Annotated in this window: 60 protein-coding genes and 1 other annotated feature (2 of these 61 cut by a window edge); of the genes, 16 read left to right on the forward strand and 44 right to left on the reverse strand. The window is 37.7% G+C overall.

All coding sequences use genetic code 11. The features are described from left to right. Positions 1 to 480 carry the 3' portion of a DMT family transporter gene (locus tag BAZO_RS18520; RefSeq protein WP_003332977.1) on the forward strand. Its footprint begins 453 nt before the window's first position, so the window shows 480 of its 933 coding nt (coding positions 454–933); its start codon lies beyond the left edge, outside the window; the stop codon is at positions 478 to 480. On the opposite strand, the gene BAZO_RS18525 is transcribed toward BAZO_RS18520, so the two are convergent. Continuing rightward, complete coding sequence (locus BAZO_RS18525; RefSeq protein ID WP_003332978.1) at positions 477 to 1,250, reverse strand: glycerophosphodiester phosphodiesterase; 774 nt, start codon at positions 1,248 to 1,250, stop codon at positions 477 to 479. The genes BAZO_RS18520 and BAZO_RS18525 overlap by 4 nt on opposite strands. A 168-nt stretch (positions 1,251 to 1,418) precedes the next feature. Here BAZO_RS18525 and BAZO_RS18530 point away from each other — a divergent pair, with 168 nt between their 5' ends. The 5 genes from BAZO_RS18530 (at position 1,419) to BAZO_RS18550 (ending at position 5,950) form a co-directional block, all read left to right on the forward strand. After that, the gene (locus BAZO_RS18530) at positions 1,419 to 2,057 is read left to right on the forward strand and encodes a class I SAM-dependent DNA methyltransferase (RefSeq protein ID WP_003332979.1); all 639 of its coding nucleotides are present in this window, start codon (positions 1,419 to 1,421) and stop codon (positions 2,055 to 2,057) included. Between the two features lie 18 nt (positions 2,058 to 2,075). Next, the gene (locus BAZO_RS18535; RefSeq protein ID WP_003332980.1) at positions 2,076 to 2,537 is read left to right on the forward strand and encodes an S-ribosylhomocysteine lyase; all 462 of its coding nucleotides are present in this window, start codon (positions 2,076 to 2,078) and stop codon (positions 2,535 to 2,537) included. A gap of 124 nt (positions 2,538 to 2,661) precedes the next feature. Next, positions 2,662 to 3,606 carry a PLP-dependent cysteine synthase family protein gene (locus BAZO_RS18540; protein WP_003332981.1) on the forward strand — a complete coding sequence of 315 codons (945 nt, stop codon included), beginning with the start codon at positions 2,662 to 2,664 and terminating at the stop codon, positions 3,604 to 3,606. Then, entirely contained in the window at positions 3,599 to 4,729 is a 1,131-nt protein-coding gene (locus tag BAZO_RS18545) for a bifunctional cystathionine gamma-lyase/homocysteine desulfhydrase (protein ID WP_003332982.1), read from the forward strand. The genes BAZO_RS18540 and BAZO_RS18545 overlap by 8 nt, the downstream gene beginning before the upstream one ends. A 336-nt stretch (positions 4,730 to 5,065) precedes the next feature. After that, positions 5,066 to 5,950 (forward strand): DUF1002 domain-containing protein, encoded by an 885-nt coding sequence (locus BAZO_RS18550; RefSeq protein WP_003332983.1) that lies wholly within the window; start codon positions 5,066 to 5,068, stop codon positions 5,948 to 5,950. Positions 5,951 to 6,008: 58 nt separating this feature from the next. Here the strand turns inward: BAZO_RS18550 and BAZO_RS18555 are convergent, their stop codons facing one another. The 5 genes from BAZO_RS18555 to BAZO_RS18575 form a co-directional block, all read right to left on the reverse strand. Next, positions 6,009 to 7,595, reverse strand: a complete 1,587-nt coding sequence (locus BAZO_RS18555; RefSeq protein WP_003332984.1) for a methyl-accepting chemotaxis protein — start codon at positions 7,593 to 7,595, stop codon at positions 6,009 to 6,011. A gap of 18 nt (positions 7,596 to 7,613) precedes the next feature. Continuing rightward, a complete protein-coding gene (locus BAZO_RS18560) occupies positions 7,614 to 10,184 on the reverse strand; it encodes a chemotaxis protein CheA (RefSeq protein WP_003332985.1) in 2,571 nt (856 codons plus the stop codon). Between the two features lie 5 nt (positions 10,185 to 10,189). Beyond that, positions 10,190 to 10,651, reverse strand: coding sequence for a chemotaxis protein CheW (locus BAZO_RS18565; protein ID WP_003332986.1), 462 nt, complete (start codon positions 10,649 to 10,651; stop codon positions 10,190 to 10,192). Between the two features lie 254 nt (positions 10,652 to 10,905). Then, positions 10,906 to 14,013 (reverse strand): efflux RND transporter permease subunit, encoded by a 3,108-nt coding sequence (locus BAZO_RS18570; protein WP_003332988.1) that lies wholly within the window; start codon positions 14,011 to 14,013, stop codon positions 10,906 to 10,908. Beyond that, on the reverse strand, positions 14,010 to 15,296 hold the full coding sequence (locus BAZO_RS18575) for an efflux RND transporter periplasmic adaptor subunit (protein ID WP_003332989.1): 1,287 nt from the start codon (positions 15,294 to 15,296) through the stop codon (positions 14,010 to 14,012). Before BAZO_RS18575 ends, BAZO_RS18570 begins: the two co-directional genes overlap by 4 nt. 189 nt (positions 15,297 to 15,485) lie before the next feature. On the opposite strand from BAZO_RS18575, the gene BAZO_RS18580 reads away from it, so the two are divergent. Both BAZO_RS18580 and BAZO_RS18590 read left to right on the forward strand, forming a co-directional pair. Then, on the forward strand, positions 15,486 to 16,091 hold the full coding sequence (locus BAZO_RS18580) for a TetR/AcrR family transcriptional regulator (protein WP_039957737.1): 606 nt from the start codon (positions 15,486 to 15,488) through the stop codon (positions 16,089 to 16,091). A gap of 1,649 nt (positions 16,092 to 17,740) precedes the next feature. Further along, on the forward strand, positions 17,741 to 18,034 hold the full coding sequence (locus BAZO_RS18590; protein WP_157382180.1) for a hypothetical protein: 294 nt from the start codon (positions 17,741 to 17,743) through the stop codon (positions 18,032 to 18,034). On the opposite strand, the gene BAZO_RS18595 is transcribed toward BAZO_RS18590, so the two are convergent. Next, the gene (locus BAZO_RS18595; RefSeq protein WP_003332993.1) at positions 17,993 to 19,957 is read right to left on the reverse strand and encodes a DNRLRE domain-containing protein; all 1,965 of its coding nucleotides are present in this window, start codon (positions 19,955 to 19,957) and stop codon (positions 17,993 to 17,995) included. The two genes, BAZO_RS18590 and BAZO_RS18595, sit on opposite strands and share 42 nt — an antisense overlap. A 181-nt stretch (positions 19,958 to 20,138) precedes the next feature. Here BAZO_RS18595 and BAZO_RS18600 point away from each other — a divergent pair, with 181 nt between their 5' ends. The 3 genes from BAZO_RS18600 to BAZO_RS18610 are packed head-to-tail and all read left to right on the forward strand — an operon-like array spanning position 20,139 to position 22,415. Next, positions 20,139 to 21,293: a D-alanyl-D-alanine carboxypeptidase family protein gene (locus tag BAZO_RS18600; protein ID WP_003332994.1), complete on the forward strand. Its 1,155-nt coding sequence runs from the start codon at positions 20,139 to 20,141 to the stop codon at positions 21,291 to 21,293. Then, complete coding sequence (locus BAZO_RS18605) at positions 21,286 to 21,885, forward strand: nucleoside recognition domain-containing protein (protein WP_003332995.1); 600 nt, start codon at positions 21,286 to 21,288, stop codon at positions 21,883 to 21,885. Before BAZO_RS18600 ends, BAZO_RS18605 begins: the two co-directional genes overlap by 8 nt. Then, entirely contained in the window at positions 21,885 to 22,415 is a 531-nt protein-coding gene (locus tag BAZO_RS18610) for a spore maturation protein (RefSeq protein WP_003332996.1), read from the forward strand. The genes BAZO_RS18605 and BAZO_RS18610 overlap by 1 nt, the downstream gene beginning before the upstream one ends. Before the next feature lie 74 nt (positions 22,416 to 22,489). On the opposite strand, the gene BAZO_RS18615 is transcribed toward BAZO_RS18610, so the two are convergent. From BAZO_RS18615 to BAZO_RS18630, 4 genes are all read right to left on the reverse strand, one after another. After that, entirely contained in the window at positions 22,490 to 22,744 is a 255-nt protein-coding gene (locus tag BAZO_RS18615) for a hypothetical protein (RefSeq protein ID WP_003332998.1), read from the reverse strand. Positions 22,745 to 22,882: 138 nt separating this feature from the next. Further along, positions 22,883 to 23,266, reverse strand: a complete 384-nt coding sequence (locus BAZO_RS18620; protein WP_003332999.1) for a hypothetical protein — start codon at positions 23,264 to 23,266, stop codon at positions 22,883 to 22,885. Positions 23,267 to 23,353: 87 nt separating this feature from the next. Beyond that, positions 23,354 to 23,941 carry an SMC-Scp complex subunit ScpB gene (gene scpB, locus BAZO_RS18625; protein WP_003333000.1) on the reverse strand — a complete coding sequence of 196 codons (588 nt, stop codon included), beginning with the start codon at positions 23,939 to 23,941 and terminating at the stop codon, positions 23,354 to 23,356. Beyond that, positions 23,931 to 24,698 (reverse strand): segregation/condensation protein A, encoded by a 768-nt coding sequence (locus BAZO_RS18630; protein ID WP_003333001.1) that lies wholly within the window; start codon positions 24,696 to 24,698, stop codon positions 23,931 to 23,933. The genes scpB and BAZO_RS18630 overlap by 11 nt, the downstream gene beginning before the upstream one ends. A 180-nt stretch (positions 24,699 to 24,878) precedes the next feature. On the opposite strand from BAZO_RS18630, the gene BAZO_RS21945 reads away from it, so the two are divergent. Beyond that, positions 24,879 to 24,974: a YjcZ family sporulation protein gene (locus tag BAZO_RS21945; RefSeq protein ID WP_081585778.1), complete on the forward strand. Its 96-nt coding sequence runs from the start codon at positions 24,879 to 24,881 to the stop codon at positions 24,972 to 24,974. A 96-nt stretch (positions 24,975 to 25,070) separates the two neighbouring features. Continuing rightward, positions 25,071 to 25,604, forward strand: coding sequence for a DUF309 domain-containing protein (locus tag BAZO_RS18635; RefSeq protein WP_003333002.1), 534 nt, complete (start codon positions 25,071 to 25,073; stop codon positions 25,602 to 25,604). Here BAZO_RS18635 and BAZO_RS18640 read toward each other — a convergent pair. The 27 genes from BAZO_RS18640 to BAZO_RS18770 all read right to left on the reverse strand — a co-directional run bounded on the left by BAZO_RS18640 (position 25,601) and on the right by BAZO_RS18770 (position 50,623). After that, positions 25,601 to 25,987: a GNAT family N-acetyltransferase gene (locus BAZO_RS18640; RefSeq protein ID WP_003333003.1), complete on the reverse strand. Its 387-nt coding sequence runs from the start codon at positions 25,985 to 25,987 to the stop codon at positions 25,601 to 25,603. The genes BAZO_RS18635 and BAZO_RS18640 overlap by 4 nt on opposite strands. A 133-nt stretch (positions 25,988 to 26,120) precedes the next feature. Beyond that, positions 26,121 to 26,765, reverse strand: a complete 645-nt coding sequence (locus BAZO_RS18645; RefSeq protein WP_003333004.1) for an S-layer homology domain-containing protein — start codon at positions 26,763 to 26,765, stop codon at positions 26,121 to 26,123. Positions 26,766 to 26,830: 65 nt separating this feature from the next. After that, entirely contained in the window at positions 26,831 to 27,265 is a 435-nt protein-coding gene (locus tag BAZO_RS18650; protein WP_003333006.1) for a peptidylprolyl isomerase, read from the reverse strand. A 129-nt stretch (positions 27,266 to 27,394) separates the two neighbouring features. Then, positions 27,395 to 27,835 carry a C40 family peptidase gene (locus tag BAZO_RS18655; RefSeq protein WP_003333007.1) on the reverse strand — a complete coding sequence of 147 codons (441 nt, stop codon included), beginning with the start codon at positions 27,833 to 27,835 and terminating at the stop codon, positions 27,395 to 27,397. 226 nt (positions 27,836 to 28,061) lie between these two features. Beyond that, a complete protein-coding gene (locus BAZO_RS18660) occupies positions 28,062 to 29,723 on the reverse strand; it encodes a glutamine--tRNA ligase/YqeY domain fusion protein (RefSeq protein ID WP_003333008.1) in 1,662 nt (553 codons plus the stop codon). A gap of 104 nt (positions 29,724 to 29,827) precedes the next feature. Then, positions 29,828 to 31,150, reverse strand: coding sequence for a diaminopimelate decarboxylase (gene lysA / locus BAZO_RS18665; RefSeq protein WP_003333009.1), 1,323 nt, complete (start codon positions 31,148 to 31,150; stop codon positions 29,828 to 29,830). 205 nt (positions 31,151 to 31,355) lie between these two features. Continuing rightward, positions 31,356 to 32,852 carry a spore germination protein gene (locus tag BAZO_RS18670; RefSeq protein ID WP_003333010.1) on the reverse strand — a complete coding sequence of 499 codons (1,497 nt, stop codon included), beginning with the start codon at positions 32,850 to 32,852 and terminating at the stop codon, positions 31,356 to 31,358. Continuing rightward, a complete protein-coding gene (gene spoVAEA / locus BAZO_RS18675; protein ID WP_003333011.1) occupies positions 32,849 to 33,409 on the reverse strand; it encodes a stage V sporulation protein SpoVABEA in 561 nt (186 codons plus the stop codon). The genes BAZO_RS18670 and spoVAEA overlap by 4 nt, the downstream gene beginning before the upstream one ends. 12 nt (positions 33,410 to 33,421) lie before the next feature. After that, the gene (gene spoVAE / locus BAZO_RS18680) at positions 33,422 to 33,775 is read right to left on the reverse strand and encodes a stage V sporulation protein AE (RefSeq protein ID WP_003333012.1); all 354 of its coding nucleotides are present in this window, start codon (positions 33,773 to 33,775) and stop codon (positions 33,422 to 33,424) included. Between the two features lie 2 nt (positions 33,776 to 33,777). Then, entirely contained in the window at positions 33,778 to 34,785 is a 1,008-nt protein-coding gene (gene spoVAD, locus BAZO_RS18685; protein ID WP_003333013.1) for a stage V sporulation protein AD, read from the reverse strand. A 13-nt stretch (positions 34,786 to 34,798) separates the two neighbouring features. Beyond that, positions 34,799 to 35,260, reverse strand: a complete 462-nt coding sequence (spoVAC, locus tag BAZO_RS18690) for a stage V sporulation protein AC (protein WP_003333014.1) — start codon at positions 35,258 to 35,260, stop codon at positions 34,799 to 34,801. A 16-nt stretch (positions 35,261 to 35,276) separates the two neighbouring features. Beyond that, on the reverse strand, positions 35,277 to 35,711 hold the full coding sequence (locus BAZO_RS18695) for a stage V sporulation protein AB (protein WP_003333015.1): 435 nt from the start codon (positions 35,709 to 35,711) through the stop codon (positions 35,277 to 35,279). Next, positions 35,701 to 36,327, reverse strand: a complete 627-nt coding sequence (locus tag BAZO_RS18700; protein ID WP_003333016.1) for a stage V sporulation protein AA — start codon at positions 36,325 to 36,327, stop codon at positions 35,701 to 35,703. The genes BAZO_RS18695 and BAZO_RS18700 overlap by 11 nt, the downstream gene beginning before the upstream one ends. 130 nt (positions 36,328 to 36,457) lie before the next feature. Then, positions 36,458 to 37,216, reverse strand: a complete 759-nt coding sequence (gene sigF, locus BAZO_RS18705) for an RNA polymerase sporulation sigma factor SigF (protein ID WP_003333017.1) — start codon at positions 37,214 to 37,216, stop codon at positions 36,458 to 36,460. A gap of 12 nt (positions 37,217 to 37,228) precedes the next feature. Further along, positions 37,229 to 37,669 carry an anti-sigma F factor gene (gene spoIIAB, locus BAZO_RS18710; RefSeq protein ID WP_003333019.1) on the reverse strand — a complete coding sequence of 147 codons (441 nt, stop codon included), beginning with the start codon at positions 37,667 to 37,669 and terminating at the stop codon, positions 37,229 to 37,231. Beyond that, positions 37,670 to 38,020 (reverse strand): anti-sigma F factor antagonist, encoded by a 351-nt coding sequence (gene spoIIAA / locus BAZO_RS18715; protein ID WP_003333020.1) that lies wholly within the window; start codon positions 38,018 to 38,020, stop codon positions 37,670 to 37,672. A 128-nt stretch (positions 38,021 to 38,148) separates the two neighbouring features. Further along, positions 38,149 to 39,318 carry a D-alanyl-D-alanine carboxypeptidase family protein gene (locus BAZO_RS18720; RefSeq protein ID WP_003333021.1) on the reverse strand — a complete coding sequence of 390 codons (1,170 nt, stop codon included), beginning with the start codon at positions 39,316 to 39,318 and terminating at the stop codon, positions 38,149 to 38,151. Positions 39,319 to 39,505: 187 nt separating this feature from the next. Further along, entirely contained in the window at positions 39,506 to 40,807 is a 1,302-nt protein-coding gene (locus BAZO_RS18725; protein ID WP_003333022.1) for a pyrimidine-nucleoside phosphorylase, read from the reverse strand. Between the two features lie 78 nt (positions 40,808 to 40,885). Continuing rightward, a complete protein-coding gene (gene deoB, locus BAZO_RS18730; protein WP_003333023.1) occupies positions 40,886 to 42,058 on the reverse strand; it encodes a phosphopentomutase in 1,173 nt (390 codons plus the stop codon). 195 nt (positions 42,059 to 42,253) lie between these two features. After that, on the reverse strand, positions 42,254 to 43,144 hold the full coding sequence (xerD, locus tag BAZO_RS18735) for a site-specific tyrosine recombinase XerD (protein WP_003333024.1): 891 nt from the start codon (positions 43,142 to 43,144) through the stop codon (positions 42,254 to 42,256). Between the two features lie 26 nt (positions 43,145 to 43,170). Beyond that, positions 43,171 to 43,395, reverse strand: coding sequence for a YqzK family protein (locus tag BAZO_RS18740; protein ID WP_003333025.1), 225 nt, complete (start codon positions 43,393 to 43,395; stop codon positions 43,171 to 43,173). Positions 43,396 to 43,605: 210 nt separating this feature from the next. Next, a complete protein-coding gene (locus BAZO_RS18745) occupies positions 43,606 to 44,994 on the reverse strand; it encodes a glycine--tRNA ligase (protein WP_003333026.1) in 1,389 nt (462 codons plus the stop codon). Between the two features lie 70 nt (positions 44,995 to 45,064). Next, positions 45,065 to 45,260 (reverse strand) — a binding site (T-box leader). A 60-nt stretch (positions 45,261 to 45,320) separates the two neighbouring features. Further along, positions 45,321 to 47,450, reverse strand: coding sequence for a peptidoglycan D,D-transpeptidase FtsI family protein (locus BAZO_RS18750; RefSeq protein WP_003333028.1), 2,130 nt, complete (start codon positions 47,448 to 47,450; stop codon positions 45,321 to 45,323). Between the two features lie 73 nt (positions 47,451 to 47,523). Next, positions 47,524 to 48,000 carry a ferric iron uptake transcriptional regulator gene (fur, locus tag BAZO_RS18755; protein WP_035197008.1) on the reverse strand — a complete coding sequence of 159 codons (477 nt, stop codon included), beginning with the start codon at positions 47,998 to 48,000 and terminating at the stop codon, positions 47,524 to 47,526. A gap of 147 nt (positions 48,001 to 48,147) precedes the next feature. Then, complete coding sequence (gene spoIIM, locus BAZO_RS18760; protein WP_003333030.1) at positions 48,148 to 48,789, reverse strand: stage II sporulation protein M; 642 nt, start codon at positions 48,787 to 48,789, stop codon at positions 48,148 to 48,150. 86 nt (positions 48,790 to 48,875) lie between these two features. After that, the gene (locus tag BAZO_RS18765; RefSeq protein ID WP_003333031.1) at positions 48,876 to 50,072 is read right to left on the reverse strand and encodes an endonuclease Q family protein; all 1,197 of its coding nucleotides are present in this window, start codon (positions 50,070 to 50,072) and stop codon (positions 48,876 to 48,878) included. Next, complete coding sequence (locus BAZO_RS18770; RefSeq protein ID WP_003333032.1) at positions 50,069 to 50,623, reverse strand: NUDIX hydrolase; 555 nt, start codon at positions 50,621 to 50,623, stop codon at positions 50,069 to 50,071. Before BAZO_RS18770 ends, BAZO_RS18765 begins: the two co-directional genes overlap by 4 nt. A 127-nt stretch (positions 50,624 to 50,750) precedes the next feature. Between BAZO_RS18770 and mciZ the strand changes: the two genes are divergently transcribed. Further along, the gene (mciZ, locus tag BAZO_RS18775; RefSeq protein WP_003333033.1) at positions 50,751 to 50,969 is read left to right on the forward strand and encodes a Z-ring formation inhibitor MciZ; all 219 of its coding nucleotides are present in this window, start codon (positions 50,751 to 50,753) and stop codon (positions 50,967 to 50,969) included. Positions 50,970 to 50,979: 10 nt separating this feature from the next. Here mciZ and BAZO_RS18780 read toward each other — a convergent pair whose 3' ends face one another. The 4 genes from BAZO_RS18780 to BAZO_RS18795 form a co-directional block, all read right to left on the reverse strand. Next, on the reverse strand, positions 50,980 to 52,146 hold the full coding sequence (locus BAZO_RS18780; protein WP_003333034.1) for an ABC transporter permease: 1,167 nt from the start codon (positions 52,144 to 52,146) through the stop codon (positions 50,980 to 50,982). Then, positions 52,139 to 52,888 carry an ABC transporter ATP-binding protein gene (locus BAZO_RS18785; RefSeq protein WP_003333035.1) on the reverse strand — a complete coding sequence of 250 codons (750 nt, stop codon included), beginning with the start codon at positions 52,886 to 52,888 and terminating at the stop codon, positions 52,139 to 52,141. The genes BAZO_RS18780 and BAZO_RS18785 overlap by 8 nt, the downstream gene beginning before the upstream one ends. Next, positions 52,885 to 54,069, reverse strand: a complete 1,185-nt coding sequence (locus BAZO_RS18790) for an HlyD family secretion protein (RefSeq protein WP_003333036.1) — start codon at positions 54,067 to 54,069, stop codon at positions 52,885 to 52,887. The genes BAZO_RS18785 and BAZO_RS18790 overlap by 4 nt, the downstream gene beginning before the upstream one ends. A gap of 84 nt (positions 54,070 to 54,153) precedes the next feature. Then, the gene (locus BAZO_RS18795; protein WP_003333037.1) at positions 54,154 to 55,344 is read right to left on the reverse strand and encodes a M14 family metallopeptidase; all 1,191 of its coding nucleotides are present in this window, start codon (positions 55,342 to 55,344) and stop codon (positions 54,154 to 54,156) included. A 177-nt stretch (positions 55,345 to 55,521) separates the two neighbouring features. Between BAZO_RS18795 and BAZO_RS18800 the strand changes: the two genes are divergently transcribed. Beyond that, on the forward strand, positions 55,522 to 55,722 hold the full coding sequence (locus BAZO_RS18800; RefSeq protein WP_003333038.1) for a cold-shock protein: 201 nt from the start codon (positions 55,522 to 55,524) through the stop codon (positions 55,720 to 55,722). 130 nt (positions 55,723 to 55,852) lie between these two features. After that, a complete protein-coding gene (locus tag BAZO_RS18805; protein ID WP_003333039.1) occupies positions 55,853 to 56,413 on the forward strand; it encodes an FAD-dependent oxidoreductase in 561 nt (186 codons plus the stop codon). Positions 56,414 to 56,505: 92 nt separating this feature from the next. On the opposite strand, the gene BAZO_RS18810 is transcribed toward BAZO_RS18805, so the two are convergent. After that, the gene (locus tag BAZO_RS18810; RefSeq protein ID WP_003333040.1) at positions 56,506 to 56,766 is read right to left on the reverse strand and encodes a YqkE family protein; all 261 of its coding nucleotides are present in this window, start codon (positions 56,764 to 56,766) and stop codon (positions 56,506 to 56,508) included. 42 nt (positions 56,767 to 56,808) lie between these two features. After that, on the reverse strand, positions 56,809 to 57,671 hold the 3' portion of the coding sequence (locus BAZO_RS18815) for an acetyl-CoA C-acetyltransferase (RefSeq protein WP_003333041.1). It continues 328 nt past the right edge of the window; 863 of the gene's 1,191 nt are visible here — the last part of the coding sequence; its start codon lies off the right edge, out of view — the gene reads right to left on this strand; it ends in the stop codon at positions 56,809 to 56,811.

The following is a 57,671-nucleotide window of genomic DNA, read 5'->3' on the forward strand; positions in this document are numbered from 1 at the left end:
ATTAATAAAGGAGAGCTTTGGATGCTTGTTGCGATTACTTCCTGGTCCATTTATTCAGTCATCGTTAAGAAAAATACAGGCAGGCTACCGGCTGCTGGTTCGTTCCTAGTTACAATTATCATCGGCATGATAATTCTGGCACCATTTGCTGTATATGAATGGATCGTAGATAAACCAATGACGATAACCTTTACCTCCATTTTAGGATTTCTATATATTGGGATTTTTGCTTCCATTGGTGCATTTTTAAGCTGGAATAAAGCGGTGGCTGATCTTGGTCCAGGGAAGGCTGCCCCATTTTTAAACCTAATCCCTGTTTTTGCATCTATATTTGCAATTTCATTTATCGGAGAAACACTTACATCCGCCCAATTAATTGGCGGTGCGATAACGATATTCGGAGTTTTAATTACAACAGGTATATTTATTAGAAAAACACCTATCACAGCTATTCAAAATCAAGCCAAAAGTGGGGGTTAAAACAAGCCCCACTTTTTCTTTTTAACCTTTTGTTTTCCTTCGATTAACGATTTTAATCTGGCTGGGTAATTTGTAATAATCCCGCTAACCCCATAATCAATCATTCTTTTCATACATTCTTCCGAATTACATGTCCAGGCGAACACCTTTAATCCATTTTCAATTGCTTTCCGGACATCATCGGCTCGAAGCGCTCTCTGGTCAGGGTGTAATGACTCCACCGGAAGTCCGAACAGTTTTGCAAAACCTACATGATCCACTACATTCTCAAAATATAACAAGCCGATTTTAATATTTCCGTTTTGTTTTTTTAAGCGATACAAGCACTGATGGTCAAAAGAAGAGACAATTACTTGATCAATTCGGTCATATCGCTGCAGTAAATCTAACAGTTTTTCTTCAATTCCCACATAGAAGGAGGGAATGTTTTTTATTTCAATATTGATTACTATCTCTTTCGGTACAAGATCGAGAACTTCCTCTAAAAGTGGTATTTTCTCACCTTTATATTTATTTGAAAACCAGCTGCCTGCATCATACTTTTTTAGCTCTGCCGTTGTCATTTCACCAATGATCCCTTCGCCGTTTGTAGTCCTTTTAATATTTTCATCGTGGATAACGGCTAAATGTCCATCTTTTGTTAAATGAATATCCAATTCAATGCCTTCGCATCCCTGCTCTAAACCTAATTGAAAGGCAGCCAATGTATTTTCCGGTGCCTCCCCCGATGCTCCGCGATGTGCAATAATTAATGGCCTGATTTTTTCCATTGAAATGATCCTTCCCTTCATTTTAATTTATGCCTAATACACTAAACAAAGTAACAATTTTTCATTGTTTTTCATTGATAATCATGATATAGTGTCATTAAATCAAATTAAACATAGTATACTGATAGGAATTATGTATTTTTATTCGATTTAGGGAGAGTGTACCATATGGGACGTGAATTTATTGAGTTATTTGATGAATGGGCAGAAAGCTATGACAATACAGTAGTAGGTCATGATGAAGAATATAAAGAAGTATTTGAAGGCTACGATGAAATTTTAGAAGAGGTTGCTTCTAAAGTGAACGGAACGGTCATTGAATTTGGTGTTGGGACAGGCAACCTGTCTAAAAAACTGCTTGAAAAAGGTCATAATGTAATAGGTATCGAGCCATCTAAAGAAATGCGAGCAATGGCAAAGCAAAAAGTGCCAACTCTTTCCCTGCTTGACGGCGATTTTTTAAACTTACCAGAATTAAATATTAAAATTGATGCAATTGTAAGTACTTGGGCTTTCCACCACCTTACTGATGAAGAAAAAAACGTAGCGATTGGAAAGTACAGCCACTTACTTGAAAAAGGTGGAAAAGTTGTATTTGCAGATACTGTATATGAAAATTCAGATGCAAAACATGCTATAATAGAGGACGCGGAACAAAAAGGCTACAAGAATTTGGTTGATGACTTAAATCGCGAATATTATACAATGCAAGATGTACTCCGTGAACAATTTACCGAGCACGGTTTCTATGTAACTTTCAAACAATTAAACAAATTCGTTTGGTTAATAGAGGCCGAAAAACAATAAGTTGGAGGTCTGTTTTAGATGCAAAAAATGAATGTGGAAAGCTTTAATCTTGATCACACAAAAGTGAAAGCACCCTATGTACGATTAGTCGGAACAACCGAAGGTGTTAATGGCGATAAAGTATACAAATACGATATTCGTTTTTGCCAGCCTAATAAAGAGCATATGGAGATGCCTTCTCTTCACTCTTTGGAGCATATGATGGCTGAATTTATTCGTAATCACTTGGACTGTGTTCTAGATATTGGACCAATGGGATGCCAAACTGGTTTTTATCTTCAAGTGATCAACCATTCAAATTATGAAGAAATCCTAGATGTATTAGAAAAAACATTAAATGATGTTTTAACGGCAACAGAGGTGCCTGCTTGCAATGAAATCCAATGTGGATGGGCTGCGAGCCACAGCTTAGAAGGTGCGAAGGAAGTTGCTAAAAACATGCTTGCCCATAAAGAGGAATGGACAGAAGTGTTCGCGTAAAATATCCTTTAAAGGCGTTGCCGTATATAGGCAACGCCAAAAAACTTCATCAAAACCAACTATTCATCTCGGAAAACACTATAATTGTAAGGTGCATTCAACTTAAATTCTTGAGGTGCTATAAATGAAATATTATAAACATGTGCATGAACTAATAGGGAATACACCTTTAGTTGAAATAACACAATTTGAACTACCTGAAGGTGTCCGCCTTTTTGCAAAGCTTGAATATTTAAATCCAGGCGGAAGCGTTAAAGATCGTCTTGGTAAAAAGCTGTTGCAAACAGCCCTTGAAAAAGGCTATATTGCTGCTGGCGGTACGATTATTGAACCTACCGCGGGTAATACCGGAATTGGACTTGCCCTAGCAGCTGTTGGTACAGGGATTAACGTTATGTTTGTCGTTCCAGAGAAATTCAGCGTTGAAAAGCAGGAGCTCATGCGTGCTCTAGGAGCTACTGTAGTCAACACGCCAACAAAGGATGGGATGACAGGAGCCATCGCTAAAACAAAGGAACTTTTAAATGAAATCCCCAATTCTTATTGCCCCCAGCAATTTGAAAATCCGGCTAATCCGGAAACCTATTTTGAAACATTAGGTCCTGAAATTTGGAATGCATTAGAGGGCCAAGTTAACGTCTTTGTTGCAGGAGCTGGGTCAGGTGGTACCTTCACGGGCACAGCACAATATTTAAAAGAACAAAATCCTGCTATTAAAACCGTAATTGTTGAGCCTGAAGGCTCAATTCTAAACGGCGGTGAATCAGGGCCGCATCGAACCGAAGGTATCGGCATGGAATTTATCCCGCTTTTTGTGAACACTAATCTTTTTGATGCGATTCATACGATAAGTGATGATGCTGCTTTTAATCGTGTGAGTGAACTATCACAAAAATGCGGTCTGTTAGTGGGAAGTTCTTCAGGAGCAGCGTTTGAAGCAAGCTTGCGTGAAGCACAAGCGGCAAAACCTGGTACAAATATTGTTACAATCTTTCCAGATAGCAGTGAACGTTATTTAAGTTCAGGTATATATAAAAAACAAGAATTTTGGAGTGAAAAATATGCGTAAAAAAACTCAACTCATTCATGGTGGCATAGCTAGAGACAAACACACAGGAGCAGTGTCAGTACCCATTTATCATTCAAGTACGTTTAAACAAGAAGGCGTAGGAAACTTCGTTTATGAATACGCAAGAACAGGAAATCCGACACGTGAGGCGGTTGAAGCTTTGATCGGTGATATCGAGGGTGGCTATCGTGGCTTTGCTTTTGGTTCCGGAATGGCTGCCATTACTTCTGTGATGATGCTTTTATCTGCTGGTGATCATGTCATTATTACAGATGACGTATACGGTGGAACTTTCCGTGTAATGTCTAAAGTACTAACTCGCTTCAATCTTGAATTTACATTTGTAAATACAAGTTCAATTGAAGATATTGAAAAAGCAATTCAACCGAATACAAAAGCGATTTACGTTGAAACTCCAACGAATCCATTATTAAAAATTACAGATATCGAAGCTGTTTCTACATTAGCTAAGGCGTATGAACTTTTATTTATCGTCGACAACACGTTCAGCACACCATACTGGCAAAATCCGATTGAACTTGGTGCCAATATTGTCCTCCACAGTGCAACAAAATATCTTGGGGGACACAGTGATGTTGTAGCCGGCTTAGTAGTTGTTGATTCAGAAGAGCTTGGCCAGCAGCTTCATTTTATTCAAAACTCTGTTGGTGGCATTCTTGGTCCACAGGATTCTTGGTTATTAATTAGAGGGATAAGAACTTTAGGTATCCGCATGGAAGAAATTGAAGAAAACACGAAGCACATTGTTGACTTTTTACTACAGCATGATGCTGTTTCTAAAGTTTACTACCCAGGACTCGTTAACCATAAAGGTCATGATATTCATAAAAAACAAGCTAGAGGCTTTGGTGGCATGATCTCCTTTGATGTCGGCAGTACTGAAAAAGCCGAAGACCTTTTGCGCCGTACGAAATACTTTACACTTGCAGAAAGCTTAGGTGCAGTTGAAAGCTTGATTTCACTTCCTGCCAAAATGACTCATGCCTCCATCCCTGCTGAACGCCGTGCAGAACTTGGCATTACCGACGGCCTTGTTCGTATCTCTGTCGGACTGGAAGATGTAGAGGATTTAATCGAAGATTTAGCACAAGCATTGAAATAAGAAAAGCGGAAGCGCCCGTTTAGCGACGTATAAACTGGAGCCCATCGACTGAGATAAAGGAAACACGAAGAGCAATAGCGATTCGATGTTGACTTATCGTAGGGAGGTGGGCGAAGTTTACGAGTCGCGGGGCGCTGGAGCTGGACATAGAAAAGCGGAAGCGCCCGTTTAGCGAAGTTTACTGGGCGCTGGAGTTAGACAATAATGCACAAATACCTAGGAGCCCTATATGTAAAGGGCTTCTTTTTTCTTTTCAAATTAGGTTTCTGTGCTAAAATGGTTTATTATGAATTGCAATAGATTTTGTGTTCAGAATCGAAGGAGGATTTTTTACAAATGAAAAAACAAATCATCGTTGGATGGTTGCTATTACTGTTTAGTTTTGCACTTCCGGCGCAAATAAGTTATGCCGACGCTCAGCCTGGTGATGTCATTATTACGCTTGGAGAAAATTTAACGCCTGAACAACAAGAAGCGATAAAACAGGAGATGGGCTATCAAGAAGGAGATACCATTGTCACGGTCAGCAATGCAGAAGAACACAAATACTTAGGTCAATACATAAGTAAAGCCCAAATTGGCTCAAAAGCCATTTCATCAGCCAAAATTACTTTAAAAGAGGCTGGTTCAGGTCTTAATGTAGAAACCAAAAATATCAGTTGGGTTACAGAGGATATGTACTCCAATTCATTGATTACCGCTGGTGTAAAAGATGCAGACATCTATGTAACAGCACCTTTTGAAGTTTCAGGAACAGCCGGATTAACAGGCATCCTCAAGGCTTATGAAGTATCTGGTGAAAAAGTGATTCCAGAAGAGCAAAAGCAAATTGCAAATGAGGAAATGGTGAAAACAGCTCAATTAGGCGAGCGTATCGGAGCGGACGCAGCAACGGCATTGTTCACACGAATTAAAGAGGAGATTGCGAATAATCCGAACTTAACAGATGAACAGGTATCAGCATTAATTGACCGTATTGCTGCCGAACTAGGCATCCAACTAACCGATGCTGAAAAACAAGGGTTAATAGATTTATTTAATAAAATGAAAAATATGAACATCGACTGGAATCAGGTAAAAAATGATTTAGTATATGTATCTGAACGCCTTCAAGATTTTATGAAGGATGAAAGAACACAAGGAATTATGAAAAATATTATTGATGGTCTGATTGCATTTCTAAATTGGTTAAAAGGACTTTTTGGAGCAGCTGAAGCTTAAAAATAATAGCATAATCATAAGGGAGAGTTTCCTATATTAGAAACTCCCCCTTTGATTGTTAAATCTTAAATCTTAATGCCAACTGACTTAAGGCCTCTGCCATACCCGCCAAGTCTGTAGCTGTTGAAGCTGTTTCTTCAATGCCTGCCGCTGTTTCCTCCGTTACAGATGCAATATTTTGGACGGAAAGTAGTACCTCTTGTGCTTGGGCCGCTTCCTCTTCACTTGCTGCTGCAATTTCCGTTACTTTTGCAGAGGAGTCTTTTACAAGCTTTACAATATCTTTAAATGTTGATCCAGCCTTCTCGACTCTTTGATTTCCGATTGCAACTGAATCTACAGACCGTTTCGTGTTTTCTTGAATAATCGTAATTAGTTCAGAAATCTCTTTCGTTGCTTTACTGCTTCGTTCGGCAAGCTTTCGCACCTCATCAGCTACTACGGCAAAGCCTTTTCCTGCGTCACCTGCACGTGCAGCCTCTATTGCCGCATTTAAGGCAAGTAGATTTGTTTGCTCCGCAATATCATCGATCACTTCAATAATTTCACCTATTTGGACAGATTTATCTGCTAAATCATGAATACTTGTACTAATTTGTTCCATGCCAACAATGGTATCATTTAGGACTAAACCTCCTTGTTCAGCTGCTCCCACAGTTTGGTCTGCCAGACTAGCTGCATTTTGTGCATTTTCTGAAACTGCTTGAATGGCATTCGTCATTTCTGTCACCATATCCATAGAAGTGTTAGTATCTTGCGCCTGCTGAGCACTACCAGACGCAATCTCTTCCGTACTTGCTGAAATTTCTTCAGCACTAGCAGCGAGACTCGTTGCATTTTCTGTTACTTCGGCAATCGCCCTATTCATATTAGAAATCATTTGATTAAAGGAAGTTACTAATACTCCTATTTCGTCTTTTGAAGTGTAGTCAATATGAACCGTTAAATCCCCTTCCCCGGCCTTCGCCATTTCACCAACAAGCCCTTTTATTGGATTTGTAATAATGCGAGAAATGACCATTCCTAAAAGGATAGAAAGGACAGCAGCAAGAACAATGATAACTGTCATAAAAATAGTGGTTGTTGTTTCCTGACTATTTATTTCATTTTGCAGCTCGTCTGCTACTTTTGCATTATAATCAGCTAGTTCCTGCAGCATGACATTTAGTTCATTAATAGGCTGTGCTAATCTAGATTCAAAAATTTCATGTGCTTCTTCAGTATTTCCATTATCAATAATAGAAAATAATTGTTCGCGTTCTGTTTGAATTTCCTTTAAAAGGTCTTCAACCTGCGGAAGTCGTTCACTTTCGAAATCAGACAGTTTTGTTCCTTTATAGTCATTGACGTCATTAACCGATACTTTCCCTCGTTCTTCAATCTCTCTAATCATTTCGCTGATTTTTGTTTTATCCTTGGTGATCATCATTTCTTTCATTAATGCCTCATTCGCACGTGTTTGCGCTCTTAAGTCATTGATCCATTTGATAGGTAATAAATTATTTTCGTACATATCATTCGAACGGCTGACCATTTGGTTTAAATTATAAAAGCCAACCACCCCGACAAGTACAATAAATAGTAAACTACTTATGATTAACAAGAGAAACTTTCTTGCTACAGTTATGTTCTTTAACCAGCTCATTTCTATTCCCTCCAGTTGTTATTGATCAGCCAACTGCTTTAATTGAAGTAGCCTTTCCATTCCTATCACTCTATCAATATTAAGCAGAATAATAAGTCTCTCTTCTAAATGGCAAATTCCTTGTATATAGGCTTCTTCTATTTGGCTTTCGTACCTCGGAGCATGTTCCATTAACTCTTCATTTACTTTCAATACCTGTGTTACTTGGTCGACTAATAAACCTATCAGTTCATTCTGAACCTGAACTACCATCACTCGAGACTTTCTAGTTAGTTGTTGTTGACATATTCCAAACCGCTCTCGTAAATCCATGACCGGAATGAGCTTTCCCCGTAAATTCATCATCCCTATAATGGAAAACGGTGAATTAATGACAGGGGTAATGGTTGGTACTGTTATTATATCTTTCACTTTATCAATCACTATTCCATACTCTTCATCTCCCAGCCTGAAGGTTGTCAACTGTAATGTCTTTTCATTTCTTCTTGTTTCATTGCTTGGAAGATTATTAGTGACATCTTTTGTACCTTCTTCATTGACGATGGAACCAACATCTAAAATAAGGGTGACATTGCCGTCCCCCATAATCGTGGCACCTGCAATATATTTGGGTGTTCCGATATATTTCCCTAGTGATTTGATGACAATTTCTTGATTCCCAAGTGTTTTGTCAATAATGACTCCGACTCTCTTTTCTGCTAACCCAAGTACAACAACAAATATTCGTTTTTTATTCAGGATGTTATCCTCACTTACGTCGAGCCGTTTATGTAGTCTAACAAGCGGGAGGACTCGATCACGAACAATTCCAACCTCTTGGTTTTGAATGGTTTTGATCTCCTCTTTGCTTAATCGAATAATCTCCTGAACATTCACAAGTGGAATTGCAAATTGTTTTTCACCTATTTGGACAAGAAGTGAGCGGATAATCGCCAATGTTAATGGCAGCTTGATTGTAAAAGTCGTCCCTTCCCCGACTTTTGTTTGTATGTCAATCATTCCATTTAATTTTTCAATATGACTGCGTACAATATCCATGCCAACACCGCGACCGGATATGTCAGTAATGGTTTTGGCAGTTGATACACCTGATTTAAAAATGAGGAAAACTAAATCCTTTTCCGTCATTTGTTCCGCTTCATCTTCCTTAATCAGATGTTTTTTAATGGCCGACTGTTTAATTTTTTCCGTATCAATGCCTTTGCCATCATCTGAAATGGTGACCACAATATGATTTTCTTCATGAGCAGCTTTTAACATCACCGTACCTTGACGATTTTTCCCCAATCCTTCTCGTTCTTCTGGGGGTTCGATCCCGTGATCAAGTGAATTTCTCAGTAAATGAATGATCGGATCTGCAATTTCCTCAATTAAATTGCGGTCAAGCTCTGTTTCTTTTCCCTCTATTATAAAGTTGACTTCTTTTGATGACTTTTGGGCAAGATCGCGAACCATTCGTGGAAAACGATTGAATAGCTGCTCAATTGGCAGCATTCTTGTCTTCATGATCCTTTCTTGAAGCTCACTAATGATTTGTCCAAAATTATTTTCTACCTCTTGGAACCCTTCAATATCAGGATCACTTGAATATCGTTCCGCTAATCTTCCTCGAACATCCGTTAGTCTCGTTTGACTAATGACCAATTCCCCAACGAGGTTCATCAATTCCTCTAACCGTTCCACATCAATCCGAACAGTTGGGTTCACCTTCACCTGCGATGTAGACTTTTTGCCATTCTCTTCGGTTTCTAATGAACTTTGTTCAACAATTCCCATCTTTTTTCCTACACAATAGCTTGCAAGATTAGAAGAAGTAAGTATGGTTAAATGAATCGCTTGGATATCTGAGATACTATTGACAACATTGAATACCTCTTTATTTTTGGCATTAGTAACAATAATGAAGGCCAAACTGCCCTCGAATTTTTCCTCAGCTTCAATGACTTCTGGCGCTGGAAAGGAAGCGATAATCTCCCCTAATTCCTTTAAGTTGTTGTGAATCAAAAAGGCCCTAACCGATTTCAACAGCGATTTGTCATTCAAAACAACATAGACAACAATTGCATTCATGCCAAGTTCGAATGCTTTTTCTACCATATCCTTTTGGTATTCATCTAGAATCACTTCAGGGAAATCCGCCGTGTCAGCTGAATCGTTCTTGACCACTTCTATTTCATGGACTGAATGATTTCCATCATCTAGTTTATTGTTTTTGGTCCATTCTAGTTTTGCAATAAGGTCGGATATATCGATAGAGTCAATCGCGCCATCAATGATTGCTTCTTTTAAGCGTTTTATTAGGTCAATCGATTCAAAAATAACATTAATGATCGCTGCATCTACATGGAGTTGTTGATTACGAATGGAATCGAAGACATTTTCGATTTTATGGGTTAATTCTTTCATTTTTTCAATACCCATTGCTGCAGAGGAGCCTTTAAGGGTATGGGCAGCTCGAAAAATACTTTGAATAGTTTCGGCATTTTTTGGATCCTGCTCTAGATTTAATACTTCTTTTTCCAAAATTTCTAGCTGCTCATCCACCTCATCTAAAAAGACCCCTAAATACACAGATAAATCCAAATCCATCTTAACTACACCTCCTCATCATAGGGAAATAAAACTTTTTCTAGATTTAAAATACCAATAAATTGTTCGTTTATTTTCGCAAATCCTTTAAAACAATCTTTTTCAAGCGTATTAAACATCTCTAGAGGAGGCTCCACATTTTTCCGCTCAACATATGTGACCATCGTTACCCCATCGACAATTAGTCCAATATTTTCACCCTGATTATGTATGATAATTATGCGTGTCTTTTTATGGAATGGAGGGACATTCATACGAAATCGTTTTCGCAGATCAATAACCGGGATGATGCTTCCACGTAAATTAATCATTCCTGAGATAAAGTCCTTAACACCAGGAACCTCTGTAATTGGATGAACACGAATAATCTCAACGACTTCTTCGATTAATAATGCGCAAAGCTGCTCTCCAATTGAAAACACTGTATATTGTTGAAGTTCAGGCGTATTTTCTATCTGTTTCACCATGTCTCCCTCCTTACAAAACTAGAAAACTCTAAAGGCATATTTTACTTATTTTGAAATGCTTAAAATATACATTATGTAACAACATACCAATGTTGTTAAAGAAATTATATTAATAAAGATATAAAGTAAACCGTGAAAAATATCACGGTTTTTATTGGCATTTCTAAACAAAATGTGAATTATACGTTACTCCAAAGCGCCACAGTCCATTCTTAAATAAAAAAATAGCGAAGGAATGTCCCCCGCCATTTTTATTATTTTTCTAAAGTAATTACATTTTCTAATCTTTTCATTTTCTTGATCGCTCTTCTTTCCTTAAATCCTGCCAGTACCATATAAAGTGATGGCACTAATACAAGGGTTAAGATCGTTGAAAAAATTAATCCAGATATGATTGTCATAGCCATCGGTGAAAATAATGGGTCCCTTGAAATCGCCAATGGTGACAGACCTGCAACTGCAGTTGCCGATGTCAGTAAAATTGGGCGAAAACGTGCTTCCCCGGCATTGATGACCGCTTCTTTCAAGCCAACACCCTCCCGGCGTGCCTCTTCAATGAATTCAATAAGAACAATCCCATTACGAACTACAATGCCCGATAAAGAAATGGCGCCCATCATCGTCATAAAACCGAGTGGCGTTTGCGTAATGAACAGTCCGATTAAACTGCCCGCAAACGCTAAGTAAACCGTACTCATAACTAAGAGTGGCAACGACAATGAGTAGAACTGCATCGCAATTAAAATAATGATGATAAATAAAACAGCAACGGAGAGTTTTCCCATATCAATGAAAATATCGGTTTGTTCAGAGGTCTCCCCACCTATTTTCCAACTATAACCTTCCGGTAGTATCATTTTTTCCAAGTGTGGCCTTACTTCTTTAATGACCTCTGTTGCTGTCCGGTCTCGAATCTCACTCGTTATTGTAACAACTCGAGCCATATTCTTATGGGCAATCGCCCTGGCAGCAAAAGATGGTTCAATCTCAACAAGTTCAGATAATGGGATCTGTTGACCCGCTATATTGGGCACCGATAATTTATCAAAAATAGCAAGTGGATCATCCCCTCCATTATTTGCATATAACTGCATGTCGACAAGATCTTTTCCATCGTCAAATTTAGAAATGGTAATCCCTTCACCTACAAGTCGAAGTGTTTTCGATAAATCATTATAGCTTACTAATTTTTGATCCATTAATTCCTTATTCACATTAAAATCAAGCGCATAGCGATCAATACCAAAATTATCATTGATATTGTAAGTTCCTTGGAGTGCTGCAATTTGTTCCTTAATTTGCTGCGATAAATTTCGGAGTTCGTCAATGTCCTCACCGTATACTTCGATTTCAATCGGCTTTCCAACCGGTGGTCCAGTAACAAGAACCTTTGGCGTAATCAGTATGCCTGGAAAATGTTTTTTAAACTCCTCTGACCATTCATGTTCAATTTCTATCGGCAGTTTTTTATTTTTATCTAGAATGACAACGAGCTGGCCCACTTCGATCCCTTCACCGGCACCAGTGTCTCCCAAGAACATTTTAGGAGCACTACCACCTGCATAGGAGGATACAGTTTTAACCTCTTCTTTGCTTAGCAGAAATTCCGTTACATTATGAACAACCTCATTTGTCGCCTTAATGTTTTGTCCTGTCGGCACCCTAATATCAACTAGCAATTCAGGGCGGTCATCAACTGGAAAAAGATCAATCGGGATAAATGGTATTAACACATAGGCGCATGTACCAATTAACACACCGATGATACTTGCCTGCTTCGGGCGGTTAAGAATTTTCGGCATTAACCGCTTGGAATACCAATTCGTTAAAGAGGATAATTGTTTTCCTAATAACCCTGCATAACGCTTTTCTTTTTGAGTTTTATTGAATTGAAGATTTCTAGTTTCACGCCAGCGCCGGTAAATCGGAACGATCGTTAATGACATCACCATTGATGCCAGCATTGTCATTGATATGATCGTTGGAACAGGCTTGATGAAATACCCAACATTTCCTTGTAAAAATAATAATGGTGCAAACGAAGCGATCGTAGCCAAGGTGGCCGTGATGATCGAAATAGAAACCTCTTTCGCACCATTAACGGCTGCTTGTTCCGGATTTTCGCCAAGTACCCGAAGTCTTCGTTCAATATTATCGTTCACCACAACGGCATCATCTACTAAAATCCCGAGAACGATGATTAAACCGACAAGCGACATTTGATTAAGGGTAATGCCTAAGGATGGTAAAAACATTAATCCTAGTGCCAGTGAGATCGGTATAGCTAGAGCGACAACAAGAGATAATGATAAATTTAAACCAAGCGTACAAACAAACAAAACGGCAGCAATCGCAATTACCATCTCTCTTCCAAGTTCACCGAATAGTTCTTTTACTCTCTCATTCTGTGAAAATAGGGGATGTACCTCAGCCCATTCCGGTAAATCCTTCGATAATCGATCGATTAGAGGATCTATTTCTCTTTGTATTGATGGTACGTCACTGCCGACTTCTCCATTGATATTAATAGAAATCGCCGGAACTCCGTTATGATAAGCAAAATAATCAGCTTTTTCAGTTGTTAATTCGACTTTACCAATATCCCGCAGATAGACAGGAAAGCCTTGGACGGTCCTTGTAATAATTACATTTTCAAGGTTCTCTACTGGATATAATTCTGGAAGCTTTAATTGATAGGTACGCTCATTAATATCCAAGTTGCCTAATGGAATCTTCTCATTTTCTTGTTTGATTGCATGTAATACTTGTGTCCAAGACAAATGATAGGCTGATAACCTTTCAAGGTCAATTTCAATCCGCACTTCTTTTTCCGGAAGACCTTGAATCTGCACCTCGGCAACATTTGGTATCGCCCTTAATTGCTGCTTCCAATCCTCCACTTTATCTCGCAAACTATAAAGATCATTTATCGTTGGCGCTGTTATATTGAAGGATTGAATAAACGATCTATTTAAATCATCGTTGATGAATGGAAGGATGGCATCTTCGGGAAGGTCTTTTTCAGCATCTTTTACCTTTTTTCGCAGCTCATCCCATTTTTGTTTTGGATCGACGTCGGCATTTGCTTCAATAACAAGTACAGAACGTCCTAATGATGACGTTGATTCGATCGATTTTAAATCTTCAATTTCATTTATTTTTTCTTCAAGAATATTAGTAACATTTTGCTCAACCTTTTCCGGAGAAGCTCCGGGATAAATCGTTGTTACCGTGGCGACGTTTACAATGATGTCCGGCATCTCTTGTTTTGGCAACTGAAAGAAACTGAAAAACCCAATAACAACAACCATTGCAAAAAACAGCAAGGTGATTTTTTGCTTCTTAATTGTATAGGCGATCATGGCTTATTCGTCCCTTCGTTCTCTTCAACTACAACCGGATCCCCATCAAATAAACGGTCAGCACCTTTCGTGATCACTTGGTCCTGTTCTGAAAGACCTGAAGTAATTTCTAACTTATTTTCAAATAACTTTCCTACCGTTACTTCTGTTTTTACTGCATTTCCATCCTGGAGTAAAAATACATAAGGCTTGTTATTGGTTCCCGTACTGATGACTGCTTCAACAGGCACAAAAAGTCCGAGTTGTTCCTTAAGTTTTGCTTCAGCTTTCACAACCTGACCTGGGAACCATTTATGATCCTGATTAGGAATCTCTACTTCAACACTGATCGTTCCGGTGTTTTGGTTAGTGGACGGGAAAACATTGATCACTTTTCCTTGTTTTTTCTCACCATATAGATCGACTGTTACCTCTTTCCCTTTTTCCCAGTCGGCAATTTGATAATCAGGAACCGGGAGCAGCACCTTCAATGTATCCATTTGCGAAAGTTTATAGACTGGGGCTCCCGGGCCGATTAATTGTCCGGTTGATGCTAGTTTAGCGGTGATCACACCTGAAAACGGTGCTTTTAAGGACGTTTTCGAAAGCGCTAATTGGGCTTGTTCTTTCGAAACTTGTGCGTTAGTAAGACCCGCTTGCGCTTGATTCACCCCAGCTTTTATTTGTTTTTCTTTTTCCGGACGTACTCCTTCTTCGATTAACGAGTATGCTAGCCTAGCACTTTCATAGCTATTTTGTGCATTTATGTAATTCAATTTGGCACCTTCAAGTGCCTGTGCGGAAATGGCCCCCGCTTCAAAGAGGTTTTTCATTCGTTCATAATCTGCGCTGGCATTTCTATAAGCCTCTTCAGCCCGATCGACATTGAGCTTGGCCTGTGTTCTTTCTTGACTGCGGGCTCCGTTCTTTGCCTCTTCTAAACTCGCTTCAGCAGCCGATAAACTGGCATTGGATGACTGAATGGCCGCATTAGCTTTCTCAAGCTGGAGCTCATATTCGCGCCCATCCAAGTTCGCCAAAACATCTCCCATATTTACATATTGGCCTTCATCATATTGAAGGGATTTAATGTTTCCGCCAATCTCAAATGAAATTATTGTTTCTTCCTTAGCTGTAAGCGTTCCAGATAGCCTTGAATACTCCACCCCTTTTTCCTTTTTCACAGCTTCTACCGCGACAACCTTACTGTCTTCCTTCGTCACGGCTGGTTCTGCATTACAGCCTACTAATAAAAATAACGATAAGCCAAATGCAGAAATAGCGTTTGTCTTTTTTGATATCATGACTTTCTTTCCCCCAATTAAGCAGCTATTATATAGTTGAAATTATTAATACAATTAGTTGCTTATGCAACACCCTGTATTTATAATTATTAATAAATTGGTGTGATCTGCAACCAACAATATTATTTATACTGTTGCAAAAACAACAAAATCTGGAAATGTGTTGTATATTTTTTAGGTGGTGCCCAAATGATGGCTGAATTTATTGATCCCAGGATTAAGAGAACTAAAGAGCTGATCAGTAATTCATTTTTATTACTGATCGATGAAAATGGATTTGATGCAATTTCCGTTCAAGATATTACGAAAAAATCCGAGATTAACCGTGCAACCTTTTATCGCCACTACAAGGATAAGTATGACCTATTGGAAAAAATTATTGATGAAAGATTGGAAGTTTTCTTAAAAAGTATTAATCCAAAGTCCTTTCACAGTATTTCTTATCAATATAATGAAAAGGAACCACATCCGATCTTTATGTCCTTATTTGAACATGTGGAGGAGCACTTTGACTTTTATAAAGTCATGCTTGGCAATAATGGTATCAATGAATTTAGGGTAAGGATGTTAAATGTCATTATGGATACGTTCTATAATCAATTTTTAGATATTTTTCAAAAGAGAGAAGTGAAAATTCCGGAGGATATATTGCTAAATTACATTATTTCAGCTTATTTAGGAGTCATTACTTTTTGGGTCGAAAATGGAATGAAATATTCCCCAAAATTTATGGCAATACAATTAACAAATCTATCTTTATTCGGCCCCTTGCGTTCGGCTGGATTTAATATGTAATTATTATGCACAAAAGTAGCGGACCTTGATGTGATAGGGCCGTTTTTTGCGGATTTTATATATTATCTTGGTCTGTTAGCCCGTTAGGATGATTGAACCATCTTAAACAAATGACTTTTCAAGCACCCTGCTTCGTCATTAAATTTTCTATATACGTTTGCCAGTCTAAAATATTATCACGCTTTCACTAGTGTAAGTAAATATAGGACAATAAAAAAACAAGCGTTGTCATAGTAAAATAGAAGAACCTCTTACAGAACTTCCAATTATATTTTTAATGGTCGGTCATTTTGTTCACTCCCCAAAAAAACTGACAATAAGCTTTTCACTTATTGCCAACTTTCATTAATGATAAGACTCTTTTATAGATATCAGGTGAGGATTATAAAATCCTACACATAGTAAAAACTTATATACAATGTAGAAAAAGCTACAAGGAAGATTAAAACAATTAAAAACCACGCTAGCACTTTTCTAGGCCTTTCAATTGGTTTTGTTAATGTGTGATAAATAAAATATATACCCAATAATAGGCAAAGCCCTCCTAAAATATTCAAAGAAACAACTTCTGAAATAAATGCCATCTTTACACCTCTTCAATCAAACCAATCAGCTATTGTTTTACCTGTTAAAGAAGTATAACTGGCGTATACTACCGAAACAATCACTGCCCCAATTAGTCCTGCTCCTAAAACTGGCGCTCCTGCCGCAACAAAAACCCCTGCAATTCCAGCACTTGCTAGTGATAGGGGTAGCGTCAGGATTATGCAGTTATCTTAACTACGATGTGAGAACTATTGGAATAACAACGGTTCTCACATCGTAGTTAAGATAAAAGCGGTTTCCTGACGATACCCCTAAATCAACTTAAAAATAACTAATTGTAAGAAGTCACTAATAAACTTATATATAATGATGACTTCTTGCTATGTGTATGCAACAAAAATTAAGAATAGACTCGACTTTCTCCGTTTTCAGTACGATATATTTTTATAAAATAATACATTATAATTTAAAACACCCATATGATTGTCCATTAAACTTGAATAGGTATATAATTAAATTACTATTCTCTTTCACAGACTCTGCTCCCAGATGCCAAACGATGAAAAAATGAGTGGAGACTGAGTGGATTTGTAGGAATTGGTAGAAGGTTTTTGATAGCAATATCTTCTACCAATCCGAATTCAATCCCTTTTATCTTGATTATCGCACTTTTTCTCGATACATTTACTAATTATAGACTTATTAATTCCAACTCTGACTGCTGTTGAAATTACTAAAAATATAACTAATAGACCAACAATAAAAAATATAATATTTATAAACAGGACTAAACCGCCTTCACCTATATATGAAATCATATTTTCACTCCCTTCTAAAAATACTCTATCCTTATTCTATGTTACCATAAAATCCCTTTTGCTTCTTTGAAAAAATCTAGTTATCTAAAAAAATACTAACAAACAACTATTTCCTAATACGTTATAAAGGATAATCTAATTTAACTCTTTTATATTTAAAGGATGGGTATATCATTTAAAAAAAAACAATATTCCGAGATTACCGAACTTTCTGTGAACAATGTAGACAAAATGGCAAAATACGGTATATTAAAGGTGATTTTAAAAATAGAAAGGGGAAACAATATGAGAAAAAGAATAACATTGTTAGGATTTTTGTTTGCGGTATGTAGTTTGTTAGTTTTGGGGAGCGTATCGACTCAAGCATTTGCAGAGAAATTTGAAGTAAAGGAAATAGAAATAGAATTCGATCTTAGTATAAAGGAGCCACAAGAAATTACTTATGTTACTGAGGATGGAAAAGAGGTTGTCATATCGATAGAACCTGTTGAAGATGATACTATCACATTAAACCAAGAACACGCCTTTCCATATGGATCAACAGGAAACCTGCTGCTTAACATTATTTGCTGCATCTAACTTTTGCACCATCCGTAATTGCCCATTCGAATAGTACGTATATTTAACCGTTGGGATCTCTGTCCCTTTGATTGTATCCAGTTTCCCATTTGCACTAAAAGTGAACCTAATTGTTCGTCCTGATGCATCCGTGATGGATTGAAGTGTGCCATCCGAAGTATAGGCAACATCCAAAATATTATCATTGGAATCAAATATCGCTTCCAACTTCCCCGTGATAAAGTCAAAATAATATTTCGTTTTTGTTTGATCAGTAAGAATATAATAAGCTGGATTTGTCCCTTCAGCAGCTTTATATGTTAATTTATATTGGATTCCTGGCGGTCCCTGCCACATTCCAATTTGACCTTCCGGTTCTGTAAAAATATGTTTCGATCCATCTCCATCAATAAATAGAATGACCTTGCTGTTGATAGGATCTTTGTATTTTAACCTCATCTCAAAATTAAAGAGCCATCCACTACCAAGAATACTCTTCATTCCTTCGATTGGAGCTTTTGTGCCGATTTTATTTGGTATCGGAATGGAGCGAGAATTGTAGGAGCGGCTTACCATTATTGGAATTCCTCGACCCGGTAAATAAACATCAATATCAGATAAGAAGAAATTCCCATTTGATAATCCGACATTTCCAACATAACTCCAAAAGTTTTCAACACCAGTTTGATCTGTAACATACGTAATTTCCAACTTAGGAATAGTTCCACCAGACTCTGATGAATTAAACGCTCTTCGATCTGTACTTTCCGTACCATTAGAGCCACGGGCAATTAACGCAATTCCATAATTCGCCACTTCTCCCTCATACCATTGCTGAACTAAACTTGTTATATCAAATACCCACTCACCTATAACAGAACCTTGCTTGGTACTATTGGCCGATGCAATCGTTGCTCCATGAGTTGGTTTCGTGCTCCATGTAATCTCGTCTCCCCATGGTTGTAAGATAGAGTGAACATCAACAAAGGTTTCAAACGATGCTGCATTTACGTACTGGTGTAACTTTAATTGGGTATTTAGAATACGGGCACCACTAGTTAACACCGGAGGTTTAAACCATAAATAGGACCGATTAATTCCATTTAGGTTTTCCCCCACAGCCAGATAAGTTTGATCAGAAAGTGCTACTTTACTTGCAACTGTCTTATCCCTTGTTTCGGCAAACTTATTGGTCTTTATTTCTGTCACAATGATGGTAGGATCAATTGTAATTGGATATTTTGTAGCCTTTTGATTGAGCCATTCTTGATTAGCTATGATTGTCAGAACCCATTGCCCGTCTGTCTGCCTCAATCCCAATTCAACCTGATCGGAAATTTCCCCATTTTTGTCTGTCATAATCGCTTTTGGAATTTGAAATATAGCTTCATTTGTGATGGAATCTTTAATGAAAAGTTCCCCATTTATCAATGATGGCATTAAATTATCCGTCATATCAAGAATAAACGAAAATTCATTTTGAGCTTTTGAATGCTGTAAAATAATATTTTCTTTAATACCTTCAGGTAATACTTGGTACGTAATATCAACAAATGGGAAAATCTTTTTGTAAGTGATCGATTGATTCAATGTTTGAATGATGGGTTTGGAAGCATTTAGGGGTTTCATATTGACTATATAGGGTCCAAGTTCTAATCGATTTAACACTTGATCGTCTTGAAAAAGTGAAAACCAACTCGACCACTTGTTGGATTGGTTTTTATACTTGAAGTTTGGATGCTCCGTGGTTTGGATTAATTGATTTTGAATGTCTTTCCACATACCTTTTTCATTTTTCCAGAAAACAGGGGCTACGAAGGTTTCTGTCGTAATACTGTCATCAGGATTGGCCATCTCAAACTTGCGTCCTTTTCTTCTGCCTGGAACCTCCTCAGATATTTTTTGGGGCTTCGGAAAAGATTTTGGAACAGATGGTTTTGGCATTATATCTCCTCCAATAATTTTTCGACTTTATTTTAAGTATATTGTTGAACTATGAAAAATAGAATATCCTTTGGATTAAATTAAGAGGATGACTTCGCTAATAGCCTTACTTTTTATTCATATCCACCCATGTCCTTCATATACTTGTACAAACACCGGGCGAAGGGACGTGTAGTTTTTCATGTCATGTTTTAAAAAAGTGATATTTTTACATATTGTTATTATTTTATCGTTTTCTATTTTTATACCGTATAAGGCTGCTGCTTTTTCGAATGTTTCAGCTGAAACTGCCATCTTAATGGATTTTGAATCCGGGCGTGTTCTTTATGAAAAGGCAGCCCATAAAAAAATGCGAATTGCTAGTATCACCAAAATCATGACCGCGATTTTAGCGATAGAATCCGGAAAATTGGATGAAACAGTAAAAGTGAGTGACAGGGCTGTCCGTACTGAAGGGTCTTCCGTTTATTTAAAACCGGGAGAAAAAATAAAACTTGAGCATCTCGTATATGGCTTAATGCTTCGTTCGGGAAATGATTCTGCCGTAGCGATTGCAGAACATGTTGGTGGTAGTGTGGAAGGCTTCGTCTATTTAATGAACCAAAAAGCTCAAGAAATTGGGATGCGGGATACCGTGTTTTCCAATCCACATGGATTAGATGACCATGAAAATCATTTCTCCACGGCCTATGATATGGCTATCCTTACTAAATATGCAATGGAAAATGAAACCTATCGGGAAATTTCCGGTACAAAGGTTCATAAGGCACCAAACCCGGATGAAAAATGGGATAGAAGCTGGAAAAATAAGAATAAACTGCTAACAGGGCTATATGAATATTCAACTGGAGGGAAAACTGGATTCACGAAACGAGCCAAACGGACATTAGTCTCCACTGCTGAGAAAGATGGGCATGATCTGATTGCGGTTACGTTAAACGGTCCCAATGATTGGAATGACCATATTTCGATGTTTGAATGGGGTTTCGCCCAATACGATCTTGAAAATGTAGTAAAAAAAGGGGTCGTTCATTCAGTTAAAGATGATTTCTATAAAGGGAAAGTGGTCGTCCGCCGCGACTTCTTATACCCGGTTACAGATGAGGAAAAAGACAATTTAAAAGTTGAAGTAAAATTGATAAAGCCTGATTCAAACTGGAAAAAGGTCAATGATATTCCTGCTCCATGCGGAATAATGATTATCAAGCTTGATAATAAAAACATTGGGGAAATACCACTATATTATGATAAGCGCGGAAAAGTAAGTCAAAAAACATGGTTTTCTAACCTTAAAGAAATGTTCTTATCAATGATAGGGGTACACAGTCATGGTTAATATCATCTGGGTAGCTATGACTATTATTGGAATCGTATTTGCTATGATTAACGGGACAATGGATGATGTAAATAAAGCGATTTTTACTGGAGCGAAGGAAGCCGTCGCCATTTGTATCGGTTTAATCAGTATTTTAGTCTTTTGGCTCGGTCTCATGAATATTGCTCAGGAGGCTGGATTACTAACACGACTTTCAAGACTTTTTCAACCGTTAATAACAAGGTTATTTCCAGAGGTACCGAAGGACCATCCGGCGATGGGGTTTATTCTTTCTAATATGATTGCCAATTTATTTGGTTTAGGTAATGCCGCCACACCGATGGGGATAAAAGCGATGGAGCAATTAAAAATATTAAATGATAATAAGAATTCAGCGAGTAGATCGATGATTACCTTTTTGGCGATTAATACTTCAAGCATAACGTTAATACCCACTACTGTTATTGCAATTAGAATGAATTATGGATCCGTCGCTCCAACTGAAATTGTTGGTACAACTCTTGTTGCATCGCTCTTTTCAACAATTGCTGCAATCATGATCGATCGCTATTATCATTATCGCAGGGTAAAAAAAGGGGGGAGTAGAAGATGATGAACGTAATCAATATAATCTCTCTTTGGATGATCCCGGTCATCATCGGATTTATCCTACTTTACGGAACGATAAAAAGAGTGCCAACATATGAAACATTTGTAGAGGGTGGCAAGGAGGGAATACAGATTGCTTTTTCAATTATCCCTTATCTTGTTGGAATGTTAGTGGCAATCACAGTGTTCCGGGAGTCCGGAGCCCTTGATTTCTTTATGAATTTAATTAGGCCCTACTTGATGGCTATAGGTATTCCGGCAGATATCGTTCCGTTGGCCATTATCCGACCAATCTCCGGAAACGCTGCATTGGGAATCACATCAGATTTAATTGCCACCCATGGCCCTGACTCTTTTATTGGCAGATTAGCATCCACTATGCAAGGAAGTACAGATACAACCTTGTATATTTTAACCGTTTATTTTGGTGCCGTGGGCATTAGGAAAATGGGGGATGCCTTGAAGGTTGGCTTATGGGCAGACTTCATCGCGATTATTATGTCAATTATAGTAGTGACTCTAGTATTTGGATAAAAATAAATAAAAAATATGTAAAAGGGGCTATCCAAAAAGTCATGCTAAATGGCTTTTTGAACCCCAACCATTTTCTAAAATGATTTTCTCTTAACTTTTTTAGCTCCCTCATAAAGCCCGCGAGCCTCTTTTTCTAGCTCTAGTATATCGTCTTCCTTTATTTCCGACTTTTCGATTTTTTCTTCAATTTGCTTCATGAGATTTTCCATTTGTTGTTTCCACGCCAAATAGGCCTCTTCATCAACATGTTGTTCCTTTAAAATGGTTTCTACTTGATCAGACCAATCCTTTATATCTAACAAATATTGTTGATAATCCTTGGAATTCACCGTTTGTTCCCCCTACTCCATCTTATTAATTGATTGATTTCAGGGTTATTTTATGTTTATGGAGGATAAACGTGAAAAAGCAAAAAGCATGATGGAGTTTCATGCCACCATGCTTTACTTATTGGTTTATTCCAGGGGTTATAATTCAAAACCACCTTTGGAAATTTGTTCTACAATTCCTGGCAACTTGTCATAGTCAATTCCTTTACAATACTCCTGCAATTCACTTTTCTCATTGATATAAACCCGTTTGCGATTTTTTAATTCAGGGTTTTTCAACATACAAACTAATCCGATAATATCTTTGAAATGTACTTCTTTTCCGCCTGCAGTAAATACCGGATCATTTTCATAAGGGACAAATTCATTGAAAATTTCATCAAAATATCTTACATACAGTAAGTGAAAGGTTTTCTCCGTTCCATTATCTATGAATGTAACCTCAGAGCGGTTAAAGAAGTCCTCAGATGTATTAGGCGCCGCTTTTTCTAATTCATAACCTTTAATTTCTTTAATAAGCATATTCCATCCCACCATTTTATATTTTTATTTTGGTCATCCAAATATGTACATTTATTATTATAGAAGACCATTTAAATACTGTTCAAGTTATTCAGCAAAAGTTTCCTGAAATTTTTCAAAAAACAAGTCTGCTTCTTCTTGTCGGATATCCTCTTCATTTAATTTTTCCGGTAATGGTGGAAGTTCATCTAAAGTCTTAAGACCAAAATACTCTAGAAAATCCTTCGTTGTGCCATACAAATAGGCTCTTCCCGTTCCTTCCGCCCGCCCGACCTCTTTAATCAGAGATTTTGACATTAAAGTAGAAAGAGGACGCTCTGTTTTTACACCTCGTATTTCTTCAATCTCTGCTCTAGTGATCGGTTGTTTATAGGCGATAATCGCTAACGTTTCTAACGCTGCCTGTGACAATGTTGATGTGGTTGGGGACTCCACTAACCGTTTAAAATATTCAGCATGCTCTCTCTTTGTTGTTAATTGATAGACCCCAGCAACCTCTACTAAATCTATGCCACGGGATTTTTTTGTGTAATCTGCTTTTAAATTCTCTATCAATTCTACCGCTACAATTTCACTAATTTGGAGAACATCTGCAATTTGCTTACTATCAATTCCTTCGTCACCAACAATAAATAATAACCCTTCGACGATCGCTTTCATTTTATCAAGCTTCATCTTTGTAAACTCCTTTCATGCTGTAAATATATATATCCTCGAAGTTCTTTTCTTGAACACACGTAATCGCATTGTTTTTCATTAATTCTAAAACGGCTAAAAATGTCACTACAATGTAAGATCTTTCAAAAACCGGAAAAAGCGATGAAAAGCTTTGTCTCCCCTTTACTTTATCGAGCTCTTCCAAAATTTGTTCCATCCTTTGTTGAATTGGAATTTCCTGCCTTTGAACAGTTGTTAGCTTAGGTTCTTTCCATTTTTTTCGCTTCATTAATTGCTGCAGAGCGCCTAACATATCATATAAAGATACATCGGAAATCGGATTTTCCCTATTGTCCGGTATATATTGCGCTAAATTTCCAGGGGGCCTTGTATATAACAGGCTCCGATCTTGTTCAAATTCCTTTAAATGCGTTGCAGCTTCTTTATATTTACGATATTCAAGCAAACGTTTCATTAGCTCATCACGAGGGTCCTCTTCCATTTCATCCCCGTTAAACTCTAGTTCCTCATCAAGAGTTTCTTCGTTTTTCGGTAAGAGCATTTTACTTTTTATTGCTAAGAGTGTTGCCGCCATGACAAGATATTCGCTGGCTACATCCAGTTCAAGTTGCTGCATCGTATGAATAAAGTTTAAATATTGCTTCGTAATTTGTGCCATCGGAATATCATAAATATCAATTTCATATCGATTTATTAAATGTAAAAGAAGGTCAAGTGGACCTTCAAAGGCATCAATTTTAACACTATATTCCATCATTATCCCACCAAAGTATTATAAAAAATAAAACGACTAGATTTATAATAGCAAAATTTTTGTTTTAATTCGCCCATTTTCATGATTTTTTCCGTTACCCTGATAGTCGCCTATACAAATTTCCCCTTTTTTCATATGTTATTACCGTAAGCATCAAATAAACAAAGGAGGAATTTAATAATGAGTGGAGCAGTAGGATTTGGTTACGGTGGCGGATTTGCCTTAATCGTTGTTTTGTTTATTCTTTTAATTATCGTAGGTGCAGCTTGGTTATAAACACCAATTAAAGAGGGGGAGTGCCTATATGGGCACTTCTTTTTTGATTTATGGTAAACTATAGGAATTAGAAAATCCTTATGGAAGGATGGTTAAATGTATCCAGATGCATACATAGATTTTCTCGTCCATTTTCATGGTTCCCGGGATTATTTCGAATGTCATGAGATTCTTGAGGAGTACTGGAAGCAGACGGAAGAAAATGAACGAAAAAAATCGGTTTGGGTAGGACTTATTCAAATTTCAGTTGCCCTGTACCACCAACGTTCCGGAAATATGAAAGGTGCTTATCGTATATTGAATAAAGGCCTTGGTATCATAGAAAAGAAAAAGGAAGCCATTGTTAAGCTTGGTTTAGACTATGAGCAGCTATTAATTTTGCTGCGAAAGCGGTTGGCAGAAATAAACGAATGCATTTCTTATTATAGTATAAACCTTCCTATACATGATCAAAAATTATTGGAAACCACCGTTAGCCGCTGTCATTTACTAGGTTATACATGGAACGAAAAAAGCGATTTATCAAATACATCCCTTGTTAAAAAACATACTTTACGCGATCGAAGCAATGTAATCCAAGAAAGAGAAGAACAATTGCAGTTAAGAAAAAGCAAAAGACCCGATTCCTAATGGGAATCAGGGTCTGTTAACTCTTCACGCAAATTCTTTGATTGGTCGCCGGATTTCTCGAAAAACTCTAGTGTATTTTCTGATGGTTTTATTTTTATATTCCCTAATTGATTACGAAGAGCATTTAGCATCGCTTTTCCTTTCCCTTGCCCCCGATAAGAAGGATTAACGCTGATATGACGAAGTTCTGCCTCATTATCTTTGATCTTGACGCCAATAGCCCCAATAATATCATCTTCCTTATAAAGATAGAGTTGCCAGTCTTGATCTTCCTCATATAGCTTAATTGTACCTTGAAGCCGTTTTAAATCTTTTTCGGACGGCATAAAAGAAAGAAGCCCCATAGCTATTTTTTCATAATTTTTCTTATAACGAATTAACATGCTAAATCCCTCTTTGCTTTTATCATTCAATAGCAAGTATTACCTTATTGAAAATAATAACCGATTCGTTCTATGTAATCAATGGGTAAATTAAAGAGGCCGCACCCAAAAATGGTGAGCCTCTCGAGATTTTTTATTTAGTGCCATTATTTGTGTTGTCTACATTTAGATAGCCTTGACGAACAGCTTTCATCATAATCGATGCCATTTGCTCGCGGGTTAAAGTCGTTCCAAGTCCAAATTTATCGTTACCGACACCATTCATCAAGCCAAGATCCCTTGCAGCATGGATATCATTACTATAAGGGTTATTTTCTGGAACATCAGCAAATCTGTTTTTGTTCGCTTGATTTTCACCAGGTGTTTGCGTTTCTGTTTTCTCACCTGTTTCTCCATCAGTTGCCGGTGTTTCATCATTTGTTCCCGGTGTAGTATCTACTCCCGGATCTGTGACTGTACCAGTTCCTGGTGTGTCATTATTAGTATCTGTTCCATCCCCGTCACCATCGGCATTTTCGTTTGGATTAAGTGCTGGATCGGGACTAGCCCCGTCTCCATTATTGTTAGCTCCAACGGTACCACCGTTATTAACATTAGGTGTTTCTACTGTATCCGTAACATTTAATGGTGCATATCTTGTATTATTATCATAACCCACTGGGGTTAAATTAGTTCGACCTCGATCGTTCCCTGCTTCATTATTTGCCATCCCACAGCCAGTCGCAAGCCCCATAATTAGAAAAGACGTTGATAACACATTGATCAATTTTTTGTTCAATGTTAAAACCCCCCTTCAAACTTATCGTTTGTAAGGAGGGCATTTTTTATTTCAGTTATACTTTTCTATTCTTCCCAAACTTTTACTTCCTTCATTACATCACCTTGGCGAATTCTAAGTACCGTATCCATTCCTTCAATTACTTGGCCAAATACTGTATGAACACCATCTAAATGTGGCTGTGATTCATGGACAATGAAGAACTGACTGCCGCCAGTATCTCTACCGGCATGTGCCATTGATAATGCTCCAGGAATATGTTTATGAGGATTACCCACTGTTTCACATTTAATAGTGTAGCCAGGCCCACCCATACCATTTCCATACGGGCAACCTCCTTGTGCGACAAAGCCTTGAATAACACGGTGGAATGTTAAACCATTATAAAACCCTTCATTTGCCAGTTTTTCAAAATTTGCAACTGTCCCAGGTGCTTCATTTGGAAAAAGTTCAATAACAATTTTTTCGCCATTTTCAAATTCAATGGATGCTTTTTTCATGTTATGTATGCCTCCTACTATTTTATTCTTCCTTATTTTACACTATTTGATATAAATTAAGAAATTTAATACCAAACAAAAAAGCAGAACTTAAATAAAATTTAAAGCTCTGCTTTTTATCATTCTATATTATAATACTTTAGCTGCTCCAACGTAACGTTTACCCCAATAATATGGATCATTTAGTTTTGAAATTGATACTCCAATTGATGACGCAGAATGTATAAACTTATTATCACCTATGTATATACCTACATGCGAAATCCCAGACCCTGTGGTGTTAAAAAAGACTAAATCACCTTTTTGTAAATTCTCTTTTTCTACACTTTCTCCATGTTTATATTGCGAGCTGGAAGAACGTGGTAGTTCAATTCCGTTTTCACTAAATACTTTATAAACGTATCCAGAACAATCGAATTCGCCTCCATATGGAGTGCCTATGTATTTTTCCGCACTTTCTATTATGTTTTCAGCAACTGTAGTATCTTCTTCATTGGCAGCAAATACATTCCCTGAAGAAAACGCTAGCAAGATAATCATGGAGAAAAATGCTGTAAGTACCTTCCTCATAATTCACCTCCCACGACATGAATCCAGACATTAATATGTCTTTATCTCTAATTCTACAAACACTAAAAAAATCCTGTCGCATTTTAGAAAAAAATGAATCTTTTTTACTTTTTTCAAATTTTGTTCACATTATTGGAAAATGGTAGGATATTTCTGCTTACAGATACAAATAAAAAAAGCGCCTAGTAATTAGCACCAGACACTTTTTTGTAAATAAATATGAAGTTTATAGTTTAAATGAGCTTTTTAATGACACAATCCGATTAAAAACAGGTTTTTCTGGAGTTGTATGTTTGGAATCGACATTAAAATACCCATGTCTAAAAAATTGAAACTTATCTTGTATTTTAGCGTTTATCATTTCCGGTTCGACAAACCCTTGTAATATTTCTAAAGAATTAGGGTTAACGTAATCCAGAAATGTTTTTCCTTCCTCTTCATTTTCTTCTTGATCTAAAATAAATGGTTCATATAATCTGAATTCAGCTTGTTTTCCGTGACTCGCTTCCACCCAATGTAATGTACCTTTTACTTTGCGACCTGTAAAACCGGTCCCACTTTTTGTTTCAGGGTCATACGTACAATGGAGCTCCACAACATTCCCATCCTCATCCTTAATAAAGTCGTGGCACTTAATAAAATAAGCATGCTTTAAGCGAACCTCATTGCCAGGGAAGAGCCTGAAATATTTGCTTGGAGGGTTTTCCATGAAATCATCTTGTTCAATATAAATTTCCCTTGAAAATGGAATTTTCCGTACACCCATCTCTGGATTTTCAGGGTTATTTTCAGCCTCAAGCCACTCCACTTCGCCTTCAGGGTAGTTTGTTATGACAACTTTTAACGGCCGAATGATCCCCATCGTTCTTGGAGCTTTTAATTTCAGGTCTTCCCTTACAAAATGCTCAAGCATTTGTTCATCGACAACACTATAAGCTTTTGCAACCCCAATCTCTTTACAAAAAGCACGAATCGCTTCTGGTGTATATCCTTTTCTTCGGAGCCCTGAAATAGTTGGCATTCTTGGATCATCCCAGCCATCTGCAAAGCCTTCATCAACTAAAAGCTTTAATTTTCGTTTACTCATAACTGTGTTGGTTATATTTAAACGGGCAAATTCGATTTGCTTCGGCTGTGCTTCCATTTCACACTCTCGTACAACCCAATCATAGAGCGGGCGGTGATCCTCGAATTCCAACGTACAAATCGAATGGGTTATACCTTCAATGGCATCTTCTAGTGGATGTGCAAAGTCATACATTGGATAAATACACCATTTATCTCCAGTATTATGATGCGTGGCATGAGCTATTCGGTAAATAATGGGATCTCTCATATTAATATTTGGCGATGTCATATCAATTTTAGCACGTAAAACCTTCTCGCCGTCCTTAAACTCTCCATCCCTCATTTTGTTAAAGAGGTCCAAGTTTTCCTCAACTGAACGATTTCGGTACGGACTTTCCTTGCCCGGCTCCTTTAAAGTCCCTCTCATTTCACGGATTTCTTCAGGTGTAGAATCATCTACATATGCTTTCCCTTTCTTAATTAAAAGGACTGCACGATTATACATTTCTTCAAAATAATCTGAAGCAAAGAAAAGACTGTCCCAATCATAACCGAGCCATTTAACATCCTCTTTAATTGATTCAACATATTCGGTATCTTCTTTTAATGGATTTGTATCATCAAAACGTAAATTTGTTTTACCGTTGAATTCATCAGCTAAATCAAAATTTAGTATGATGGATTTTGCATGTCCAATATGTAAATAACCATTTGGTTCTGGAGGAAATCTTGTAATTACTTCCTCATATTTTCCTTCCTTTAAATCCTCTATAATAATATTTTTTATAAAATTCGAGGACGTATGTTTAATTTCTTCCATTACAGTCAACCTTTCTATTTCTATCCATTTTTTGATTATGTATATGATGCTTCTAGTTATAACATAAAAATTAAAAAATAAAAAGTGCCCTACATAAGGACACTTTAGCTTAATTTTAATTTACTTTTTAAAGGAATATCTAAATGAATGATATCCTCATAGCTTTCACGTTTAACAACAAGCTGTGCATCGCCATTTTCAACAAATACAACAGCAGGTCTTGGAATACGATTATAATTATTAGCCATTGAATAGCCATAGGCTCCTGTACAGAAAACTGCTAAAATATCACCTGGATTAGCTTTTGGAAGAGGTAAATCCCAAATTAGCATATCACCGGATTCACAGCATTTACCCGCAATAGAAACCTTTTCTTCAGCGATATCATTAGCGCGATTGGCCAAGATGGCTTCATACTTAGCTTGATATAAAGCAGGTCTTAGGTTATCTCCCATACCCCCATCAACCGCCACATACTTCCTAACATCAGGAATTTCTTTGTTAGAGCCAATGGAATATAGTGTTGTACCAGCATCTCCTACAATAGAGCGACCTGGTTCAATCCAAATTTCAGGCATCTCAATTTGAAGATGTTTTACATGTGATTTTACTTTATCAATAATTTCTACGACGTAGTTCTCAGGTGGTATTGGATTATCTTCTTCAGTGTATCGTATACCGAAGCCACCACCTAAGTTTAACACCTTCGGAACATAGCTTAATTCATTTGACCATTTCTCAATCGCTTCAAATATAGTATCTACAGCCATTAAAAAGCCCGTTGTTTCAAATATTTGTGAGCCGATATGGCTATGAACTCCTAACAGCTCAAGGTTTTCTGAATTTCTTGTAATCTCGATCGCTTTTTCAACCTGTCCACTTTTTAAGTCAAAACCAAATTTTGAATCAATCTGCCCAGTGCTAATATAATCATGTGTATGGGCCTCAACCCCTGGAGAAATACGTAATAATACTGAGACAATAGTGCCTTTTTCTTTTGCAATTTGCTGCAAAATTTGCAACTCATAGAAGTTGTCTGCAACAAAACAACCGATACCGGCTTCAATTCCCATTGTAATTTCTTCTACACTTTTGTTATTGCCATGAAAATGGATGCGTTCAACTGGGAAATTTGCTGCCAATGCCGTATAAAGCTCTCCGGCTGAAACAACATCAAGACTTAGGCCCTCCTCTTCAGCTAAGTTAATCATAGCTATCGTTGAAAAAGCCTTACTTGCATAGGCCACTTGAGCCTTAACTTGATTCTTATCAAAAGTTTCTTTAAATGCTCTTGCTCTTTTTCTCATTAGAGCTACATCATAAACAAATAATGGAGTGCCATATTTTTGTGCTAAATCAACCGTGTCTACTCCGCCAATTTCAAGATGACTTAAAGCGTTAATGCGACTTGTTCCATAAAAAAACATACATTTCCCCCTTGTCTTTATATCAAGAAAAGCTGTCTGAAAAAGTGTCTGGCTTTATAGGTTCCTTTCCTATAATTTGGGCCTGACATTTTCTGTGACAGCTCTAAATTTTGTTCTCTCATTAATAAATTAAACTTTACCATATACATGTTTAAATTGGCAATAATTAAAGTTATACATTTTTTTATTATCAAATGTTTGGGTTTTAATTTAATAAAGGCTTTCTTGTAGGTTGTTTTTTATCATCCCGCGGATTCGTTGCATTAAGTCTTGTTTTAGTTAAAGGAACAGCCACTCGAATAACGATCTGTCCAAACGCTTTTGGATCAAATGGAAGAAACGGCCATAAATAGGGTGTATTTAAAGATCGTTTTGATGCCATGAATAATACGAGAATTGTAAGGCCAACAACCAAACCGGCCACATCAAAGAAAAAGACGGCAAATAATAGAAAGATTTGTGCTAGCTTATTCGCGACGCTTAACTCATAGCTTGGGGTTGCAAATGACCCAATCGCAGCAACAGCAACATAAAGGATAACCTCTGCAGAAAACAATCCCACATCAATGGCGATTTGTCCAATTAATGCAGCTGCAATTAAACCCATTGCTGTTGATAACGGTGTTGGCGTATGTATAGCTGCCATCCGCAACATATCAATTCCCAAGTTTGCTAGGATTAACTGGACGATTATCGGGATCGTAAACTCCTCTTTTAGTCCAATAAATTCTAGAGAATTCGGAAGGAGTTCTTCATTTTTCACAAATAAGTACCATACTGGAACTAATAAAACAGAGGCGATCATACCAATAAAACGAACCCATCGTAAAAAGGCTCCTACGGAAGGAGTTTGACGATATTCTTCGGCATGCTGAACATGATGGAAAAAAGTTGTCGGTGTAATGATAACGCTTGGTGAGGTGTCAACCATAATGACGACATGACCTTCCAACAAATGGGTCGCTGCTACATCGGGCCTTTCTGTATAGCGAACCATTGGGTAGGGGTTCCATCCCTGTTTTACGATAAATTCCTCAACCGTTTTATCGGCCATAGGAATCCCGTCAATTTCAATTTCCTTTAATTCTTTTTTTATAATTTCAACGAGATTAGGGTCAGCTACATCTTGAAGATAGGCTACGCAAATATCCGTTTTCGAGCGTTCACCCACTTGAATGATTTCATGGCGCAAACGTTCATCACGAATACGTCTTCTTGTTAAAGCCGTATTGACAACAATATTTTCGGTGTACCCGTCCCTCGCTCCACGTACTACCTTTTCTGTATCGGGCTCCTCGGGATTACGCCCTGGATAGCTTCTAACGTCAACTACAAATGCGGTATTTTCTCCATCTATCATTATTATGATGAGTCCAGAAAGAAGTTGATCTACGACCTTGTCCATATCTTTAATTTCTTCAACCTGTTGGTGAATTAGACGGTTGTGGATTACTTCTTTTGTGTTTGTTTTAAAAGATCGTTCATTATCATTGATTTCAACTAATTCCTTTAATAATTCAATTATATAAGCAGAATCACAAAGTCCATTTAAATAATAAAGCTGTATATCCTTTTTCAATACTTTTAGCTTTCGGACACCTAAATCAAAACTTGTCCCAATACCAATTCGCTTCTTCAAGAATTCTTCGTTGGAACCTATGGCAGGGGAAATCGGTATTTTGACTTCATTTTTGTCGTTCACGAAAATCCACTCCTTTCCAAAATCAGTTCAACGGCTTGTAATGTAATCGGGTAGCCATTTTTGACGGAATCATATCTGGCCATTTTTCCGATATCACCAACCCCAACGATATTCGGAACATCTATTTCATCCAAAACATAAACGGTATCTCCATTTATTCTGCCTATTTCAATATCTGGTAAACCATTTTTGTCGACGCCATATTCCGTTAAATTCCCATCACGATCAATCGAAACATCTACTCTTGCCCACTCATTATGCCTTGTCCTTGCAGCAACAGCTATTACTCCTAATACTTCTATGTCAGGATGAGTGGCAATATATTTCAAAGCTTTTTCCCCACTTCCTTCCCCAGTTATCCCGCTATCGTCAAACATTAAAAATACCGGGTCATTCGGTGCGGCATGAACTAATTTAATCATTTCTTCCCCAGACAATCGGGTAGGGTTTCCTGCTGATTGCGAGATGCAGCGACCCCCAACCTTTTTTGCTGCATACTTAATTGCACTATTTGCGTATTCATCACCATCAGTAACCAAAATTACTTTTCGTTTCATAAGAATATCACCTTACCCTTTTGGACGAAAGACTACTGCTACTAAAAATGCAAACAAAATGGCAGAAGAAAGGCCAACCGATGTAAGCTGGAACATCCCCGTTATAATGCCTGTAAAACCATGTTCCTCCGCCCCAGCCATTGCTCCATTAATTAAAGAATGGCCAAAGCTCGAAATCGGTACAGTAGCACCGGCCCCTGCAAAGTCAATTAATTTATCATACAACCCAAAACCCTCAAGAATGGCTCCCGCCACAACGAATGAACTTAATACATGTGCAGGCGTGAGCTTGAATTTATCTAAAAGAACCTGCCCTATCGTACAAATCATGCCGCCAACTAGAAATGCAGTCATGTATTCAGTCATCTTTATTCCACCCTTTCAAAAACAACACCATGTGCTATGGTTGGAATGGTCTCCTTCTGCTGGATCATAATCGGACTTAATAATGCACCCGTAGCAACTACAAATATTCTCTTTAAATTACCTACTTTAAGTTCATTGATTAGATGACCATAAGTGACAACGGCAGAGCATGCACAACCACTTCCACCTGCAAATACAGCTTGTTCAGCATGATATACCATGAGACCACAATCATTAAGACTTGCGCCAACATGATACCCTTCATCTGTCAGCATTTTTCGTAAAATTGGCGTTCCTACACCCGACAGATCTCCAGTCACTATAAGGTCATAATCCTGTGGTGTTTTTCCAAAATCATTAAAGTGGGCCATTATCGTATCTGCTGCTGCCGGAGCCATCGCTGAGCCCATATCAAGAGGATTACCAATTCCATAATCAATGACCCGGCCAATGGTTGCTCCTGTTATTTTAATAAACCCTTTTTCTTTTCCAACTAGAATAGAACCTGCGCCTGTAACTGTAAATGTTGCTGTATCAGGCTTTTGGCCACCAAACTCTGTCGGATTTCGAAACTGGCGCTCAGCTGTAGCGTTATGACTGCTAACAGATGCTAACACTTTATCGGCAAAGCCACCATCTATTAAAGAGGAAGCAACTGCCAGTGTCTCCATTGATGTCGAACAGGCACCAAACATACATAAAAAAGGAATTTGATTTCCTCTAGCCACGTAGTTGGAGGTAACATTTTGATTTAATAAATCTCCCGCCAAAAAGAAATCAATATCTTCATGTTTTAAATTGACTTTATTCAAACAGGCTTCAATTGAATCTTCCATTAATTTTCTTTCAGCCAGTTCCCAAGTCTTTTGACCGCAATAAAGATCTGGATATTTAATATCAAAACTTGAACCTAGCGGACCTTCTGCTTCAGTCGGACCGACAGCAGTACCCGTTGAGTTTACAAAAATTTCATTTTGAAACAACCAGGATTGTTTACCTAATCTTCCCATCAGGATCACCCTTTTATGACAATAAAATTGTTGTTATTGAATAACGGATAAACCCAATAATTGCTGCTGCTACCACTCCGTATACAAGAACAGCTCCCGCAATTTTAAACATATTATTGGCTACTCCTAAAACTAAACCTTCACTTTTATGTTCCAGTGCCGCACTTGCCATCGAATTCGCAAAACCTGTCACTGGTATTAGTGTTCCGGCTCCGGCAAATTGGCCTAGTTTATCAAATACTCCTAACCCGGTAAATAGCGCTGCCAGCAGAATGATTGTCGCAATCGTGGGGTTACTTGCAGTCGTTGCTGTAAAATTAAAAAACGAAATATAAAAGTTTTGTATCCCTTGGCCGACCACACAAATTAAACCACCTATGATAAAAGCTTTCATGCAGCTTACAAAAATGGATTGTTTAGGTTGGAAAGATTGAATCTGTTGTTTGTATTTTTCTTTTGAGAATTTCTCCCCCAATTCACGTCACCTAATTTCATGAATGTTTTAGTAGATCAACAAAATAGATCCAATGGAATAATGATCCGAAAATTTTCCCAAAAAAGATTGCAGATAGTAAAATGATTAATTTCTCTTGGACACCAATCCTTTTTGCTAAAATCGGCCATACATTTAATACTTCCGTCAAAGCAGCGGCCAACATTCCTACAAAGATGCCATTTGCCAATCCAATTGGAATCACAAACAAAGATGAAAATTGGTAGATGGTTTCTCTCAAGCCAATCCACCCGCCCGCCATTGCTCCAAGAACAACACCCCATTCATATAAATGAATACATTTCATCGTTTTCGTTAATTGTGTCAATCTTGGAATTACACCAAGTACAGTAAGAAAAGCCACAAAACCAGCACCAACAGCAAGTCCCCCTGCAAAGCCAATAAATATGGTCAACAGAATTTTAAGGGTCATGGCCCACTCTTTTTACCGTTTCTTTATTTTCTTTAATAATTACATATTGATCTAAATCTTGTTGGTATTTAAACATTTCGACTTCAAGGGGGCTTGGTTCTTCATTTATTCGCTTTTTAAACAAATGATTAAAAAATAGGATCATTCCAATTCCTAATCCTAAAGAATAAGGGATTTGTAATAGTAACGGCTTTATTAGCTCTTCTCCGGTTATAATATAGTAAAGTTTTTGATGTACCTGCTGCATGGACACATCCTCATGGAAGTTCATAATTGTAATCGCAGATCCTATAAATAATAAGAGCCAAACGAGTATTATAAATCCAATGTTCGGCTTTTTAGATTTATATATTACGTCAATTATGGTTTGCGTTGGTCCAATTGTTTGAATATCAATGGCAGAATTAAAGCTTTGTATCGTATTGATAATATGCATAAGATCAATTACTACAATATTCTTGTCACTTTTGGAGATCTGGTATAACGACAGGCTCTGGATTTGGTTAACTATATTTTCGGGACCGATAACTTGAGTAATATCCCCTATTTTTATGATTGAATCGGGTTTAGTTTGTACTCTAAGCCGCATCCTGAGATATATCGTATCCTCTTTCATCTGGTCCACCTCACTTCGTAAAGCTAAATCCTTGTATATGTAGTATGGATGTGGAATAGTTGCCTCATTCGGAAATCATCCGTCCAATAATTGGTTTCAAAAACAAAAAAAGGATATTTGACAATTAGCGTCAAATATCCATCTGCTCTTTCATTTGTTGAAGAATTTTTTTCTCAAGGCGCGAAACCTGTACTTGTGAAATCCCTAATCTTCCAGCCACTTCTGACTGTGTTTGGTCTTTATAGTATCGCAAATAAACTATTAACCGTTCTCTTTCATCCAAACCCCTTATAGCTTCTTGTAAAGCAATTTTGTCAAACCATTTTGCTTCCGAATGGTCAGCAATCTGATCAAGGAGAGTAATTGGATCACCGTCATTTTCATATACCGTTTCATGAATAGAGGATGGTGTACGGCTTGCTTCCTGAGCAAGAACAACTTCCTCCGGAGTAATTTCAAGCTCTTCCGCAATTTCTGTAATGGTCGGTGCTCTACCAAACCTTTTTGTTAAATCATCTTTTATTTTTCTAATCTTATTTCCAGTTTCTTTTAAAGAACGACTTACCTTAACGGTCCCATCATCTCGAATGAATCTTTGAATTTCCCCAATGATCATGGGAACGGCGTAGGTTGAAAACTTTACATCATACGATAAATCAAACTTATCTACTGATTTAAGTAAACCGATACAACCGATTTGAAACAGATCATCTGGTTCATATCCACGGTTAATAAAGCGTTGAACAACCGACCAAACAAGGCGCATATTTTTTTGGACGATTAAATCTCTAGCCTCCTGATCTCCAACTTGACTACGCTCAATCAATTCCTTCACTTCGTGGTCTTTTAAATACGTTTCACTATTTTGCTTTTTGACCTCCACATCCATAGGCAGATCTCCTTAATTACATAAAGCTTTACTATTAGCTAAGTATTTAGTTAAATGAATCGTTGTTCCTTCATGTAATGACGATTCAATTACCATATCATCCATAAAGTTCTCCATAATCGTGAAGCCCATCCCTGAACGTTCTAACTCAGGTTTTGTTGTGAACAATGGTTGTCTGGCTTCATCTAGGTCAGCAATTCCAATGCCATCGTCTTTAATTGTTATATGAACTGCTCCTTCATCAAGCGTGACAGAAATATACACTTCACCATCCGGATTGTTTTCATATCCATGGATTATGGCGTTCGTAACTGCTTCAGATACAACCGTTTTAATTTCAGTTAATTCATCTAAAGTTGGATCTAGCTGTGCAATGAAAGCTGCAACCGTAACGCGAGCAAAAGATTCATTCTGACTGAGTGCTGAAAATTTCAATTCCATTTTATTTTTCACTTAGGCCACCCCCAAAGTTTTTAGGGCATATTGCTCATCATCTACTAGGCGGATGATTTTGAATAACCCAGACATATCAAAAAGTCTTTTTACAGCAGGTGAAATGGAACATACAACCATTTCCCCTCCTTGACTTTGTATCTGTTTATAGCGGCCTAAGATTACACCCAAACCAGAACTATCCATAAAGGCTAGCTCTTCTAAATTTAAAACAATGTGATGAATATTATTTTTTTCAATTTCGTCTGAAACTTTATTACGTAAATTCTCTGCTGTGTGGTGGTCAAGCTCACCTTTTAAACGGATGAGCAGTACATCTTTTTTAGTTTCTAAATTGATGACGAGACTCAACTCAATTTCCTCCTAATCTGAAAGTCTTAAGTGAGTCTTTTCGCTATTCTTTAAAGGAATTCCTGCAACACGACAAAACTAGTGTTTATTAGTGTATATAAGTGTTTATTCGTATTATTTTTACAATGTTAATTTGAATATTTAGCAAAATCGCCAATCGTTCTCTTAAGTAAATTCCACCAAGTAGCGGCCTTTACCTCGGTATTTGCAACTAGAGGGCTTTCAACTAGGATTTTATCACCTTTTTTTAGAATGAGCTTTCCAAGTTCATCTCCTTTGTTGATTGGTGCCTTACTATTTTCATTGATTATAATCTCTTGCTCTACATCATCAACACTTTCGCCTTTTTTTGTTAAAAGAGATATAGGCTCTGATGTAACAGCATTGATCGTAGATTTATCCCCTTTTGACACTTTTACCTTCGATAGCGGCTGATTGCGTTCATACATTGGGTGTGTCCGATACTGACTAAATGCAAAATCTAACATTTTTGTAATCTGTCTGTTTCGGTCCTTCGGTGTTGGAGCTCCCATCACAACAGCAATAACTCTCATGCCGTCTTTCTTCGCTGTTGCCGTTAAGCAATATTTAGCTTCATTGGTAAAGCCTGTTTTAATACCATCAACTCCGGGATAAAATTTTACTAAACGGTTGGTGTTGACTAACCAAAACTTCTTATCGGTGTTCTCGCGCAGATAATCCTCATAAACACCTGTATATTTTGTAATTGAATCATACTTTAATAATTCTTTTGCCATGATGGCCATATCCCGTGCTGTACTATAATGTTCAGCTGCCGGCAACCCTGTAGGATTTTTGAAGCTAGTATTCTGTAAACCAAGTTCCTTCGCTTTGTTGTTCATCATTTCAATAAAACCATCATGGGACCCGGCAATATGTTCAGCCATTGCAACGGACGCATCGTTACCAGATGCAATCGCAATCCCTCTTAACATCTCATCAACCGTCATTTCTTCTCCCGCTTCAAGGAAAATTTGGGAGCCGCCCATTGAAGCTGCCAATTCACTTGTTCTTACCTTATCATTGATTTTTATTTTCCCTTCATCCAATGCCTCCATAATCAGTAACATCGTCATAATTTTTGTCATACTGGCTGGCGGCAGCTTTTTATCTGCTTCCTTTTCAAAGAGGACGGTTCCGGTGTCACGTTCGATTAATATCGCAGATGATGCATCTTCCGCCAAATCGACTTTTGTTTCTTCTGCAAATCCTGTCGGTGCAAATAGTGCCAACAAAAATATAAAGCATATTAAAATCTTTGAACCTCGTTTTTTCATGTTATCTCCCTCCTTTTTTTTAGAAAACATACTAACCTTAGGATAAAATCTTCATACACGACATTTTTTCCATAATTTATCATTTTATACCAAAATTTACGTTTATTTATTTTTTGTAATATGGGGACGGTCCTCTTGTTCCAACAAAAGAGAGCATCCCATTGGAATGCCCTTTATTGATTCACTATTATGAAATTTTATCGTAAATTAATGGTGGTGTCTTTGTTTCAGTAGGAGATATTGTAAAACTTTGATATAGCAGTTTTTTTATTTCATCGACATTTTCAAAGTTGCTATGGAGCGTTGCCACTGATTCTCCTTTTTCTACTTGGTCTCCTACTTTTTTTCGAAGTACGATCCCTACTGCTAAATCAATCTTCGAGTCTTTCGTTGCCCTACCGGCTCCAAGCAACATCGCAGCCTTTCCGACCTCATCAGCAATAATCGATTCAACCCAGCCACTTTCCTTCGCTTCTAATTCGATTTTGTATTTTGCTTTTGGAAGCTTCATTGGATCATCTATAAGCGATGGATCCCCTCCTTGAGCTGCTATGAACGTCTTAAATTTCTCAAGGGCCTTTCCAGATTGGATCGCTTCTTCTAACATTTTATGTGCTTCTTCTAAGGAGTTTGCTTTTTTGGCGAGAAATACCATATAGCTGCCAAGTGTGAGGCAAAGTTCGTATAAATCCTTTGGTCCCTTCCCTTTCAGCGTGTTGATAGCTTCTTCAACCTCTAATACATTGCCGATTGCATATCCTAACGGCTGGCTCATATCCGAGATCACGGCCATTGTCATGCGGCCGACATTGTTTCCGATATCAACCATCGCTTTTGCTAGTTTTTTTGCGTCTTCTATATCTTTCATGAAAGCTCCTGCTCCCGTTTTAACATCCAAAACAATCGCATCAGCACCTGCCGCAATTTTTTTACTCATAATCGAACTTGCGATAAGTGGGATTGAATTAACGGTTGCGGTTACATCACGGAGACCATAGAGCTTCTTATCGGCTGGTGTTAAATTACCGCTTTGACCGATCACGGCTACTTTATTTTTGTTTACTAAATCGATGAATTGTTTGTTGTCGATTTCAACATGAAAGCCTTTAATTGATTCCAATTTGTCAATCGTACCGCCGGTGTGTCCTAAACCGCGTCCCGACATTTTTGCAACCGGGACACCTACTGAGGCTACAAGGGGGGCCAATACAAGTGTCGTTGTATCACCAACACCGCCTGTTGAATGTTTATCAACCTTAATCCCTTCGATCTCAGAAAGGTCTATTTTATCCCCGGAGTCGACCATCGCTAATGTTAATTCTGCCCGCTCTTTCTCTGTCATTCCCTTGAAATAGACAGCCATGGCGAAGGCACTCATTTGATAATCCGGTATCGTTTCATTAGTATAGCCTTCAATCATAAAACGGATTTCTTCTTTTGTTAACTCCTGACCATCCCGTTTTTTTTCAATTAAGTCCACCATTCTCATTTGAAAAACTCCCTAGTTTTTAATCTTTTTATATTACCTGAACCAGTTCTTTAACAAACGTTAGATTAATTATTCACTCTAAAGAATATCGAGAAGGCTATTTCCATACTTTGGCAGTGGAACTCCGAAATTATCGGCAACAGTTGCACCAATATCTGCAAATGTTTTTGAGATCGGCAACTGTTTTCCTTCCGTAATCCCCTTATGGTAGATGAGGAGTGGTACATATTCCCTCGTATGATCTGTACCTGGATGAACTGGATCATTACCATGATCAGCAGTAATCATTAATAAATCATCATCATTCATTAAATCGAAAACTTCGCCTAGTCGTTCGTCAAATTCCTCCAATGCCTTTCCATAGCCAATTGGGTCACGGCGATGCCCAAATTTTGCATCGAAATCGACTAAATTTAGAAAGCTTAAGCCAGTAAAGTCCATTTTAAATGTATCATTTAGACGGTCCATTCCATCAAGGTTTGATTTCGTTCGCAAGCTTTTTGTAACACCTTCGCCATCATAAATATCCGAAATTTTCCCGACGGCAATAACATCAAATTGATTATCCTTCAATTCATTCATGACTGTCCGGTCAAATGGTTTGAGTGCGTAATCATGGCGGTTCGCTGTTCTTTCGAAGTTTCCAGGTATCCCAATAAATGGGCGGGCAATGATGCGTCCAACCATATACTTTTCATTTAAAGTAAGCTCTCGGGCAATTTCACATATTTTATAAAGCTCGTCCAACGGTACCACTTCCTCATGGGCAGCAATTTGTAGGACTGAATCAGCTGATGTGTAGACGATTATACTGCCCGTTTCTATATGCTCTTTCCCTAGTTCAACAAGTATTTCCGTCCCAGAAGCGGGTTTGTTCCCGATTACCTTACGACCGGTACGAGTTTCGATTTCATCAATTAACTCTTTTGGAAACCCTTGTGGGAATGTTTGAAAAGGCGTATCAATATTAAGACCCATAATCTCCCAGTGTCCAGTCATTGTATCCTTCCCAACTGAAGCTTCTTGCATTTTTGTATAATGAGCTAATGGGCGTTCCGCAACGGGTACACCTTTAATTTCTCTAATATTGCTAAGACCGAGCTTTGCTAAATTTGGCATATTTAAGCCATTCATACGCTCGGCAATGTGACCTAGTGTATCTGCGCCTTTGTCACCAAATTTTTCAGCATCGGGGGCTTCTCCGATACCAACTGAATCCATTACGATTAAGAAAACCCGTTTGAATTTCATTTTATTCCCTCCAATCAAATCGCCTTGACGTAACTACTGCTAAATAAAATTAAGACCTTTAATACTATTCCCTTTGATGGAACTAATTACTATGATTATATTTATTATCTGACGTCAGACCTTGATACTCTTGCCTCATTTTGTTTATGCAAAGATTAAGTTTAGGTCTTTGGTGTTAGAATACTATCCACAAAATTAGGCCCGTGGATGATAGGTCTTATATATATCTGTTAATCTAGCTTTTGAAGCTTGTAAATATATTTGAGTTGTTGAAATATCGGCATGCCCGAGCATTTCTTGAACTGCTTGAAGGTCTGCGCCATTTTCCAAAAGATGAGTAGCAAAGGAATGCCTCAGCGTATGTGGCGTAAGTTCTTTTTCTATATTTGCATCCTTTCCTATGCCCTTAAGAATCTTCCAAAATCCTTGCCTTGACAGCCTTTGGCCATGGTGATTTACAAATAAAGCCTCATTTTCCTTATCTTTAAGTAACTTCCCCCGTGCATTTTCAAGATAATTTACTAATACAGTTGTTGCAATTTTTCCTAATGGAATGACCCTTTCTTTTTTCCCTTTTCCACTGCAACGAACAAATTGTAAGGAAACATTCACATCTTCCAGATTCAAAGAAACTAATTCCGATACTCGAATTCCGGTGGCGTATAGCAACTCCAACATGGCCTTATCGCGAACCCCATATTCATTATCCTCTTTAGGTGTATTCAATAAAGTCTCTACCTCAGCTAGTGTCAGCACCGTAGGCATTCTTTTCTCAAGTTGTGGGGATTGAATATGAAGGGTTGGATCTTCCATCGTAATTTTTTGGCGGAGTAAAAATTGATACAACGCCCGTATTGATGATAACGTTCGGGAAATGGATGAAGATGCCTTGCCGTTTTCTTTTAAAGATGCTAAATAATTGAATATGTGAATTCGACCAACCGCATCGAATGATTGGAGTTTTTCGGCTGTTTCAAGATATTTTATATATTGTTTTATATCCCTGCGATAAGAATCAACCGTATTTTTAGCAGCCCCATGTTCAGTCAATAAATATTGTAAAAATTCTTCTAAGTGGTCATTCATAAAAACTGGAACTCTCCTTTAATGACTTACTCCCCGTTTTGATAAAAATAAATAAGACGATCAACCCATGTAGGTGTAAAATCTTTTGCTTGAGCAGATACCTTTAAAGCCCCGCCCTCCGGCTCATCATAACGGTGATATTGTTCGTACTCTTGATTTATCCAGATAATTCCGAAATAAAAAAGCAATGTACAGCCCGTAAATAATATAAAAACTTTTAATGTATCAAAGGCAATTTTTAAAATTGACATGTCTCATTCCTCCAAAATCAATAAAAATAGTGTCAAGTGTACAACCCTATATTTAAAGATATGTCAACAATGAGAAATTTTATACATTGTGGAAAAAAGAAGAAAGTATTCCTTATTCTAAACTACAGAAAAATCAAGGATTTGTAAATATAAGGAGATATAAAAGAGGATGTCCAAAGCATTTTTGAACACCCTCTTTTTTACATGAAATTAAAATTTGGTTTTTTCTTCAATAAATTTCTTTAAATCTGCGATCGGCATCCGTTGTTGTTCCATTGTGTCACGGTTACGTACCGTTACCATATTGTCTTCTTTAGAATCAAAGTCATACGTAATACAGAATGGTGTCCCGATTTCATCATGGCGGCGGTAACGTTTACCGATGGAGCCAGATTCATCAAAGTCGACCATGAAGTAGTTAGCCAAATCTTCGAAAATTGCACGTGCCTCATCAGACAATTTTTTAGATAAAGGTAGGATCGCTGCTTTGTATGGTGCTAAAGCAGGGTGGAAGTGCATTACAGAACGAGTTGTGCCGTCCTCTAGCTCTTCTTCATCATAAGCATCCACTAAAAATGCTAATGTTACGCGGTCTGCCCCGAGTGACGGCTCAACACAGTATGGAATAAAACGCTCATTCGTTTCTTGATCATGATAGTTGAAATCTTCACCAGAGAATTCCATATGCTGTTTCAAATCGTAATCTGTACGGGAAGCAATACCCCAAAGTTCGCCCCAGCCGAATGGGAATTTATATTCAATATCCGTTGTTCCATTACTATAGTGAGAAAGTTCTTCTTCTGAATGCTCACGAAGACGCATATTTTCTTTTGTCATTCCTAATGCTAATAGCCAGTTTTCACAGAATTTTTGCCAGTATTCATACCATTTTAATTCTTCACCCGGTTTACAGAAAAATTCCAACTCCATTTGTTCGAATTCTCTTGTACGGAAAGTAAAGTTTCCTGGTGTAATCTCGTTGCGGAAGCTTTTACCGATTTGAGCAATTCCGAATGGCAATTTCTTTCTCATTGTGCGTTGAACGTTTTTGAAGTTAACGAAAATACCTTGTGCTGTTTCAGGACGTAAGAAGATTTGGTTCGCACTTGATTCAGTCACACCTTGATGTGTTTTAAACATAAGGTTGAACTGACGAATAGATGTAAAATCCTTGCTGCCGCAGTCAGGACATGCAATATCATGCTCTTTAATAAGTTCCTCCATTTTTTCAAATGGCAGGCCATCAACAACCAGTTCAAGCCCTTTTTCATCTAATGCATTTTCAATTATTTTATCAGCGCGGTGTCTGGCTTTACATTGTTTGCAATCGATCATCGGATCATTGAAATTGCCAATATGTCCTGATGCTTCCCATGTTCTTGGGTTCATAAGAATCGCTGCATCTAAGCCGACATTGTAGGGAGATGCTTGCACGAATTTTTGCCACCATGCTTTTTTCACATTATTTTTTAACTCAATTCCTAGTGGACCATAATCCCATGTATTTGCTAAACCACCGTATATTTCAGAGCCTGGAAAAACAAAGCCCCGATGCTTCGACATTGCGACTATTTTGTCCATTGTTTTTTCTACTGCCATTACCATGCACTCCTTAGATTAAATAAATATACATATAAAAAAGCTCCCATCCCTAAGCCAAAAATATCAGCTTAGGGACGAGAGCATTATTCCCGCGGTTCCACCCTAATTAGTACATTGCAAAACGGTATAGCTTTACCAATGCACTCACTTTAAAATAGTTAACTCCAGACTGCCGTTTCACTGAATTTCTTTACAAGGCTTTCACCATCCCTTGCTCGCTAAAAAGAGATTGTTCAGCTACTATTGTCCTTCATAGTTTTAACCAAATATGAATTTGTAAGATATCATACCAATTAGGTAATGAAACGTCAAGACCAAGTTTATTATTGTTGAATATTTTCTGCTTCTGTGTTCGTATTCGCAGTTGTATTTCCGGATGTATCATTCCCTGTCTGTTGATCTTCAGTTGACGGTGTCGCTTCTGATTTCTTCAGTTCAAAATAAGCATCCATTATACGACGGCCAATATATTTATTAATCGGATGTTTATCAGAGCTTACCCATGGAACTACAACGGAGAAAGCGACCTCTGGATTATCGAATGGAGCATAGCCGACTAAGCTCAAATTATACGTACTTGCTCCATAATATTCTCTTTTTGGCCCGTAATATTGACTCTGCGCTGTACCCGTTTTTCCCGCGGGACTGTATGGTGCATTACCAAAGTAGGCATAGGCCGTCCCACCGGACTCTTGATACACTTGACGGAAACCTTCCTGCACACGCTTCACATATTTTTCATCCATATCCACTTTATTTAACACATCTGGTTTAAATTCGTATTGCACATTACCCATTTCTGTATCATTGGTTGGCTTTCTGATTTCTTTCACGATAATCGGCTTCATCCTGTAACCGCCGTTAGCTATTGTTGACACATATTGCGCCATTTGTAGTGGTGTATAGGAATCATACTGCCCAATACTCATAAATAGCAACAAACCCGGCCTAGTTTCTTTTCCGATATAACCACTCGCCTCATTTGGCAAATCAATACCTGTTTTTACTCCTAAGCCAAATTGGCTGAAATAATAGCGCATCATATCAAAATATTTTGGTTGAATATTTAATGGTTCATTGTAACGGTATACAGCATTTGCCATATTGATTGTAGTTTTAAACATATAAACGTTTGAAGATTTCTTTAATGCTGTTAAATCATTGATGGAACCCATTCTTGTATAAGATCCTGTTAATTTCGTTCCCTTAATTTGAAGCGGTTCATCATACAGAAAAGTGCCAGGCTTGATCGCACCTGTTTGGTAGCCCGTTAGGATCGTAGCCCCCTTTACAGCAGAGCCCATTTCGTATTGACTTGTCATTGTTCCGATTGCAAAATCTTGAACTTCGAGTTTCCCGTTATTAGTAACGAGCTGCTTACCCGCTAATGAAAGAATCTCACCAGTTTTCGGATTCATCATGACAACGAAAGCACGGTCCATCAAATAGTTGCCGACCGTCTTTTTCGCTTTCATTAATTCTTCTTCAATAATTTGTTCAACCTTCTTTTGAAGCTCCATATCAAGGGTCAAAATAAGGTCTTGGCCGCGTTCGCCTTCTGACACAACCTCTGTGTCAAGGATATTGCCGCTTTTATCTTTAATGAACTTAACCTTTTCTTTACTTCCTCTTAAAACATCCTCATATTGTTGTTCAATATAACTTGCCCCGATTCTATCATTCCGGCTGTAATCCCGTGCTAAATAATAGTCTATTTTTTCAGCTGGGAGGCCTTGGGTTACATTTCCTAAAATGGTTTGAAAGGTCGTGCCATAATTATATTTCCGATCCCAGTTTGTCATAATATCGATTCCAGGGAGTTCACTTAAATGCTCACTAACAACCGCAAATTCCGTTTGGGAAACATGGTCCTTGACAATATTTAAGGTGAGATCATAGCCACGGTCTAATTCCCGTTTGATTTTGAAAACTTCAAGCTCCTCTGGAGTAAAAACGGATATGTCCTCTTTTGTTATCCGTTTGAGTTGTAATTTATACAGTTCATTATCCTCAAGCTCCTTGAATTCCTTTTCGGTATACTTTTCTTTTGCTTTTTCAGGGAACTTAATCAGCCAATAATCCTTTAAATCACGTTCATCCTTTTCTGAAATATCATTGATAGGCATTTCAATATATTTTGCTAATTGAGTCGCGACTTTCAATCTTTCTTCATGTGAAGTACCGGGCATGCGAGAATATACAATCGCATTTACTGGCTCATTATCAACAATCGTTCTCCACTTACGGTCATAAATTTTCCCGCGCGGAACTGGATTTTCGACAATTATATTCTCTGTTCTTTCAAGCTCTTTTGTATATTCCTCTCCATTAACAATTTGAACAACTCCCAGTCTCAAAATAACTATCGAAAACAGGAGAAAAACTGAGAAAAATAAAAAGTTCAAACGAAACGGGATATGGGATTTCTTTTTTGTATTATCATGATTCGTCATTTATAGTCATCCTTATCTTTTCTAGCCCTTTACGTATATTAATACATTATACCATAAAAAAATAACCTGCCTTCTATTCAAAGGCAAGGTTTTTGTATTTTTCTTTCGCTTCTTTCCCATGGCAGCGATGACATACACCATGGAAGGTAAGACGGTGATCTTTGATTTTAAAATTCCAATCTTTTTCAATTATTTTTTCAACTTCACCTAATAAATCCTCTTGAACTTCATCCACAGCACCGCATTCCATGCATACTAAGTGATGGTGGAAATGGGCAGCACCCTCTTTTCTTAAATCATAACGGGCAACTCCGTCTCCAAAATTAATTTTATCCACTATTTTTAATTCTGTTAGTAACTCCAACGTACGATATACTGTCGCTAATCCTATTTCAGGATATTTTTCTTTCACGAGGAGGTAAACATCTTCAGCACTAAGATGATCTTCTTCATGCTCTAATAAGACCCGGACGGTTGCTTCACGTTGTGGTGTCAATTTATAACTTTGAGAATGCAGCTGCTTTTTTATTCTTTCTATTCTTTTTTCCATAGAAGATTCCATAGAAGACCCCTCCCTCGTTCTCAATTATCATTATAGTCGATATACGAAAAGGGTGTCAAATTAGAATTATACTAAATTCTAAAGGTTAATTTAATTCCCTTATTAAAATTATTCTAAATTGATCAGAAAATCAATCTAATTATAAATGACATCGATCACATTTTTCATTAGAATTGGAGAAACATAGGCTTCAAAAGAGGAGGCTACACTGATGATTAATAAAATGCCGGCCATAACAAAGGAATACCGTACAAAATAAGGGAATATTGGTTCATTTACCTTTTTAACAAACTGCTTCCGGATCATCCTAATTGAAAAGGAAATGGCAGCCGTTGCGATAAAAATAAACCCTGGAACTAAAATCAAATTTTGCGGCATAACCGAAACAAAGGATAATAAAAATCCGTACCAGCCCATTTGATTCACTAAGAAACCAACTGTAAAACCAACGACAATTCCTTTTAAGAACAGTAAAATTAATATGATTGGCAAACCGATAATGGATAAGCCTAAAATCCACATTAATCCAACGTACTTGGCATAGTGAATAAAGCTTTGTTTAAACATTAATGAGGCATTGGCAAATTCACCATGTGATACTTGTCCGAAGAAGCGGCTTAAGTAATAGTATAGGTCCTCCTTTTGTGAATAGCTTAAGCTGTTCACGATGATCGCCCCAAAAATGACTCCTATTAATAATAAGACAGTCGTAAATAAATAGATCGATGAGTTTTCTCGAAAATGATTCATAACGACTGATTTTAATGTGCGGTTCATAAAAAATCCCCCTCAAAAAACAATAAGTAGAGCTTTACTGTATTCTATGAGGTTTTGGGAATTCTATGACTCTATTTTTTGAGCATTCATTCTATCCTTATTTTTCCGTAGCGTCCACCACCGCCAGCTGTTACTGATAACTCCCCTTTTCTTGCCTGCAAAATCATCTCAGCAATACATGAGCTTACGATTTTTTGCAGCTCTTCTTTAGGAACAAAATGAATAATATTCATTTCTGTCCCAAAATGGTCGCGCAGTTTTTCCAACGTTTTCGGTCCAAGCTTTGGGATAAAATCCAATGGGACTTGATGGATATAGGGAGGACGTTCTTCTATTTTTATTTTCTCTACCAAATGTCCCTGCTCTTTTTCCTGTACCATTTTTAGCTCAAGTAAACGTTCGTATACCCCTTTTGTCATTCCTTTATGTCCACAGGCTGGACAGCATTCCCAGTTGTCCTCTAATCGTGTCAAGCATTTCGCACATGTCGTTCGATGATATTTACCGAGCCTTGGGTCCAGTCCGTAGTTCGCAAAAATTTTCCGGTCCTGTTTATTCGCTAGAGCCAGTTTTAATTCAGAAAAAGTAGGGCGATCCATTCGAATGGCTTGGTACTCTCTAGCAATTTTCCCTAATGAATGGGCATCAGAATTAGATAAAAACGTAAACTGATGGAGTTCCATTAATTGATCGGCCATTTCGGTATTGGAACTAAGCCCAAGTTCCACTGCATCTATTAATTTCGGGTCTAATATTTCCGTAAGTGATACGTTTACACCTACACCATATAGACTTTTGAACGGTGTAAAAACATGAGCCGGAATAAACAGACCGCCTAACTGCTTCACTTTTTCTTGAAGATTCCGCCCTGTTTCATAGATGCGCTGTGTACTTAGTGTGATATTTTTCATCCGCTCTTGTAACCAACCACTAAATGTCTCCATAATAGCTAAGGTTGGGAAAAACGCCAACACATGAATGGGTCCATGGCAAGTCTCATCATAAACTTCTATCTCTGAGCCTAAAATTAAAGTAACATTTGAAAAACGAAGGCCGCCTCCTTCTTCTTCAACTACTTTTTCCTCTTCTATTAAGACCTTTAATTCCTGTAGAACCTCCGGAACATGACAATCAATCACCCCGATCATATCCATTCCTTTTATAAAAGAGGCTTCATATAAAATATTTTCAATTGTTAAAGACTTCGCCCCCGTAATTTTTACGGGCCGTCCAGTTTTTGTTCGCCCAATATGGATATGAAGGTCTACGAAAAATTGCTTCATAATAATCCCTGACTTTGCTTCAACTGTAAATATTGAACGGCGTAAACAGTCTTAGCATCATATATTTTATTCTCTTCTATTAATGTCCCGGCCTCATCAAGGGTAACCTCTAGCAAATCTAGGAATTCATCATCGTCCAAACCCGCGGAATTTTCTAGCTTTTCTAACCGATCTGTATAGTAGACATGAACGATTTCATCTGCAAAACCTGGTGAAGTATAGAAAGATTGAATATGCTTAATAGAGTCCGACTTATAACCCGTTTCCTCCTCCAATTCACGCCGGGCGCAGTCAAATGGTTTTTCTCCCGGCTCAAGTTTTCCCGCCGGAATTTCATAAATAATCATATCAAGCGGTTTTCGATATTGGCGAACTAATAGCAGTTTTTTTTCATCTGTTAACGCAATAATCGCAACAGCTCCGGGGTGCCTTACAATTTCTCGTTTACTTGTATGCCCATTAGGGAGCTCGACCTCATCCAAACTAACCTTAATAATATTACCATTGTAAATTTCTGTAGATGATAATGTTTTTTCTCTTAAATGTTCCATATTTTTGCAACTCCTTGTTCTACTTCTCATCAATCTATCATAAAGTCTACCATACCAAAAGAAAAGCAAAAGCGCCCGTTCAGCGCACGACAGGACTGGAGCTAGACCGTGAAAAGGAGACCTATTTATGAAGATCTATGTTCAAAACAACAGCTTTAAAATGGTAGGAAAAGTAAAAGAAATTCGAGCCATGCTAAAAGAATATAGCCAGCATTTTACTTCCGTAAATGAATTGATTGAAAAAAATAATCATACGTATACGATCGTTTCTACTTCTACCAATAAGATGCCAAAACGCTCGCAATATTATTTACTGTTTCCTCAAAAAAATAAAAAACTGCCATAAAGACAGTCTTTTACTCAATTTTCTTTTTAAATTTTAATGTTGCCAGTAAACAGATTAGGAAGGCAAAAACGGAAAGAATCACAGTTTCCTGCCATAAGGAGGCAAGTGTACTTTCTTTTAAGAATATCCCTCGTAATATTTCTAAAAAATAAGTTAACGGGATTATACCTCCAATCCACTGAATGAAAACAGGCATTGTTTCTCGTGGGAACATAAAGCCTGACAACAAAACACTTGGCAATATAAAGGCAAATGACATTTGCATCGCCTGAAGCTGTGTCTTGGCAACAGTAGAAATCAACATTCCAACGGCCAATGTTGTAATCAAAAATAAAAAACTAAGAGCGATCAATAGGGTAATGCTGCCTTTCACCGGCACCCCAAACCAACCGACACCCGTTACTAATACGATTGTAAAAGAAAATATCCCAATAAAGACATAGGGAAGCAGTTTGCCGAGCATTAATTCTACCGGCCGGATTGGTGTTACAACGAGCTGTTCCATCGTTCCTCTTTCTTTTTCACGGACGAGGGCAAAAGCGGTTAAAATAGCCGTCACATTTTGCATGATTAAGCCGATAAGAGCTGGGATATTAAAGATCAAACTCTCCATATTCGGGTTATATAAAACCCGCGGTAATATTTCGATCGGCTGTTCAATATTACTAAGCCCCCTTTTTTCCATAAGTTGTTCTTGAATCGCCAGTGATTCATGCTGGGTTAAGAGCTGGGCATTGCTTAAGGCAATTCTTGCAGCATTTGGATCTGTACCATCGATCAACAATTGAACAGAAGTGGTTTCATGCCGATCTAGCTTGGAACTATAATCCGGTGGAATCACAATCCCTGTCTTGGCTTTGCCATCATCAATTAAAGCTTGGATCTCGTCACCGCTATAGACAATCCAATCTATATCAAAATATTGAGTATTAGCAAAGCTTTGAACTAAATCACGGCTTGCTTCACTATTATCCTGGTCCCAAACGACAGTGGGCAGATGGTCAATATCCGTATTGACCGCGTAGCCAAATAATAAGAGCATCATTAAGGGCATTGCAATCGCAATAGCTAAGCTAGGAGGGTCACGACGAATTTGGATAAACTCTTTTATAAAGATCGAACGAAATCTTAAAAATGAAAAAGTAGTATTCAGCTTACGCTCTTTTCTCTCATCCATCGCTTTCACTTCCCGACTCGGCATTCGTCACAAATTGAATAAAAACATCCTCTAAATTATCTACGTGATAATGATCTTTGAGCTCTTGTGGTGTACCATTTCCGAGTAATCGCCCAAAAAATATAAAGCTAATATAATCACAGGTTTCTGCCTCATCCATATAATGGGTGCTGACTAATATCGTGATTCCTTGTTCTGAAAGCTGATGGATGACATCCCAGAAAATTCGTCTTGAAACAGGATCAACTCCCGCGGTTGGTTCATCTAATATCAACACTTCCGGTTCATGGAGCAAGGCACATGATAAAGCCAAGCGCTGCTTCCAACCTCCCGATAATTTTCCAGCCAGTTGTTTTTCTCTTCCTGTTAAGCCTGCCATTTCGACTAACTCTTTTTTCCGGTGAAGTGCTTTTGATGGGTCCAGTCCGTAAATACCTGCATAAAAATCAAGATTTTCAGATACGGTCAGCTCTTCATATAAACTGAACTTTTGCGACATATAGCCAATATGGTGTTTTATTTTTTCAGAATCCTTCCGGATATCATACCCTAAAACGGTTCCACTTCCAGACGTCGGATCCATCAGGCCACATAGCATTCGAATCGTAGTTGATTTGCCAGAACCATTTGGTCCTAAAAATCCGTAGATCGACCCCTTCGGAATACTCATTGAAATATTATCAACAGCCACCAAATTCCCGAATTTTTTTGTTAAGTTTTCACATGTAATGGCCATTATCATTTTCCCGTCTCCTTGTTAAGGAAGCGTATATCGGCCGGCATGCCTGGTTTTAGTTGCTCATATCCTTCTGTCGGCTCGACAATGACTTCAAACACCATTTTTGTTCGTTCCTCTGGTGTTTGCACATTTTTAGGAGTAAATTCGGCAGAGCTTGAAATATATGTAATTTTCCCGCTAAAAGCTTTATCCGGGTACGCATCGACGAAAATTTCAGTTTTGCCGTTAAGCTCTACTTCATTCAATCTCGTTTCAGGAACATAAACCTTAACTTTAAGTTTATTTTGATCCAGCAAAGTGTACATTTGAAAATTAGCCGTGACAACTTCACCTACTGAAATATTTCTTCTTAAGACGACACCATCGATTGGTGCCATAACGTTTGTTTTATCAAGCTGAATTTGAATTTGCTCTTGTTTTGCTTCCGCTTGGTCGAGTTGGCTGGCCAATTTTAAAATTGTATGGTTTGTCGCCCCTTCCTGTTGAAGACTAAGCTGGGCCTGTTGTAGTTTACTATTAGCTTGCAGTTCTTTAATTTGGTTTTCGTATGTGCTTTGATCTTTTTTGGCCATATCATATAAAGATTCTACTTCCTTAAGCTTTGCTTTAAGTTGATTTACAGATGATGCAGCCTTATTTACCTGTTCTTCCTGCACTTTTAGTTCGTTTTCGGAAGCCGCTCCATTTTTATATAATTTTTCAATTTTTATCAATTGGTCTTTATAAAATAATTCTGTTTCTTCTGCGGATTTAAGCTGTGCTTTTATTTGATCGATATTTGCTTTTCTTTGAATTAACAAATCATTTAATTTTGATAACTGTATATTTACGCTATCAATCTTCACATCATTTTGCTCAAGCAGCGATAATGTTTTTTTAATTTCTTGATTACGAGTACCCGCTTTTACCTCATCAAGAGCCGCTTTTGCCGCTTGAACACCCGCTTTAGCTTCCTTCATTTGCGCTCTTATTAAGCGGTCATCAATTTGAACCAATGATTGTCCTTTTGTTACTGTATCACCCTCATCCGCTAAAAAGGCTTGTACAGGTCCTGTTACTTCAGCTAAAATCGGGATTTCTTCTCCCTCAATTGTACCGGAATACATCTGTTCCTCATTAGCTGAAAAAGCCGTTATTAAAAAAAATAAAGCTATGATTACAATAATCGAAGGTATTTTTCTCATTTGTGCAATGCTCCTTTCAAAAAAAATGCTACCTACCCATATCAGTAGTGTAGCACTTCGTTTTAAAAGGAAACATGATTTTTTTTACATATATAATCCAGCTAAAAAAATTCCGAGCGTTTCTTCATAAATTTCATTAAATTGGGAGAGTGGAAGCGGGTTTACACCGGACCCGAGTTCAACCGTAAAACCTGGCCGACGCCAATCTTGAATAAACCAATCTTTATATCCAGCATAACTGTCAACGGTTCGCACTGGTGTATATCCACTTACTCTGGCAAATTCATTGACAATAGTCTCAGCTTCAGGAGGTTCCAGGTTTTCAAAGCCCCAATAAATAACTTCCCCTTGGGTATGGAAAGCTAATACACGGTTAAAGTTCTTTCTTCGTGTTAATTCTGCCATGGCAATTGATTCCGGCTCTGATAATGGTTTTTCTCCTGGAAAATCCCTTGGTGCAGGCGCTTGCTCCCGTCTTTCTTTTTCAATCTCCCATTTGGCCGGAAATTGATCATTTAAATCGACACCACGAATATTGGCCTTCCATCCGGAAAAGTTACGGCTACCTCTGTTTATCTCTACAACCCTGCTTCTCCAAGGCTCCTCACTTGGTGGACCATTTAACACTAAATTTACACCATCCGGATTCACCATCGGTACAATGGAAAGGGAAACCTGTTGATAATACGGCAACATATATAAACCGCGGATTGGCGTTTGATTTGTCAAGGCTAATAAGTAATCATTTAAAAACGTCATGACTACAGGAGTTGTAATCCATTCATTCGCATGAAAAGAAGCATTATAATGAACCTTTTTATTTCCTCCGCCGATGTTGACTTCAGGAATAGCCCGGTTAAGTACTGTACGACCAATGGATGGGATGGTGATAAAAGGATAAATGCTCTTCAAGCGAACTAGATTTTCCATCATTAAATCATAACTGTAATTTTGCCGCCCTTCGACAACCCGCCAAATAATTCGTAATGGCACTCTTACCGTTTGACCAATCCGAAGTGCCCCGGGGTTTATATTCGGATTGACTAAAAGTAGGCTTTCTAATGATAAATTTCGTCTTTGGGCAATCGCCCATAATGTATCTCCAGCTCTTATTTGATAATTTGTAACGACAAATCCGGGAATTTTTATCGTTTGACCAATGTGAAGTTGATTAGCAGGAATTTCACGGTTGGAATCAAGAATAAGTTGGAGAGGTAGCTGGAACAATTGACTGTATTTCCAATAGGAGTCACCTTGTCTTACAACTATGTCCATCAAAAACACACCCTCTCATTTTTAAATAATCATTCAATATACATTTCTATGAGTGTTTCTAAGACAATATTCGAAAACTATCTTTTAATGGTTTTAAAAAAAATTTACTGGACATAATAAGAAGGCAAGTGTATTTTTGCACTTTTTATTTCTTACAATTTAGGAGGCAACAAAAAAATGGAACATGGTAAAGTAAAATGGTTTAACAGTGAGAAAGGCTTCGGATTTATAGAACGTGAAGGTGGCGAGGATGTATTCGTTCACTTTTCTGCTATACAGGGAGAAGGCTTTAAAACATTGGATGAAGGTCAAGAAGTAACCTTCGAAATTGAAAATGGACAGCGCGGTCCGCAAGCAACAAATGTTCAAAAAGTCTAAGATAAATGGCTGTCTTTTGGGACAGCTTTTTTTTATGAAAGAATAGGACTTTTTATTTTACATTAAAAATTATTTAATTTAAAATACTAATTAATAACAATTATAAATTACCAAAAGGAGGAATTTGAATATGTATGATATTATTGTTGTCGGAGCAGGACCTGCTGGAGGTAGTGCAGCATTATTTGCAGCAAAATCAGGCAAAAAAACATTAATTATTGATAATGACAAAAGTATTACTAAACGTGCTTGGATGGAAAACCACTATGGTGTAAAGGAAATTTCAGGACCAGATCTTGTGGAGGTTGGAAAACAACAGGCAGCTAAATTTGGTGCTGAAATTATCACTGATACCGTTGTAAACATTGTGAAATCTGATTCTGGTGTAACTGTAGAAACAGAAAATCAAAAATATGAAGGTACACATGTAATCTTAGCAACCGGTATGCTTGTAGATGTTGCTGAAAAATCCGGCATCAAGACTGTTCCCGGTACAGAGCCACGTGTTAAATCTATAATTGAAGTCGATGCACAAGGTAAAACAAATGTGGACGGTGTTTGGGCTGCTGGTACGGTTGCGGGCGTGAGCATGCACACAATCATCACTGCTGGTGACGGTGCTAAAGTTGCCATCAACATTATTAGTGAATTAAACGGTGAGCGCTACGTTGACCACGATATTCTTAAATAGAAAAGCGGAAGTGCCCGTTTAGAGAAGTTTACGAGTCGCTGGGCGCTGAAGCTAGACATCTAGAAATAAAAAAGACGGGGCTCCCGTCTTTTTTATTTAAACTTTTTCCAATCTAGGTTACTTTCATTAAAAAGATCTTCAAACGACTTATTTTTTTCGCGTTGTTTCCGCTCTAGCCGTTTTTGCTCTTCCTCTAATTCTTGCTGTTTCTTTGCTTCCATTTTTAATTCTGATTGTTTTTCTTTTAACTTCGCAAATACATTTTGATCTAAATGATCAAGTATACTAATCTTATCTTGTTGTTCATTTTTTTGATTTTTTTGCTTTTGATTTTGCACTTTCTTTTTTGCCATGATTATCACCTCTAGGACAAATTATATCATGGCTTAAGCAGATTATTCTACATTCTCAATGATTGTAGCTACACCTTGGCCGCCGCCGATGCATAATGTTGCTAAGCCGTAACGGTCGCCGCGGCGCTTTAATTCATGAATTAAACTTACTAGAATTCGTGCACCGCTTGCTCCGATTGGGTGTCCAAGAGCAATTGCTCCACCATTTACATTTAAGATATCTTTGTTAAATTGAAGCTCACGGTCAACAGCAAGTGATTGTGCAGCAAACGCTTCATTAGCTTCAATTAAGTTAATGTCGCCTAATCCAAGACCTGTCTTCTCAAGCACTTTTTTAACAGCTTGTACTGGTCCAATTCCCATAATGCTTGGGTCTACACCAGCACTTGCATTACCGCGGATGACTACAAGCGGCTTAATACCAAGGCTTTCAGCTTTTTCACGGCACATTAATACAAATGCAGCTGCCCCGTCATTAATACCTGATGCGTTTCCAGCAGTAACTGATCCATCTTTTTTGAAAGCTGGACGAAGTTTCCCTAATTTTTCAGCTGTTGTACCAGCTTTTACATATTCGTCTGTGTCAAAAATAACAGGCTCACCTTTACGTTGTGGAATTTCAACTGGTACGATCTCGTCTTTAAATTTTCCTGCTTCAATCGCTGCTGCAGCTCTTTGTTGGCTTCTTGCAGAGAATTCATCTTGTTCTTCACGAGTGATTCCATATTTTTCACATAGGTTTTCAGCAGTCACACCCATATGGTAATCATTAAATGCACACCATAATCCGTCATTGATCATGCTGTCGACAACTTTTTGATCGCCCATGCGGTAGCCATCACGGGCATTCTTTAATAAATACGGTGCTTGACTCATATTTTCGAATCCACCAGCGACAACAATAT

Origin of the sequence: Schinkia azotoformans LMG 9581 (genome assembly GCF_000307855.1) — a bacterium.
Taxonomy (GTDB): domain Bacteria; phylum Bacillota; class Bacilli; order Bacillales; family Bacillaceae_J; genus Schinkia; species Schinkia azotoformans.

Coding starts and splice junctions, on each gene's coding strand:
- spoVAE (WP_003333012.1), bottom strand. CDS start 33,775: ATGACTGAATACATGACTGCATTTCTAGTTGGCGGCATGATTTGTACG.
- BAZO_RS18635 (WP_003333002.1), top strand. CDS start 25,071: ATGTATCCAGATGCATACATAGATTTTCTCGTCCATTTTCATGGTTCC.
- BAZO_RS18575 (WP_003332989.1), bottom strand. CDS start 15,296: ATGATATCAAAAAAGACAAACGCTATTTCTGCATTTGGCTTATCGTTA.
- xerD (WP_003333024.1), bottom strand. CDS start 43,144: ATGAATGACCACTTAGAAGAATTTTTACAATATTTATTGACTGAACAT.
- BAZO_RS18765 (WP_003333031.1), bottom strand. CDS start 50,072: ATGAAGCAATTTTTCGTAGACCTTCATATCCATATTGGGCGAACAAAA.
- scpB (WP_003333000.1), bottom strand. CDS start 23,941: ATGAAGCTTGATAAAATGAAAGCGATCGTCGAAGGGTTATTATTTATT.
- BAZO_RS18540 (WP_003332981.1), top strand. CDS start 2,662: ATGAAATATTATAAACATGTGCATGAACTAATAGGGAATACACCTTTA.
- BAZO_RS18740 (WP_003333025.1), bottom strand. CDS start 43,395: ATGTCAATTTTAAAAATTGCCTTTGATACATTAAAAGTTTTTATATTA.
- mciZ (WP_003333033.1), top strand. CDS start 50,751: ATGAAGATCTATGTTCAAAACAACAGCTTTAAAATGGTAGGAAAAGTA.
- BAZO_RS18535 (WP_003332980.1), top strand. CDS start 2,076: ATGCAAAAAATGAATGTGGAAAGCTTTAATCTTGATCACACAAAAGTG.
- BAZO_RS18695 (WP_003333015.1), bottom strand. CDS start 35,711: ATGACCCTTAAAATTCTGTTGACCATATTTATTGGCTTTGCAGGGGGA.
- BAZO_RS18725 (WP_003333022.1), bottom strand. CDS start 40,807: ATGAGAATGGTGGACTTAATTGAAAAAAAACGGGATGGTCAGGAGTTA.
- BAZO_RS18810 (WP_003333040.1), bottom strand. CDS start 56,766: ATGGCAAAAAAGAAAGTGCAAAATCAAAAGCAAAAAAATCAAAAAAAT.
- BAZO_RS18640 (WP_003333003.1), bottom strand. CDS start 25,987: ATGTTAATTCGTTATAAGAAAAATTATGAAAAAATAGCTATGGGGCTT.
- BAZO_RS18570 (WP_003332988.1), bottom strand. CDS start 14,013: ATGATCGCCTATACAATTAAGAAGCAAAAAATCACCTTGCTGTTTTTT.
- BAZO_RS18700 (WP_003333016.1), bottom strand. CDS start 36,327: ATGAAAGAGGATACGATATATCTCAGGATGCGGCTTAGAGTACAAACT.
- spoVAD (WP_003333013.1), bottom strand. CDS start 34,785: ATGGGAAGATTAGGTAAACAATCCTGGTTGTTTCAAAATGAAATTTTT.
- BAZO_RS18590 (WP_157382180.1), top strand. CDS start 17,741: ATGAGAAAAAGAATAACATTGTTAGGATTTTTGTTTGCGGTATGTAGT.
- BAZO_RS18800 (WP_003333038.1), top strand. CDS start 55,522: ATGGAACATGGTAAAGTAAAATGGTTTAACAGTGAGAAAGGCTTCGGA.
- BAZO_RS21945 (WP_081585778.1), top strand. CDS start 24,879: ATGAGTGGAGCAGTAGGATTTGGTTACGGTGGCGGATTTGCCTTAATC.
- BAZO_RS18525 (WP_003332978.1), bottom strand. CDS start 1,250: ATGGAAAAAATCAGGCCATTAATTATTGCACATCGCGGAGCATCGGGG.
- BAZO_RS18785 (WP_003333035.1), bottom strand. CDS start 52,888: ATGATAATGGCCATTACATGTGAAAACTTAACAAAAAAATTCGGGAAT.
- BAZO_RS18805 (WP_003333039.1), top strand. CDS start 55,853: ATGTATGATATTATTGTTGTCGGAGCAGGACCTGCTGGAGGTAGTGCA.
- BAZO_RS18565 (WP_003332986.1), bottom strand. CDS start 10,651: ATGGTGAAACAGATAGAAAATACGCCTGAACTTCAACAATATACAGTG.
- BAZO_RS18660 (WP_003333008.1), bottom strand. CDS start 29,723: ATGGAAGAAATTAAACATACGTCCTCGAATTTTATAAAAAATATTATT.
- BAZO_RS18595 (WP_003332993.1), bottom strand. CDS start 19,957: ATGCCAAAACCATCTGTTCCAAAATCTTTTCCGAAGCCCCAAAAAATA.
- BAZO_RS18790 (WP_003333036.1), bottom strand. CDS start 54,069: ATGAGAAAAATACCTTCGATTATTGTAATCATAGCTTTATTTTTTTTA.
- BAZO_RS18630 (WP_003333001.1), bottom strand. CDS start 24,698: ATGGAATATAGTGTTAAAATTGATGCCTTTGAAGGTCCACTTGACCTT.
- BAZO_RS18655 (WP_003333007.1), bottom strand. CDS start 27,835: ATGAGGAAGGTACTTACAGCATTTTTCTCCATGATTATCTTGCTAGCG.
- sigF (WP_003333017.1), bottom strand. CDS start 37,216: ATGGATGTGGAGGTCAAAAAGCAAAATAGTGAAACGTATTTAAAAGAC.
- BAZO_RS18745 (WP_003333026.1), bottom strand. CDS start 44,994: ATGGCAGTAGAAAAAACAATGGACAAAATAGTCGCAATGTCGAAGCAT.
- BAZO_RS18600 (WP_003332994.1), top strand. CDS start 20,139: ATGTCATGTTTTAAAAAAGTGATATTTTTACATATTGTTATTATTTTA.
- BAZO_RS18605 (WP_003332995.1), top strand. CDS start 21,286: ATGGTTAATATCATCTGGGTAGCTATGACTATTATTGGAATCGTATTT.
- BAZO_RS18545 (WP_003332982.1), top strand. CDS start 3,599: ATGCGTAAAAAAACTCAACTCATTCATGGTGGCATAGCTAGAGACAAA.
- lysA (WP_003333009.1), bottom strand. CDS start 31,150: ATGTTTTTTTATGGAACAAGTCGCATTAACGCTTTAAGTCATCTTGAA.
- BAZO_RS18610 (WP_003332996.1), top strand. CDS start 21,885: ATGAACGTAATCAATATAATCTCTCTTTGGATGATCCCGGTCATCATC.
- BAZO_RS18555 (WP_003332984.1), bottom strand. CDS start 7,595: ATGAGCTGGTTAAAGAACATAACTGTAGCAAGAAAGTTTCTCTTGTTA.
- BAZO_RS18550 (WP_003332983.1), top strand. CDS start 5,066: ATGAAAAAACAAATCATCGTTGGATGGTTGCTATTACTGTTTAGTTTT.
- deoB (WP_003333023.1), bottom strand. CDS start 42,058: ATGAAATTCAAACGGGTTTTCTTAATCGTAATGGATTCAGTTGGTATC.
- BAZO_RS18780 (WP_003333034.1), bottom strand. CDS start 52,146: ATGGATGAGAGAAAAGAGCGTAAGCTGAATACTACTTTTTCATTTTTA.
- BAZO_RS18750 (WP_003333028.1), bottom strand. CDS start 47,450: ATGACGAATCATGATAATACAAAAAAGAAATCCCATATCCCGTTTCGT.
- BAZO_RS18580 (WP_039957737.1), top strand. CDS start 15,486: ATGATGGCTGAATTTATTGATCCCAGGATTAAGAGAACTAAAGAGCTG.
- BAZO_RS18795 (WP_003333037.1), bottom strand. CDS start 55,344: ATGGACATAGTTGTAAGACAAGGTGACTCCTATTGGAAATACAGTCAA.
- BAZO_RS18530 (WP_003332979.1), top strand. CDS start 1,419: ATGGGACGTGAATTTATTGAGTTATTTGATGAATGGGCAGAAAGCTAT.
- spoVAEA (WP_003333011.1), bottom strand. CDS start 33,409: ATGAAACGAAAAGTAATTTTGGTTACTGATGGTGATGAATACGCAAAT.
- BAZO_RS18770 (WP_003333032.1), bottom strand. CDS start 50,623: ATGGAACATTTAAGAGAAAAAACATTATCATCTACAGAAATTTACAAT.
- BAZO_RS18650 (WP_003333006.1), bottom strand. CDS start 27,265: ATGAAAAAAGCATCCATTGAATTTGAAAATGGCGAAAAAATTGTTATT.
- spoIIM (WP_003333030.1), bottom strand. CDS start 48,789: ATGAACCGCACATTAAAATCAGTCGTTATGAATCATTTTCGAGAAAAC.
- BAZO_RS18720 (WP_003333021.1), bottom strand. CDS start 39,318: ATGAAAAAACGAGGTTCAAAGATTTTAATATGCTTTATATTTTTGTTG.
- fur (WP_035197008.1), bottom strand. CDS start 48,000: ATGGAAAAAAGAATAGAAAGAATAAAAAAGCAGCTGCATTCTCAAAGT.
- BAZO_RS18560 (WP_003332985.1), bottom strand. CDS start 10,184: ATGGATTTGGATTTATCTGTGTATTTAGGGGTCTTTTTAGATGAGGTG.
- BAZO_RS18620 (WP_003332999.1), bottom strand. CDS start 23,266: ATGCTTATTAAAGAAATTAAAGGTTATGAATTAGAAAAAGCGGCGCCT.